Raw genomic sequence first — 56,723 nt, forward strand, 5'->3', positions numbered from 1 at the left:
AGGAGCGGCGGCAGCCGCGAATCTGGTGGTGCAGCGCCCGCCGCCGGCGTGGTCGCGTGAAGGTGAGGCCGCGTTCGCGCCTGCTGGCGCTCCTACAGGGGCCGTCGTGGCTACATGAGCCGTCGCGGGGGGCGGGCTCCGGTGGGGGAGGGGGCGGGGTTGGGCGTCAGGCCCACTCCACCTGCACTGAGAACAGATAGCCCGCGCCATACACCGTCTTGATCAGGCGAGGGGTCTGCGGGTCGTCGTCGAGCTTGCGGCGCAGGCGGGAGATGCGGACGTCGATGCTGCGGTCGAAGGGGTCGAGGTCGCGTTCGCCGAGCAGCTGTTCTCGCGACAGGATCTTGTTGGGGCGCCGGAGCAGGGTGGCGAGGAGGCTGGCTTCGGCGGCCGAGAGCGACACCTCGCGGCCATCCGGCGCGACGAGGGCGTGGCGGTTGGCGTCGAAGGTCCACCCGGCGAAGCGGGCGGTGCTGCGTTCGCCCGCGGGTTCGGCGCTCGCGGCGCGCTGGTAGCGGCGCAGGATGGAGCGCACGCGGGCGACCAGCTCGCGCGGCTCGAAGGGCTTGACGATGTAGTCGTCGGCGCCGAGCTCCAGCCCGAGCACACGGTCGGTGACGTCGTTGCGGCCGGTCAGGATCAGCACCGCGCACGGGCTGCCGTCCTGTAGCTCGCGCACCACCTGCATGCCGTCCATGTCGGGCAGGCCGAGGTCGACGATGCACAGGTCGGGCGCCACCTGGCGCGCGCGCTCGAGCAGCTGGCGGCCGGCGCGCATCTGCTCGCAGCGGAAACCGTACTCGCCCAGGCTCATGCAGATCAGGCGGGCGACCTCGGGATCGTCCTCGAGCACGAAGATCCGGGCCTGGGAGGGGTCGATCGGGCTCTGGGTCATTGCGGGCGGGGCTCCGTGGTGGTGTTCGTGATGCGGGCTTGGGCTTGGGCTTCTGCGGCCGCGGCCGCTGCGGTCGGCGATGCGCCTTCGACCCCGCCCGGCGCACCCGGTTCGGGCCCGAGCAGCGCCGCCAGCGTCGCCGCCAGCGCGGCCTGGTCGAAGGGCTTGCGCAGCGTCGGCACGTCGGCGGGGAGCTCGTCGGTCGGGGTGGTCTCGCTGGCGTAGCCGGTCACCAGCAGGATGGGCAGCTGCGGGCGCAGCGCGCGCGCGCGGCGGGCGAGCTCGCGGCCGCCGATGCCGCCCGGCATCACCGTGTCGCTCACCAGCAGCGCGATGTCGTCGACGTGCTGCAGCAGCCCGAGCGCCTCGACGCCGTCGGCGGCCTCGATCACCGCGTGACCCAGGCCGGTCAGCTGCATGCGCACCACCTTGCGCACCTCGGGCTCGTCCTCCACCAGCAGCACCGGGCCATCCGGCGCACGCGCGCCGCTCGTGGCGGGCGCGGCGCGTTCGGGCGCGACCACGGCCGCCGCCGCCGTGGGCAGCACGAAGCGCACGTGCGTGCCGCGCCCCGGCGTGCTGCGGATGCGGATGTTGCCTCCCGACTGGCGCACGAAGCCATACACCATCGACAGCCCCAGCCCGCTGCCGCTGCCGAAGTCCTTGGTGGTGAAGAAGGGCTCGAACACGCGCTGCAGCACCGCCGGCTCGATGCCCTTGCCGGTGTCGCCGACGTCGATCTGCACGTAGTCGCCGGGTGGCACCTCGACCACCGCCGCTAGCGCGTCGTCGAGCTCGCGACGGCTCACGCCGATGGTCAGCTCGCCGCCCTCCGGCATGGCGTCGCGGGCGTTGATCGCGAGGTTCAGGATCGCGTTCTCGAGCTGGTGCGGGTCGACCAGCGCATGCACCGGCTCGCCGGGCAGGCGCAGGTGGATGCGGATCGTCTCGCCCAGGGTGCGCGCGAGCAGGTGGGTCATGTTGTGCACCAGCACGCCGACCTCGACTGCCGTGGGCGCGAGCGGCTGCCGGCGCGAGAAGGTCAGCAGGCGGCGGATCAGCTCGGCGCCACGGCGCGCGGCCTGCAGCGAGGGATCGACGAACTCCGCCCCCGGCCCGGCGCCGATGCGCTGCTGCAGCGCGCAGAGGTTGCCGATGATGATGGTGAGCAGGTTGTTGAAGTCGTGCGCCAGCCCGCCGGTGAGCTGGCCCACCGCCTCCATCTTCTGCGCCTGCACCAGCGCGGCCTGGCTCGCCTTCTGCTCGGTGATGTCGATCGACATCACGAAGAAGCCCACCGTGCGCCCGTCGCCGTCGAGCTCCGGCACCACCACGCTGCGTGCATGCACCATGCGCCCGTCGGCCAGCGTGCGTGAATACTCGTAGCTCACGCGCTCGCTCGCGCGCGCGCGCTCGAGGTGGGGCTGGATCTGCGCGAAGGCCTCGGCGCCGAAGACCTCGCCGATGCTGCGCCCGACGATGGCCTCCTTGGCGAAGCCAAACCACTCGGCGTAGCCCCGGTTGGCGAAACGATAGACGTCGTCGCTGCCGACGTAGGCGATCAGCGCCGGGATCGAGTCGATGATCAGCTGCAGGCGGTTCTCGCTGCGGCGCAGCGCGTCGGCGATGTCGTCGATCTCGAGGTTGGCCTGGGCCAGCCGCGCGTTGGCCGCCTCGAGCTCGGCGGTGCGCTCGCGCACGCGGTTCTCGAGCTGCGCGTTCTGCTCCTCGATGAGCTGTGCGGCGCGGCGCTGCTCGGTGATGTCGGTCCACAGCGACACGAAGCCCAGGTTGGGGATGGGCACGCCGCGCACTGCCAGGATGCGACCGTTGGGCCGGGCGCGCTCGACGTAGTGCGGCTGGAAGCTGCGCGCCGCGGCCACGCGCGCGCGCACCAGCGTGTCGATGTCGCCGGGGCCGTACTCGCCGCGCTCGGCGTTGAAACGGGCGAACTCCTCGAAGGGGGTGCCGACGCGCACCATCGACTCGGGAAAGTCGAGCAGGCGCAGCATGGCCTTGTTCCAGCTGACCAGCTTGGGCGTCGCGTCGAATACCGCGATCGCCTGGTCGAGCAGGTCCAGCCCCGCGAGCAGCAGGTCGTAGCGCCGCCGCTGCTCGGGCGAGAGCGCCGAATACGGGATGTTGCCGTCGTCGTTCTTCGCCGTGCCCACCAATCGATTCGCCTCCGTAGGGGATTACGGGCGATGGTTGCACAAAATGCACGGGCGGGGGCGTGGAGGTTTTGGGGGGAGGGGGGAAGTTGCGGTTTCAGGGCCTGGTGACCATCGCGCTCATCTGCCGGCTGAGTCGCCGCGGCCCCACGCCAGCGCGATCGGCGCGGCTTCACGCCAGCGCGACCGGCGCAACGTCATGCACATGTAGGAGCGGCGGCAGCCGCGAATTGGGCGGTGCAGCGCCCGCGGCTGGCGTGGTCGCGCGGTGGCGAGGCCGCATTCGCGCCTGCCGGCGCTCCTACCTGAACCGGTGCGCATCCGAGGCGTTTCCGCCCCTCGACGCCCCCACGAACCGATACCCCCGGCGTTCCCGCCCCTCGACGCCCCACACGCACCGCCGCCCCCTGTAGGAGCGGCGGCAGCCGCGAATTGGGCGGTGCAGCGCCCGCGGCTGGCGTGGTCGCGTGGTGGCGAGGCCGCATTCGCGCCTGCCGGCGCTCCTACAGGGGCCGGCGCGGCTATGGGGGTGGCTTGCGGCCGGTGGCCTGGTCGCGGAAGCGCTCGGGGGAGACGCCGGACCAGGCGACGAAGGCGCGGTAGAAGGTGGACGGATCGGCGTAGCCCAGCTCGGCGGCGATGCGGGCGATCGGGTGGCGGGTCTTGGCCAGGCGCGCGTAGGCGATGTCGCGGCGGGTGGCCTCCTTGATGTTGCGAAAGCCCGAGCCCTCCTCCTCGAGCCGCCGGTGCAGGGTGCGCGGCGACACGTGAAGGCGCTCCGCGACCTCTTCGAGCGACAGGTTCTGCGGCAGCGCATCGCGCAGGATGTCGCGCACGCGGAAGACCATCTCGCGGTCGCGGCGGTAGAGCGTGGTGATCTTGCCCGGGGCGCCGTCGAGGAAGCCCACCAGCGCCGCCTCGTCGCGACGCAGCGGCAGCTCCAGCAGGTTGGCCTGCAGGCGGGCGGCCAGGAGCGGCGCGTCGAAGCTCGAATGCTCGGTGTACACGAGCGCGTAATCGTCCGCATGTGCCGGGCGCGCGTACGGAAACGCGACCGCGTCGAGCGCCAGCCCGCGCGCCACGAACCAGCTCGCCACGCCGTGCAGCAGGCGCAGCAACCATTCATAGGCGAACACGCGCGCGGGGGCGTCGCGCGCGGGGCCAAGGCTGCCGTCGTCGTCGATCAGCAACTCGGCGCGTGCGCCCGCCACGCGCAGCTCGATGCGGAAGGCCGGCAGCACGATGCGCAGGAAGCGGATCGCGCGCCGCAGCGCCTCGCCCAGCGTGGGCGCCCCGAGCAGCGCGCGGCAGAGGAATTCGAAGCTGCCCGGACGCATCGGCTCCGGCAGCAGGCCGAAGGCCTCGTCCTCGAGCGCCTCCACACACAGGTTGTAGAGCAGGGCGTAGCGCTCGACCGCGATGCGCGTGTCGGTTTCTGCAAGGTCGATCCCGGCCCGCGCCAGCAGCGGAGACGGGTCGAGCCCGCGCCGCCCCAGCCCGGCGAGCATGCCGGTGACGAAGCCGGGAGCGACCGTGGCACGGCCACGACGAAGACGCGGAGCGGCAGGGCTCCGCATCGGTGTCGGTCGGTTCATAGGATCACGAATCCGGGATGGTTCCTGTAGGAGCGCCGGCAGGCGCGAATGCGGGGGTGCAGGTCGGCATGCGCGTCATTTTGTCCGATGGCCGAATTCGCAGCTGCCGCAGCTCCTACAGGCGGGCCGGGACGCGCGGTGGTTTGTGTAGGAGCGCAGGGACGCGTGGAGGTTTGTGTAGGAGCGCCGGCAGGCGCGAATGCGGGGGTGCAGGTCGGCATGCGCGTCATTTTGTCCGATGGCCGAATTCGCAGCTGCCGCAGCTCCTACAGGCGGGCCGGGACGCGCGGTGGTTTGTGTAGGAGCGCAGGGACGCGTGGAGGTTTGTGTAGGAGCGCCGGCAGGCGCGAAGGCGGGGGGGCAGGTCGGGATGCGCGTCGTTCTCCCTGCGACCGGCCTCGCGGCTGATGTCGCGCCAACCGGAAAGCGCCGGTTTGGCGGATTTTGCATGATCCTCGTCGGCAAGCGCAATGGCAAAGGCGTGAAGACCCTTCTAAGATTGCAGGGATGTTCACACCCACCTGGAGACGAACGACATGACCGATCTGAGCGTTGCGCACAAGCTGTCGCCCTACAAGCCCAAGAACAAGGTGCGTTTCGTCACCGCCGCCGCGCTCTTCGACGGCCATGACGCCTCCATCAACATCATGCGCCGCATCCTGCAATCGACCGGCTCCGAGGTCATCCACCTCGGCCACAACCGCTCGGTCGGCGAGATCGTCAACGCGGCGCTGCAGGAAGACGTGCAGGGCATCGCGATCACCTCCTACCAGGGCGGCCACGTCGAGTTCTTCAAGTACATGATCGACCTGCTCAAGGCCAACGGCGGTGAGAACATCAAGGTCTTCGGCGGCGGCGGCGGCGTGATCGTGCCGGCCGAGATCAAGGAACTCCACGAGTACGGCGTCACCCACATCTTCTCGCCCGAAGATGGCGCCAAGATGGGCCTGCAGGGCATGATCAACAGCGTGGTCGAGCGCTGCGACGTCGACGTCACCAAGGCCGCGCCGCAGAAGGCCGACGCGGTGCTCAAGGCGCTCGCCGCCGGCGACCGTCGAGCGCTGGCGCAGATCATCACCGCGCTCGAGAACGGCGGCTACGGCGACGAGGTCAAGAAGGCCCTCATCGACGCCGCGGCCAAGACCAAGGTGCCGACGCTCGGCATCACCGGCACCGGCGGCGCGGGCAAGTCCTCGCTGACCGACGAGCTGGTGCGCCGCTTCCGCCTCGACCAGGACGACAAGCTCAAGCTCGCCATCGTCTCCATCGACCCCTCGCGCAAGCGCACCGGCGGCGCGCTGCTCGGCGACCGCATCCGCATGAACGCGATCGAGCACGCCAACATCTACATGCGCTCGCTCGCCACCCGCGACACCGGCTCCGAAGTCTCCGCCGCGCTGCCCGAGGTCATCGCCGCGTGCAAGCTCGCGGGCTTCGACCTCGTCATCGTCGAGACCTCCGGCATCGGCCAGGGCAACGCCGCGATCGTGCCCTTCGTCGACCTGTCGCTGTACGTGATGACCCCCGAGTTCGGCGCTGCCAGCCAGCTCGAGAAGATCGACATGCTCGACTTCGCCGACTTCGTCGCCATCAACAAGTTCGACCGCAAGGGCGCGCTCGACGCGCTGCGCGACGTCGCCAAGCAGTACCAGCGCAACCGCGAGCTGTTCGGCCAGCGCCCCGAAGAGATGCCGGTGTTCGGCACCATGGCCGCGCGCTTCAACGACGACGGCGTCACCGCGCTCTACCAGGCCGTGCTGCCCGCGCTCGTGGGCAAGGGCCTCAAGGTCGCCAAGAGCAAGCTGCCGGTGGTCAAGGTGCGCTCCTCGTCCGAAGGCCGCGCCATCGTCCCCGCCGACCGCACGCGCTACCTCGCCGAGATCGCCGACAGCGTCCGCGGCTACCACAAGCACATCGAGCAGCAGGCCCGCGTCGCGCGCGAGCGCCAGTCGCTGAAGATCGCCAAGGGCCTGTTCGAGCAGTGCGGCAAGGATGCCGGCTCGTTCGCCGAGATGATCGACTGGAAGGACGGCGAGCTCACCCCGGCCGCCAGGAAGCTGCTCGACATGTGGCCGAAGACCCGCGAGCTCTACGCCGCTGACGAGTACGTGGTGAAGATCCGCGACAAGGAAATCCGCACCCAGCTCACCAGCACCTCGCTGTCGGGCAGCAAGATCCGCAAGGTGGCGCTGCCGAACTTCGAGGACGCGGGCGAGACGCTCAAGTTCCTGATGAAGGAGAACGTCCCCGGCTCCTTCCCCTACACCGCCGGCGTGTTCGCGTTCAAGCGCGAGGGCGAGGACCCCACCCGCATGTTCGCGGGCGAGGGCGACGCCTTCCGTACCAACCGCCGCTTCAAGAAGGTGTCCGAGGGCATGCCGGCGCACCGCCTGTCCACCGCCTTCGACTCGGTCACCCTGTACGGCTGCGACCCCGACCTGCGTCCGGACATCTACGGCAAGATCGGCAACTCCGGCGTGTCGATCGCCACGCTCGACGACATGAAGGTCCTGTACGACGGCTTCGACCTGTGCTGCCCGACCACCTCGGTGTCGATGACCATCAACGGCCCGGCGCCGATCATCCTCGCCTTCTTCTTCAACACCGCGCTCGACCAGCAGGTCGTCAAGTTCAAGGCCGACAACGGCCGCGATCCGACCGAGGACGAGCTGCAGAAGATCAAGGAATGGACGCTGTCGACCGTGCGCGGCACCGTGCAGGCCGACATCCTCAAGGAAGACCAGGGCCAGAACACCTGCATCTTCAGCACCGAATTCGCGCTGAAGATGATGGGCGACATCCAGGAGTACTTCGTCCATCACGACGTCAAGAACTTCTATTCGGTGTCGATCTCCGGCTATCACATCGCCGAAGCCGGCGCCAACCCGATCAGCCAGCTCGCCTTCACGCTGTCGAACGGCTTCACCTACGTGGAGTCGTACCTCGCACGCGGCATGCACATCGACGATTTCGCGCCCAACCTCTCCTTCTTCTTCAGCAACGGCATGGACCCGGAATACTCGGTGATCGGCCGCGTCGCCCGCCGCATCTGGGCGGTGGCGATGAAGAACAAGTACGGCGCCAACGAGCGCAGCCAGAAGCTGAAGTACCACGTGCAGACCTCGGGCCGCTCGTTGCACGCGCAGGAGATGGACTTCAACGACATCCGCACCACGCTGCAGGCGCTGATCGCCATCTACGACAATTGCAACTCGCTTCACACCAACGCCTACGACGAGGCGATCACCACGCCGACCGAGGAGTCCGTGCGGCGCGCGATGGCGATCCAGCTCATCATCAACCGCGAGTGGGGCCTGGCCAAGAACGAGAACCCCAACCAGGGCGCCTTCATCATCGAGGAGCTCACCGACCTCGTCGAAGAGGCCGTGTTGAAGGAGTTCGAGGCGATCGCGTCGCGCGGCGGCGTGCTCGGCGCCATGGAGACCGGCTACCAGCGCGGCAAGATCCAGGAGGAGTCGCTCTATTACGAGCACAAGAAGCACGACGGCTCCTACCCGATCATCGGCGTGAACACCTTCCTCAACCCGAAGGGCCAGGCGCAGCAGGAGATCGAGCTCGCGCGTTCGACCGAGGAAGAGAAGCAGGGCCAGTTGAAGCGCCTCGCCGACTTCCACGCCCGCAACAAGGCCGAGGCGCCGAAGTGGCAGGCCAAGCTGCAGCAGGCCGTCATCGACAACACCAACGTGTTCGAGGTGCTGGTCGATGCGGTGCGCTACTGCTCGCTGGGGCAGATCACCGAGGCCCTGTACAAGGTCGGTGGCCAATACCGCCGCAGCATGTAATCCCGCCGCAGCCGCCCCGCCAGCACGCCGCGCGTCGCCCCACCAGGCGCCGCGCGGCGTCTTTTTGTAGGTGTAGGAGCGCCGGCAGGCGCGATCGCAGCGGCTCGACACGCGTCACGCCCAACGTAGCCGCGCAATCCACCGCCCGCTTCGCGCCTGCCGGCGCTCCTACACAAACCAACGCGCGCTTCGCCGCCATGCCTCCAGCCCGCGCCTTCCCTGTAGGAGCGCCGGCAGGCGCGATCGCAGCGGCTCGGCACGCGCCACGCCCAACGTAGCCGCGCAACCCACCGCTCGCTTCGCGCCTGCCGGCGCTCCTACACTCCCGGCACGCGGTGTTTTGCGGCGACAATGATGGCCGTTTCCGACTGCCGTCGCCGCCATGAACCTCACCACCCCCGCCTTGCTCTTCCCGGCGATCTCGCTGCTGCTGCTCGCCTACACCAACCGCTTCCTCACCCTCGCCCAGGTCATCCGCCAGCTCAACGCCTCGGCCGACCGCGGCGCAGCGCTGGTGCAATGCCAGCTCCCCGGGCTCAAGCGCCGGATTGCGCTCACCCAGTACATGCAGGGCTTCGGCGTGCTGAGCTTCCTGCTGTGCGCCCTGTCGATGCTCGCGCTGTTTCTCGAAGCGGAGGTGACCGGCCAGTGGATGTTCGGCACCAGCATCGTGACGCTCGCGGTGTCCTTGGTGCTGTCCTTGATCGAGGTGTTGCTATCGACCGAGGCGCTGTCGCTGGTCGTCCGCGATCTGGAGCAGGCGAAGGGGGAAGGGGATGGCTCCGGCACCTGAAGCCGAGGAGTCCAATCCCCCAGCCGGCCCGTTACGGGGCGCAGCGGGAAGAGGCGCGCTCTTGCTCCTGGCGCCTCACCCCTGGCACCTCACCGGCTGGTCAGCTTGAGCTCGATGCGGCGGTTGCGCGCGTAGGCTTCCTCGGTGCTGCGCGCATCGAGCGGGTGGAACTCGCCATAGCCGGTGGCAGCCAGGCGCTCGGGCGGGATGCCCTGGCCGTGGAGGAACTTCACGATGGCCAGCGCCCGCGCGGTCGACAGCTCCCAGTTGGAGGGGAAACGGGGGGTGGCGATCGGGCGGCGGTCGGTGTGGCCGTCCACCTGCAGCACCCAGGGCAGGTCCTTGGGCATGTCGGCGGACAGCGTCTTCAGCGTTTCGGCCAGGCGGCCGAGCTGGACCATGCCGTCGGCGCTGACCTCGTCCGACGCCGAGGGGAAGAGCACCTCGCTGGAGAACACGAAGCGGTCGCCGACGATCTGCACGTCCTTGCGCTCGCCGAGCACCGCCTGCAGACGGCCGAAGAACTCCGAGCGGTAGCGGGCGAGTTCCTTGACCCGCGCCGCGAGCGCGAGGTTGAGCTCGCGCCCGAGCTCGTCGATCTTCAGGTCCTTGTCTTTCGCAGCGGCCTTGGCGGCGTCGAGCGCGGCGTTGAGCTGCTCGAGCTGCTCGCGTACCGCGGCGAGCTGGCGGTTGAGCAGCTCGACCTGGGCGATCGCCGCGGTGGACATCTCCTGATGTTCCTTGAGGCCACGCTCCGAGGTGTCGAGCGCGCTCGCCAGGCGGGCGGCCTCGGCCTCGAGCTCGGCCTTGAGGCGCTGCAGGGCCTCGATGTCGGCGGCAAGGCGGGCGGCCTCCTCGCGGCGGGTCTTGGCCTCGTCCTGGGCCGCATGCAGTTCGTCGCGCGCGGCGAGCAGCTCGTTGCCGCGCGCCTCGCTTTCGCGCTGGGCGGCGCCGAGCGAGGCGGACAGCTCGCCGACCTTGACCTCCGCGCGTTCGCGCGCGGTCTGTTCCAGGCTCAGGGTCTTGGCGAGCGCGGCGAGCTCGGCGTTGAGCTGGGCGAGCGCGCGGTCGCGGCCGCTCACCGCGTCGGCGAGCACGAACTGGCCGATGACGAAGATCAGGATCACGAACACCATCACCATCAGCAGCGAGGCGAGGGCGTCGACGAAGCCGGGCCAGAAATCCAGCGGCCGGCGGCGGGCGAGTCGGGCCATGGCTCAGTCCGCCTTGTTGCCGCCGGCGCCACCGAGCGCGGCGCCGATGGTGCGCGACAGCAGGCGCAGCTCGGCGCGCAGGTCCTCGGTGAACTGCGCGCCCTGGGCGGGCTGCTGGGCGAGCTGGCGGAGCAGGGCGCGCAGCTCGTCCTGCGTGGTGGACAGGGTGGACAGGTCGCGCGATTCGCGCCCGATGAGATCGGCCAGGCGGGTGAGCTGGGCGTTGAGCTCGCCGAGGTGCTCGGCGGTGGCGCGGCGCTCGCGCTCGGTATCGGCCGCGGAGCGCTGCATGCGCTCGATGCCCTCGGCGGTCTGCTCGAGCAGGGCCTGCACGTAGGCGGGCACGTTGCCCTCGCCTTCGGCGCCGACGCCGGAGGGCAGCTTGGTCATGTGCGACAGCCAGTCCTCGAGCTCGTTGTAGAAGCGGTTCTGCGCGTGGCCGGACTGCAGGTCGAGGAAGCCGACCACGAGCGAACCCGCGAGGCCGAAGAGCGAGGTCGAGAAGCTGGTGGCCATGCCACCGAGCGGCGCGTCCAGCTTCGCTTTCAGCGCCTCGAACATGGCAACGGGATCGCTGCCGACGCTCAAGTTTCCGATGATCTCGCCGATGGAACGGATGGTGGCGAGCAGACCCCAGAAGGTGCCGAGCAGGCCCAGGAAGATCAAGAGGCCGATCAGGTAGCGCGAAAGGTCGCGCTGCTCCTCGAGGCGGATCTGCACGCCGTCGAGGATGGAGCGGGTGGTCGCGGGCGAGAGGTGGGCCTGGCCGCGACGGCGGTTGGACAGCACGCGCGCCATCGGGGCGAGCAGCACCGGCTTCAGGCCGGTCGCCGTGGGCCCGCCGTCGGCCTGCTGGAACTCCTCGATCCACAGCACCTCGCGTTGCAGGCGCCAGACCTGGCGCAGGTTGACGGCGATGCCCACCGCGAGCACGAAAAGGATCACTCCGTTGAATGCGGCGTTGGCGATGAAGGCGTGCTTGAGTTGCGGCACCAGGGCGGCGGCGAGCGCCGCCACGAGGGCGAGAAAGACGGCCATCCAGGTCGTGACATGGACGGGTTTGGTGAAGTCCTTGCGTTCCATCGGGAGGTTTTCCGGGTCTGGGAGTGACGACTGCCCATTCAGGGCAACGTGGTACCTGCGAGTCTAGCGCGAACCGCGTTAAATGGCGGAATCGTGATTTACATCATGGGATGAGCGGCACTGGGCTCGCTATGCTCCGGGCCTTTTCGGAACTGGACCCGATCCATGATCGGGAGAGGTGTTGTTCGGTGTTGACCGTGATACCCCGATGTCTCGCCGCGATCGCGGCGACCGCCCTGTGCGCGACGAGTGCGGCCGTGTACGCCGAGGGGCAGCCCGCGGCGGACGCGGATGTACGCTGGAGCGTGAGCGGCTTCGGCACGCTCGGAGCGGCCTGGCACGCCGCGGACGACACGCAGTTCCGCCGCAGTGTGGACCAGCGTCGCGGCACGCGCGCGAACGAGCTCGACTTCGGCATCGACAGCACCCTCGGCCTGCAAGTGCATGGTGCGTTGACGCCGCAGTGGTCGGTGCTGGCGCAGGCGGTCATGAACCAGGGTCGGCACGGCGAATGGGGGCCGCACCTGGTTTGGGGCTTCGTCAAGTACGTGCCGAACGACTGGCTCGAGTTGCGCGCCGGTCGTCTGGTCACCGACATCTACCTCGACGGCGACTCGCGCCACGTCGGCTACGCCTACACGGCGGTGCGTCCTTACGCCGACGTGTACGGCCGCCTGACCTACGACAACTTCGACGGCCTCGACGCGACCGTCCAGCACGCCCTCGGCGACGGTCTGCTGCGCTTCAAGCTGTTCGGCGGGCGCACGCGCGGCAGCGTCTTTCTGAATGATCGGGAACATCCGGTCAAGGTCGGCCGCAGCTTCGGCGCCACCCTCGACTGGATCGGACCGGAGCTGAGCCTCAAGCTGTCGTGGGGCAACATGGTGACCACCCGCAACGATATCTACGCACCGCTGCGCCCGGTGCTGCAAGGCGTGGCGGAAGGGGCGCACGCGCTGGGCGATCACCGGCTGGCAGCGCAAGCATCGACGCTCGCGTCGGAGATCGCCAATTCGAACCGGATCGGCTACCTGGGGGCGGCGCTCGCCTGGGAGCGGGGGCCGCTCTCGCTGCAACTCATGGGCACCGACATGTCGATGACCGTGTTTCCCGGCTTCGAGGGCTGGGGTGCGGGGGCGACCGCGGCCTACCGCATGGGGCGCTGGAAGCCCTATGTCACGTGGTCGCGCAGCCTCCTCGATCCGAAGGACCGGCCCTTTGACCTGGACAGGCCGATTCCGCAGGAACTGCCTCCGCCCCTCGCGGGCTACCCGGTGGCGGTCGGGCATCTGCGCGGGCTTTATCCGACGATCACCGGCTACACCCGCCACGACCAGACCACCATCGGCGCAGGTGTCCGCTACGACGTCGCCGAAAACGTGGCTTTGAAGCTGCAGGTCGACCGCATCGACGCGAAGCGCTCCTCCACGCTGCTCGACGACAGGGGCTATGTCACCGGTCCCCGCGCGCTGACGGTGTTTTCCGCAACGCTGGATTTCGTCTTCTGAGCGTCCGGCCATGCGAATCCCTGCTCTTGTCCCTGTTCTCCTCGCCCTGCTGCTCTCCACGCAAGGCGCCGCCGCCGAGGAGCTCGTCGTCATCGTCCACCGCGACAGCGGCATCTCCACCCTGAGCCGTGAGCAGGCCAGCCATCTCTTCCTCGGGCGCGTGAAGATGCTGCCGCCGGGGGGGCGTGCAAACGTGGTCGAGGTGGAGCCTTTGCGCGCGAGCTTCTATCGTCGCCTGCTCGGCCGCGAGATCGCCGAGATCAATGCCTACTGGGCGCGCCTGCAGTTCTCCGGGCGGACGCAGCCGCCGCTGCGGGTGTCCGACAGCGCTGCGGCGGTCGCCCGCGTCGCCGAGGATCCGCAGGCGATCGCGTTCGTCGATGCCGTGCCCGACGATCCTCGTGCGCGGGTGGTGTTGCGCCTTGGCCCCTGAGCCCGTCTCCGACGGCGACGAGCCGACACGAGCCTTCCGCCGCGTGCGCCGCACGCGTGGCATCGCCTTCCGCACGACGGCGAGCATCCTCGTGTTCGGCGGATTGGTGGGCGGCATCGCCGCCGTGGGCAGCGCCAAGCTGATCGAGCACAAGGAGCACCGTCGACTCAACGACGCGCTGGTCGAGTCCATGGCCGCGGTGCAGCGCACCGCCAGCGTGGCCGCCTATGCGCGCGACGAGCAGCTCGCTGCCGAGGTCGTCGCTGGCTTGCTGCAGAGCAGCAGCGTCGCCCATGCCGAGATCCTCGAGGGCGACACGGTGCTCGCTGCGGTCGGCGCGAACACCGCGTCGGCATCGCCGAACGGCGCAGCCCTGCGCGGGCTGTTGCGCTCGCCCTTCGACGCCAGTGAGACGATCGGCGAGCTGCGTGTCATCCCCGCCTCGGCCTTCATCGCAGCGAAGGCCGCCGACTACTCGCGCCTGGTCGCGTCCCTGCTTGCCGTTCTGGTGCTGTCGATCACGCTCGGGGTGGCCTGGCTGGTCGGTCGCGGCGTCACGCGCGGGATCGGTCGCCTCGCCGGCGAGCTGCACGGCCTCGACGTGGTGTCGGGCAGCAAGGTCACGGCTCCCGCCGGCCATGCCGAGGACGAACTCGGCCGTCTGGCCGGCGACATCAACGCCTTGCTCGAGCGCATGGACGCGGCGCTCGCGCGCGAGCGCGAGGCGCGTGGCCTGCACGCCGCGGCAGAGCGCAAGTGGCGGCTGATCTTCGACAACGCGGGGTCCGGGCTGTTCACGCTCGACGCGCAGGGCGGCCTGGTCGAATGGAACGCGGCGCTGGTGCGGGCGCTCGGCCTCAAGGACGACGAGTGCGCGCGCGGAGGGGCGAGCCTGGCCGAACTGCTCGGGGATGGAGCGGGCAGGCTCGAGCGCATGAGGGCTGCGATCGTCGAAGGCAGCGAGGCGGCGAGCGCGGATTTCGAGCGTCGCGACGCCGATGGCGGTTCGCGCTGGCTGCACGTGGTGCTCAATGCGGTGGAGGGCGGCGGCGAGCTCCTGCAGGGCATCGTCAACGACATCACCGAGCGCAAGCACGCCGAGGACAAGGCGCGCGCGCAAGCCGAGCGCGATGCGCTCACCGGCCTGCTGAACCGCCGCGGACTTGAGCGCGCCTACTCCGCGCGCCTGCACGAATACGCCGGCACCGCCGGGCTGGGCGTCTTGCTGGTGGACCTCGACGGCTTCAAGTGGGTGAACGACAACCACGGCCACGAAGCTGGCGACGAGCTGCTCCAGCTCGTGGCGCGCCGGATCGAGGGAGTGGTGCGGCGCAGCGACAAGGTGGCGCGCATCGGCGGCGACGAGTTCGTGCTGCTGCTCGACGATCTCAAGTCGATGTCGATGGCGCGCAACATCGCAGCCAAGCTGGTCGACGTGCTCAGCCAGCCCTTTGCCGTGCTCGACGGCTGCAAGGTGCGCATCGGGGCGAGCGTCGGCGTGGTGTTCACCCAGTATCCGTCCGGACAGATGGCCGAGCTGCTGCGCCGTGCCGATGCCGCCATGTACGAGGCCAAGAAGGCCGGCAAGTCGCAGTACTGCTTCGCCTTTCCGGTCTGAGGGCGGGCTGCGGGCGCGCGGCCCGCCTGCAACAATTCAGTACATTCCACAAACAGTTGCGCAAAAGTGGCTTGCCACACTCCAGCCTGAACTGGATCGGACGCGTTCGCGCGTCCCGCCCGGGCCTTATAAAACACACCAAGGGCCCGGGTGCGGAGACAGACAGGACAAGACCAAAGGAGGAGTGTGGCATGGACACACGCACGAGCGCGCCCGAGCCCGGGCAGGGCGGGGCGGGGCCGGATACCTTTCCGCGCTGGCTGATGCACCACGCCAAGGCGCGCCCCCAGCAGGCGGCGATGCGCGAGAAGGCCTACGGGATCTGGCAGACCTACACCTGGGCGCAGGTGGCCGAGAACGTGCGCGCCATCGCCTGCGGGCTGGCGCAGCTCGGCTTCAAGCGCGGCGACCGCCTCGCGGTGGTGGGCGACAACCGCCCCCGCCTGTACTGGTCGGTGGCGGCCTGCCAGTGCCTGGGCGGCATCCCGGTGATGATGTACCAGGACGCCGTGGCCCAGGAGATGGCCTACGTGCTGCAGGACGCCGAGATCAAGTTTGCCGTGGTCGAGGACCAGGAGCAGGTGGACAAGATGGTCGAGATCCAGCCCGATGCGCCGCTGCTCGAGCACGTGATCTACGACGATCCCCGCGGCATGCGCCACTACACCCAGACCCTGCTGATGGGTCTGGACGAGCTGCAGGAGATGGGGCGGATCCACGACCGCAACCAGCCCGACTTCCTCGACGGCGAGATCGCCAAGGGGGCCTCGGACGACATCTCGATCATGCTGTACACCTCGGGCACCACCGGCAAGCCCAAGGGCGTGTGCCAGACCCACGGCGCCTTCATCGCCGCGGCGAGCGGCGCGATCCAGTTCGACAAGCTCACCGACAAGGAGGACATCCTGTCCTACCTGCCGATGGCCTGGGTGGGCGACCACCTGTTCTCGTTCGCGCAGGCCACGGTGGCGGGCTTCACGATCAACTGTCCGGAGTCGGGCGAGACCGTGATGAACGACCTGCGCGAGATCGGCCCCACCTATTACTTCGCCCCGCCGCGCGTGTTCGAGAACCTGCTCACCCAGGTGATGATCCGCATGGAAGACGCCGGTAGCCTCAAGCGCAAAATCTTTCACCACTTCATGGACGTCGCCCGCCGCTGCGGCGCCGACATCCTCGACGGCAAGCCGGTGTCGGGCGGCGACCGCTTCCAGTACTGGCTGGGCAACCTGCTGGTGTACGGGCCGCTCAAGAACGTGCTCGGCATGAGCCGCATCCGCGTTGCCTATACCGCGGGCGCTGCGATCGGTCCCGACCTGTTCCGCTTCTACCGCTCGATCGGCATCAACCTCAAGCAGCTCTACGGCCAGACCGAGACCTGCGCCTACGTGTGCCTGCAGCCGGACGGCCAGATCAAGCTCGATTCGGTCGGCAAGCCCGCGCCCTTCGTCGAGGTCAAGCTCGCCGACAACGGCGAGATCCTGGTCAAGGGGCCGATGCTGCTCAAGGCCTACTACAAGCGCCCCGACGCCACCGCCGAGTCGATCAACGCCGACGGCTACTTCATGACCGGCGACGCGGGCTTCTTCGACGAGGACGGCCACCTGAAGATCATCGATCGCGCCAAGGACGTCGGCAAGATGGCCGACGGCACGATGTTCGCGCCCAACTACATCGAGAACAAGCTCAAGTTCTTCCAGCACGTCAAGGAGGCGGTGACCTTCGGCGCCGGCAAGGAATTCGCCACCGCCTTCATCAACATCGACCTCGAGGCCGTGGGCAACTGGGCGGAGAAGAAGGGCATGGCCTATTCGGGTTACACCGACCTGGCGCAGCAGGCGGCGGTGTACGAGCTGATCCGCGACTGCGTGGAGAAGGTCAACGCCGACCTCGCCGCCGACCCCAACATGAGCGGCTCGCAGATCAAGCGCTTCCTGATCCTGCACAAGGAGCTCGACGCCGACGACGGCGAGCTCACCCGCACGCGCAAGGTGCGGCGCAACTTCATCGCCGAGAAGTACGGCGAGCTGATCGAGGCGATGTTCGAGGGCAGGAAGACCCAGTTCATCGAGACCCAGGTCAAGTACGAGGACGGCCGCACCGGCAAGGTCTCGGCCGACCTGCGCATCGAGGAAGTGAAGACCTTCGCGCCGCAAGCCGGCAAGCGCGCGGCCTGAGGGGACGAGGAATGGACATGACCGACATGAATGCCGCTTCCGCCACCACGCCTCCGGGGCGTCGCCAGGGCGAGGTGATCCTCGACCTGCAGAACATCTCGCTGCGCTTCGGTGGCGTGAAGGCGCTGACCGACATCAGCTTCAACGTCCGCGAGCACGAAATCCGCTCGATCATCGGCCCCAACGGTGCCGGCAAGAGCTCGATGCTCAACGTGATCAACGGCGTCTATCACCCGCAGGAAGGCAAGATCATGTATCGCGGGCAGGAACGCCAGCGCCTCGAGCCCTACATGGCGGCACGCCAGGGCATCGCGCGCACCTTCCAGAACATCGCGCTGTTCAAGGGCATGAGCGTGCTCGACAACATCATGACTGGGCGCAACCTGAAGATGAAGTCGAACCTCTTCCAGCAGGCGCTGTTCTGGGGCGCGGCGCAGAAGGAGGAGATCGCCCACCGCGAGAAGGTGGAGGAGGTGATCGACTTCCTCGAGATCCAGAACGTGCGCAAGACCCCGGTCGGGCAGTTGCCCTATGGCCTGCAGAAGCGCGTCGAACTCGGCCGCGCGCTGGCCGCCGAGCCCTCGCTGCTGCTGCTCGACGAGCCGATGGCGGGCATGAACGTGGAGGAGAAGCAGGACATGTGCCGCTTCATCCTCGACGTCAATGACCAGTTCGGCACCACCATCGTGCTGATCGAGCACGACATGGGGGTAGTGATGGACATCTCCGATCGGGTCGTGGTGCTGGATTACGGCAAGAAGATCGGCGACGGAGCACCCGACGAGGTGCGCAACAACGAAGACGTCATCAGTGCCTATCTCGGCACGTCGCACTGAGCGGGGAACACCATGGGATTCTTTCTTGAAACCTTGTTCGGCGGGTTGATGGCCGGCATGTTGTACTCATTGATCGCACTGGGCTTCGTGCTGATCTACAAGGCCTCGGGCGTGTTCAACTTCGCCCAGGGCGCGATGGTGCTGTTCGCCGCGCTGGCGATGTCGCGCTTCGCGGAGTGGATTCCGCAGTGGCTGGGCTTCGAGAGCCTGCTGCTCGCCAACCTGCTCGCCTTCGTCGCCGCGATGGCGGTGATGATCATGCTGGCGTGGGCGATCGAGCGCCTGTGCCTGTCGAAGCTGGTCAACCAGGAGGGCATCACGCTGCTGATGGCCACGCTCGGCATCGCCTACTTCCTCGACGGCTTCGGCCAGACGCTCTTCGGCAGCGACATCTACAACATCAACGTCGGCATGCCCAAGGATCCGGCCTTCATCCTCGAGGGCATGTTCGAGGGCGGCGTGATGATCAGCAAGGAAGACCTCGTCGCCGCGGTGATCGCCGCGCTGCTGGTGGTGGTGCTGGCGCTGTTCTTCCAGAAGACCAAGACCGGCCGCGCGCTGCGCGCGGTGGCGGACGACCACCAGGCCGCGCAGTCGATCGGCATCCCGCTCAACAAGATCTGGGTCATCGTGTGGTCGGTGGCGGGCTTTGCCGCGCTGGTCGCCGGCATCATCTGGGGCTCCAAGCTCGGCGTGCAATTCACGCTCTCGCTGGTGGCGCTCAAGGCCTTGCCGGTGGTGATCCTCGGCGGCCTGACCTCGGTGCCGGGCGCCATCATCGGCGGCCTCATCATCGGTGTCGGCGAGAAGCTGTCGGAGATCTACCTCGGGCCGATGCTCGGTGGTGGCATCGAAATCTGGTTCGCCTACGTGCTCGCGCTGGGTTTCCTGCTGGTTCGTCCGCAGGGGCTGTTCGGCGAGAAGATCATCGATCGCGTCTGACGCGGCTACCGACTCCGGGAGAACATCCGAATGCTGTACAGAGAAAATGGCCAGTTCAAGACGAGCTACGCGGCCGATCAACAAATCTTCCCGATCTTCCAGGAGCGCTGGGCGATGGCCCTGCTGCTGCTGGTCGCCTTCGTGGTGCTGCCACTGGTGGGCTCGGAATACTGGTTCCGCGCCATCCTGATTCCCTTCCTGATCCTGTCGCTGGCGGCGCTGGGACTGAACATCCTGGTCGGCTACTGCGGCCAGATCTCGCTCGGTACCGGCGCATTCATGGCGGTGGGCGCGTATGCGGCCTACAACTTCATGGTCCGCATCGACGGTATGCCGCTGATCGTGGCGATGCTGCTCGGCGGCCTGTCTGCGACCGTGATCGGCGTGCTGTTCGGCATCCCGTCGCTGCGCATCAAGGGCTTGTATCTCGCGGTGGCGACGCTGGCGGCGCAGTTCTTCACCGACTGGGCCTTCCTGCGTATCGGCTGGTTCACCAACAACTCGTCGTCCGGTTCGGTCAGCATGGCCCGCCTCGACGTGTTCGGCGTGCCGATCGAGTCGCCGGTCACCAAGTACCTGTTCGTGCTGACGGTGGTGTGCGTGTTCGCGCTGATGGCCAAGAACCTGGTGCGCAGCGCCATCGGCCGGCAGTGGATGGCGATCCGCGACATGGACGTGGCCGCGGCGGTGATCGGCATCCGCCCGATGTACGCCAAGCTGAGCGCGTTCGCGGTGAGCTCCTTCATCGTCGGCGTGGCCGGCGTGCTGTGGGCCTTCATCCACCTTGGCGCATGGGAGCCGGCGGCGTTCTCGATCGACCGTTCCTTCCAGTTGCTGTTCATGGTCATCATCGGCGGCCTGGGTTCGATCGCCGGGGCCTTCCTGGGCGCGGGCTTCATCGTGCTGCTGCCGCTCGCCCTCGACCAGATCCCGCACCTGCTCGGCATTCCGCTGTCCACGGCGACGATCACGCACCTGGTGCACATGATCTTCGGCGCCCTCATCGTGTTCTTCCTGATCGTCGAGCCGCATGGCCTGGCGAAGCTGTGGAGCGTGGGCAAGCAGAAGCTGCGGCTGTGGCCCTTCCCCCATTGATGCAGCGCCGCCCGGTTGCTGGGGGCCGGGCAGAAGTGCTTGTCGCAGGGATGCACCAACCGGCATGGACGCCATGCCACCGACACATAAAAGAGGAGACACATCAATGAAACTCAAGCCTTTCGTGCTTGCCGCCACGCTCGCCGCCCTGGGTGCGACCAGCTTTGCAACGCTGGCCCAGGAGCAGTTCCTTCCGCTGCTGTCCTATCGCACCGGTGCCTATGCGCCCAACGGCGTGCCCTGGGCCAACGGCAAGCAGGACTACCTCAAGTACATCAACGCCACCGGCGGCATCAACGGCGTCAAGATCGCCTTTGAGGAATGCGAGACCGGCTACGCCACCGACAAGGGCGTGGAGTGCTACGAGCGCCTGAAGGGCAAGGGCGCCGCCGTGTTCGACCCGCAGGCCACCGGCATCACCTTCGCGCTCACCGACAAGGCGCCGATCGACAAGATCCCGCTGATCACGCTCGGCTACGGCCTGGCGGCCTCGCAGGACGGCGGCGTGTTCAAGTGGAACTTCCCGCTGATGGGCAGCTACTGGACTGCGGCCGACATCCTGATCCAGCACCTGGGCAAGAAGGAAGGCGGTCTCGACAAGCTCAAGGGCAAAAAGATCGCGCTGATCTACCACGACTCGCCCTTCGGCAAGGAGCCGATCCCGGCGCTGAAGAAGCGCGCCGAGATGCATGGCTTCGAGTTGCAACTGCTGCCGGTGACCGCGCCGGGCGTGGAGCAGAAGGCGACCTGGCTGCAGGTGCGCCGCGATCGTCCCGACTACGCGCTGCTGTGGGGCTGGGGCGTGATGAACTCGACCGCGCTCAAGGAGGCGATCGCCACCGGCTTCCCGCGCGAGAAGCTGTTCGGCGTGTGGTGGGCGGGCGCCGAGCCGGACGTCAAGGACGTCGGCGACAACGCCAAGGGCTACAGCGCGCTGGCGCTCAACCCCAACGGCACCGAGTACCCGCTGATGCAGGACGTCCTCAAGAAGGTGCATGACGCCGGCCAGGGCTCGGGCCCGCGCGACGAGGTCGGCTCGGTGCTGTACACCCGCGGCATGATCATCTCGATGCTCAGCGTCGAGGCCGTGCGCGCGGCGCAGGAGAAGTTCGGCAAAGGTCAGGTCATGACCGGCGAGCAGGTGCGCTGGGGCTTCGAGAACCTCAACCTCGACGAGAAGCGGCTTGAAGAGCTGGGTGTGAAGGGCGTGATCCGCCCGCTCAAGACCACTTGCGAGGACCACATGGGCTCGTCGTGGGCGCGCGTTCACACCTGGGATGGCAGCAAGTGGGTGATGGGCGCCGACTGGTACGAGGCAGACAAGAGCGTGCTCGGCCCGATGGTCAAGGAAGCCGCCGACCGCTACGCCGCCGAGAAGCAGGTCAAGCGCCGCGACGCCGCCGACTGCAACTCCTGATGCTGTTTCCGGCCGTCCGATCGTGCCGCCGCGTGCGGCCGGCCGGGTGGTCGGGATCGATCCGGGTCCCGCCGCGCGCTGCGTGGCGGGGCCGAATCTACCGGACGAAATGATGAGCGCACCGAATCTTCTACTCAATGTGAATGGCATCGAGGTGATCTACAACCACGTCGCGCTGGTGCTCAAGGGCGTGTCCCTGCAGGTGCCCGAAGGCGGCATCGTGGCCATTCTCGGCGGCAACGGCGCGGGCAAGACCACCACGCTGCGTGCGATCTCCAACCTGCTCAAGGGCGAGCGTGGCGAGGTCACCAAGGGCATGATCGAATACCGCGGCGAGCGCGTCGAGGCGCTGTCGCCCTCCGACCTCGTGCGTCGGGGCGTGGTCCAGGTCATGGAAGGGCGTCACTGCTTCGCCCACCTGACCATCGAGGAGAACCTGCTCGCTGGCGCCTACACGCGCAGCGACAAGGGCGAGATCGCCGCCAACCTCGACAAGGTGTACACCTATTTCCCGCGCCTGAAGACGCGCCGCACCAGCCAGGCCGCCTACACCTCGGGCGGCGAGCAGCAGATGTGCGCGATCGGTCGCGCGCTGATGTCGAACCCGAACATGGTCCTGCTCGACGAGCCCTCGATGGGCCTGGCGCCGCAGATCGTCGAAGAGGTGTTCGAGATCGTCAAGGACCTCAACGCCAAGGAGCGCGTGAGCTTCCTGCTCGCCGAACAGAACACCATGGTCGCGCTGCGCTACGCCGATTTCGGCTACATCGTCGAGAACGGCCGCATCGTGATGGAAGGCGCGGCCAAGGATCTGGCGACCAACGAGGACGTCAAGGAGTTCTACCTCGGCCTCGCGGGCGAGGGCCGCAAGAGCTTCCGCGACATCAAGCACTACCGTCGCCGCAAGCGCTGGCTGAGCTGAAGCCGCAGCGCCAGACGAAGGACCGGACAACGTATCGAGCAGGGGAGCCGAGATGAATTTCCACGACACGCGCGAGACCCGCGATCCCGAGGTGCGCGAACGCGAGCTGCTGGCCCGCCTGCCGGCGCAGATCGCCCATGCGCGCGCCGCCGCGCCCGCGTTGGGGCGGCTGCTCGCCGACGTCGATCCGGATTCGGTCACCAGCCGCGAGGCGCTCGCCACGCTGCCGGTGACGCGCAAGTCCGAATTGCTCGAGCTGCAGAAGGCGGCGCGGCCCTTCGGCGGCTTCTCGGCGGTGGGCTGGGGCGCGGCGTGCCGGCGCGTGTTCGCCTCGCCCGGCCCGCTCTACGAACCCGAAGGCGCGCGCCCCGACTACTATCGCCTGGCGCGCGCGCTGTTCGCCGCGGGTTTTCGTGCCGGCGACCTGGTGCACAACACCTTCTCGTACCACTTCACCCCCGCCGGTTCGATGATGGAGACCGCCGCGCACGCGCTCGGCTGCACCGTCTTTCCCGCCGGCGTCGGCCAGACCGAGCAGCAGCTCGCGGCGATCGCCGACCTGCAGCCCAACGCCTACGTCGGCACGCCGTCCTTCCTGCGCATCCTGCTCGAAAAGGCGGACGAGCTCGGCGTGAGCGTGTCCTTCACCAAGGCCTTCGTCTCCGGCGAAGCCTTTCCGCCCAGCATGCGCGAGGCCTTCGCCGCGCGCGGCATCACCGCCTGCCAGGCCTACGCCACCGCCGACATCGGCCTCATCGCCTACGAGACCCCGGCGCGCGAGGGCATGGTGGTGGACGAGGACGTGCTGCTCGAGATCGTCCGCCCCGGCACCGGCGACCCGGTGGCGCCGGGGGAGGTGGGCGAGGTGGTGGTGACCACCTTCAACCCGGATTACCCGCTGATCCGCTTCGGCACCGGCGACCTGTCCGCGGTGCTGTCCGGCGTCTCGCCCTGCGGGCGCACCAACGTGCGCATCAAGGGCTGGATGGGGCGCGCCGACCAGACCACCAAGGTCAAGGGCATGTTCGTGCATCCGGGGCAGATCGCCCAGGTCGTGCGCCGCCACCCCGAGATCACGCGCGCGCGGCTGGTGGTCGACAATCCAGATCTCGCCGACCGCATGACGCTGATGTGCGAGGTTGCCGGCGGCGGCAGCGAGGCGCTCGCCGAGGCGGTCGCCGCGAGCATCCGCGAGCTCACCAAGCTGCGTGGCGAGGTTGCCTTCCTGCCCACCGGTGCGCTCGCCAACGATGGCAAGGTCATCGACGACGTGCGCACCTACGCGTAGCCGCGAGCCCGTCGCCCGCGTGCTCCGGCGGCGGGGGCTGGCATACTGCCGCCTTTCCGCAACACGATGGACGCGCACATGAACCCCGCATCGACCGCTTCCGCACGCGCGCCGCTCGCCGGCGTGCGCATCCTCGACCTCACCCGGCTGCTCCCCGGCCCGCTCGCCACCCAGCACCTCGCCGACTATGGCGCCGAGGTGATCAAGGTGGAGGACACCGGGGCCGGAGATTACGCGCGCAGCATGGGCGCGATGGGGGGCGACACGAGCTGGTTCTACCAGCTGGTCAACCGCAACAAGCGCAGCCTGCGGCTGGACCTCAAGCAGGAGGCGGGACGCGAACTCTTCCTGCGCCTGGTGGGCAGCGCCGACGTGGTGGTCGAGGGCTTCCGCCCCGGCGTGATGGAGCGCCTCGGCCTCGGCTACGCCACGCTCGCGGAGCGCAATCCGCGCGTGGTGCTGTGCAGCATCAGCGGCTACGGGCAGACCGGGCCGTACGCGCTGCGCGCTGGCCATGACATCAACTACCTCGGCTACGCCGGGGTGCTCGACCAGATCGGCTGCGCGGGCGGCGCGCCGGCGCTGTCGAACCTGCAGATCGGCGACCTGCTCGGCGGCACCATGGGCGCGGTGATGGGCATCCTGGTGGCCTTGTTCGACGCGCGCCGCAGCGGCCACGGCCGCGAGGTGGACGTGTCGATGACCGATGCCAGCTTCGCGCACATGATCTTCCCGCTCGCCGAGGTGCTCGCCCACGGCGGCGTGCGGCCGCGCGGCGAGGACCTGCTGTCCGGCGGCGTGCCCTGCTACGGCGTGTATGAGACCGCGGACGGCCGCCACATGGCGGTGGGCGCGCTGGAGGAGAAGTTCTGGGCGTTGATGTGCACCACGCTCGGGCGCGCCGACCTGATCCCGGGGCATCTCGCCACCGGCGAGGAGGGCGCGCGCGCGCGCGCCGATCTCGCGGCCATCTTCCGCGGCCGCAGCCAGCGCGAGTGGGTGGCGGTGTTCGACCCGGTCGATTGCTGCGTGACGCCGGTCTTGCGCCTGGAGGAGAGCCTGCGCGACCCGCAGCTGCGCGCGCGCGGCATGGTGGTGGAGGCCAGCGGCCTGTGCCACGCCGGCCCGGCGGTGCGCCTGGGCGGGATGCCGGAGATGCCCGCCGCGCCGGCCCCGGCTCGCGCGGGGGCGGACACGGACGCGATCCTGGAGGCGCTCGGCGTGGACGCCGAAGAATGTGCGCGGCTGCGCGGCGCGGGGGTGATCTAGGTCAGGGCCCACCCCGGCCTGCACGATGGGCCGGCGCTTCCCGGCTGTCGTCGGGCGGGCGAAAGACGCACCCGCTCACGCCCGCATGCAGCGGCAGGAAAGCGAGCCCGCGCGATGCGGGCCATGCCGGGCGGGTGCGGGGCGCGGATTACTTGTCGGTGGTCGGCTTGCGTCGCCCGCCGCGCGCGCCGTCCTTGGCTTCGGCCTGCGGCGCGGGTGCCGGCGTGGCAGCGGGCTGCCCACCCATGAGGTTCCACGGCCACATCGCCGCCGCGGCTGCGAACGGGTTGGCGCCGGCATCGGCCGTGGCGACGCCTTCGCCCGCCTGCTGGGCCTGCTGGCTCATCGCCTTGACCGCGGCGAGCGCGGCGCGCTGCATCTCCAGGCCCTGGATGCTCATCTGCAGCATGTTCAGGTTCATCTTGAGCCAGCCTTCGACCGCGCGCATGTCGGTGATGCGCTTGTCCAGCTCGTCGACGTCGAGCGTGGGCGTGACCATGCCCGGCAGCGAGAAACCCATCTGGTTCCACATGCCGCGCACGAACTCGAGCGGATCCTGGGCGTTCTGGTCATTGGACATCGGGCTGCTCCGGTCGGGGGGGCGAGTTGATGGAATGATATTAACCGATGCCGCTGCGCTGTGCGCCATCGCCGTCGTCGGCGCCGAAGAGCCGGTTCATCAGGGCGCGCAGACGGGAGGGACGGAGCGGGCGGGCGAGAAGATGCGTGTTCGTGGCGCGCGCGCTTTCGCGCGATTCCTCGCCGGTGTCTTCGGCCAGCAGCACGGCAGGCACGTCCGCCAGCCCGGTACGGGCGCGCAGTCGGGCGAGGGTGTCGAAGCCGCCGGACAGGTCCGTGTGCGGCGGCGCGAGGATCAGCAGGTCTGCGTCCGCCGGTGCCGGGTCTTCCGTCGGGGTCGGCGCCGTGGCGACGACCTCGCAGCCCCACTCGGCGAGCAGCCCGGCGGTCGCCGCGAAGGTTTCGGGAGCCGCGTCGGCGAGCAGCACGCGCACCCCCTCGAGGCTGCCCGGAACCCGGGTCCGTGCGCGCTGTTCGGCATCGGCGGCGGGAACTTCGACCGCGAACACCGAGCCGCGTCCGGGCCGCGAACGCAGCTCGAGCGGCAATTCGAGCAGCTTGCTCAGGCGGCGCACGATCGCCAGCCCCAGCCCCAGCCCCTTGTCCTGGCTGCGCTCCGGATTGTCGAGCTGGACGAACTCGTGAAAGATCAGTTCCTGCGAATCGGGGGCGATCCCGGGGCCGCTGTCCCGCACCTCCACGCGCAGCCTGGCACCGCGCCGCCGACAGGCGACCAGTACCCGGCCGCGCGGGGTGTGGCGGATGGCGTTGGAGAGCAGGTTGGCGAGGATGCGGTCGAGGAGGAGCGGGTCGGTGTGGGCGTGGCAGGGCGGGCAGTGCAGGTGCAGGTCGAGGCCGCGTTCGGCAGCGATGGCGGACTGGCCATCCACGATGCGCTCGATGCGCATGCGCAGGTCGAAGGCCTCCCGCACCGGGATGAGCGCGCCCGAGTCGAGGCGCGAGATGTCGAGCAGGCTGCCGAGCAGCCCGTCCATGGTCTCGGCGGAGGTGGTGATGCGTCCGACGAGCTGCCGGCTGCGCGCGTCGAGCTTGCGCTGCGAGAGCTCCGACACGAACAGCCCGAGCGCGTGCAACGGCTGGCGCAGGTCGTGGCTGGCCGCGGCGAGGAAGCGCGACTTCGCGACGCTGGCCCGCTCGGCCTCGTCGCGACGTGCGCGCAGCTCGGCGGTGGCCTCCTCGATCTGGCGCGACATCGAAGCGTGTGCGGCGCTCAGGCGCCCGGCCATCTCGTTCACGCCTTCGGCGAGCACACGCAGCGTGCCGCCGCCGACCACCGGCACGCGGCGATCGAGCTCGCCTCGGCCGATGCGCTGCACGGTGTCGGCGATGTTGCGGATGGGACCGCTGACGCTGTGGCTCATCCGTCGTGCGAGCGCGAGGCTGCCGATGGCGACCATCAGCATCCAGCCGGCGGCGATCCAGAGCAGTTCGGCGCGGCGCTGGTCGAGACGCTTGAGCGACATCTCCATGACCAGGGTGGCGAGCGCCTCCTCCTTGGGCTGGGCTTCGGCCGAGCCCGGGTCGAGCGGGAGCGGGCGCGGCCGGATCGGCTCGACGATGCGCAGGCGTCCCCGGCTCGAACGCGTGCCCTCCAGCGCCGCTTGCGCGGGTGTGGACTCGTCGAAGCGGCCCGCTTGCGCGAGCAGGCCGCCGTCCGGGGCGACCAGCGCGAGCGCGGCCATGTCTTCCTCGAGCAGCAGGCTGTCGAGCAGCTGCTGAAGCGCGATCTGGTCACCGATGAACAAAGGGTATTCGCTCGCCACGGCGGTCTGGCGGACGTAGGCGTGCGCGCGTGCGCGCAGGGCGTTGTCGAGTTCGCCCAGGCGCAGCGTGGTGTGGGTGGCGGTCATCAGCGCGGCCAGCACCAGCATCGGGACGAAGGCGACCAGGGTGACGCGGGCACGGATGCCCCATTTGTGGATCAAGGCCTTCTCCTCGGCGCGGCGCGATGGGGCTCGGCAGGGAAGGAGCGGGGGGACATGTCGGCGACTCTCGGGAGGATGGGACGGACCATTGGCGGGAGATACGCCTGGGCTTGCCGGCGGGGCGCCCGCGGTCGTCGGAACGATTTTCCATCGTTTGTCCGTGCCGGCATAGCCGGACGGCGGGGCGGGCGATGCTGCGCCCGCCGGCTCATGCTATGTTCGTCGCGAAAGGGGGGAGAGCATGACGAAGATCCTGATCGTCGAAGATCATGCGCTGGTGCGCGAAGCGATGGCGCAGCGCCTTGCGTGCCTGGAGCCGGAGCTGGTCTGCCTGGAGTCGGCCGGTGCGGACGAGGCCCTGGCCTTGCTCGAGGCGCACGGCGATGTCGATCTGGCGATCGTGGACCTGATGTTGCCCGGTGCGAACGGCTTCTCGCTGCTCGGGGTGCTGGCCAAGCGATATCCCGACCTGCCGGCGATCGTGGTGTCGGCGATGGACGACGATGCCTCCGTGCGGCGCGCGCTCTCCGCCGGCGCCTCGGGTTTCGTCTCCAAGGCGAGCTCGGGCGAGGTGCTGGCGCTGGCGGTGCGCGAGGTCCTGGACGGCGGCATGCCGACCCCGCGCGCGAGCCCTCCCGGCCGAGGCGCCCGCTCGCTTTCGGCGGCCGAGCGCTATGGGCTCACCAGCGCCCAGAACCGTGTGGCGGAGCTGCTCGCCACCGGTGGCAGCAACCGCGAGATCGCCACCAAGCTCGGCCTCACCGAGGGTACGGTGAAGGTGCACGTGACGGCGATCTATCGGGCGCTCGGTGTGAGCAGCCGGAGCCGGGCGCTGGTGCTGCTCTCGCGCCGCAACAAGGGGGTCTGAGCCCGTCCGGGCGGAGATCGCCCCTCAGTGGGGACGTCGCACGCCGCCGAGCCGCAGCGGCATCTCCGCAGCGGACAGGGGCTCTTCCTGGGCGTCACCGACGCGCTCCTCGTCCTGGTCGATGAAGTCGATCTCGAGAACCTCGAGCAGCTGGCGTGCGACCGCGCGGCAGGCATTCGCGAGCGGGGTCGGGAGCTGTTCGGGGAGCTGCTTCTGCAGCAGCAGCTTGGTGGACGAGAGCGCATTGACGGGGCGCAGGATGCGGTGGCGGTGCGCGCCCAGCAGGCGCGCCACGCTGCGGTCGGCGGCGTCGCGCTGCCAGGGGTTCGTGGGCCACTGCGTGGGGATGGCGTAGGCGCGCGGGAACATCTCGAGGTCGCGCAGCACGGTGCGGATGTCCTCGTGCGACTCGCGGAAGGGCAGCAGCACGAGGTCGGAGAGCGCGTAGAGCTTGCGATCCATCTCGGTGCGGTTGCCGCCGCCGTCGATGACGCCGATCCAGTTCTCCAGGGTGCGCAGCTTGTCGACCACCTTGGTGAGCGAGTCGCGGGTGCGCGCGTCGGCCAGCACGTAGCGCCGGCCGGTGGGAATCAGCGGCTCGCGCGAGGTGTCGGTGAGCACGCAGGCGGCACGCTGGCCGAGCAGGCCGAGGCCCTGGCACAGCATGTGCGAGAGGGTGGTCTTGCCGGTGCCGCCCTTGTTGCCGATCACGCAGATGATCTCAGCCATGACGCTTCAGTCCTTTGCACGCAGTCCTTGCATGGCAGGGATTATCGGCGCCGCGGGCAAGCGGGCGAGCGCGGAAAAGCGCCGCTTCGCAGGGCCAATTCAGCCGCTTCGGCGCCCGCCGCGTGCGCGCATGCGGTAGACGAAGAGGCGCGTGCCGCGGCGGTCGCCCACTTCGATCACCGCGTCCGCCTCTTGCCCGGGGACCACGAAGCTGTTGCTGACGAGGAGGCTGCCCGGACGCATCTCGGCGATCGCCTTGGCCCACACCGCGGGCATCGGCACCGGCGACAGGAAGGCGTACACCAGGTCGTAGCCGCTCCAGTCGGGGGCGAAGAGGTCGCCGCGCTGCCACTCGACGTTGGCGTGGCCGCGCAGCAGCAGGCGCCCGATCGCCCAGGTCGCGGGCGCGAGCTCGACGCCGGTGAAGCGACAGTCGGGCCGTGCCTGCGCGAGCGGGCGCAGCAGCGTGCCGGTGCCGGCGCCGATGTCGAGCATCCGCGCCGGGCCGTTTGGCAGCAGCTTCGCCACCGCAGCGGCGGTGGCGGCGTTGCTGAGGTAGAGCGGCACCTGGGTGCGGAAGCTCGTCCAGTACACCAGCACGAGGGTGACGAAGCCGCCGAGGTACCAGCCGGGATGGATGCCCGCGCCCTGTGCGAGCACCGCCAGCGGCAGGAAGCCGAGGTGGATCGGCAGCCACCAGCGTGCGCTGCGCAACCCGGCCGCCACCGTCGCCGCCACGACCGCCTGCGCGCCCACCAGTGGCCACAGCCCGCCGAGTGCGCCGCTGCGCGCGAGCGCGATGGCCGCGGCCAAGCCCGCGAGCTGAGCGAGGAGGGCCTTGAGGGCGGGGGGCATGAGCGGTCCGGGAGTGCGCTTGCGAAGCGCCCGATCATAACGCTTCCATCGTTCTGCCCGCGCGCGGCGCGATGCCGGCAGGGCGGAAGGTCGGCGCGCACGGGCGCGGCATGGGCAGCCTGCAGGATCGCGATCGAAATTTTTTTACGAAAAGCTTTGACTTCCTGGTGGAAGGCCTCTATAGTGCGGGGCTTCCCGGACGGAGGGATACCCAAGCGGTCAACGGGATCAGACTGTAAATCTGACGGCTCAGCCTTCGAAGGTTCGAATCCTTCTCCCTCCACCAAGTTTCAGTCGTGCCGTGCTGGTCACGGTCGATGTGGCAAATGCAGTGTCTGGCTGCGAGTTGTGGTAAGCGCGGAGTTTCGCGCAGGCATGAGAACACAGTTGCAGGCGTGTGCGGGTGTAGCTCAATGGTAGAGCAGAAGCCTTCCAAGCTTATGACGAGGGTTCGATTCCCTTCACCCGCTCCAGCATCGCTGCGGTTTGCTCGAGGTTTCGGGGCCCATGTAGCTCAGTGGTAGAGCACTCCCTTGGTAAGGGAGAGGCCACGTGTTCAATCCACGTCATGGGCACCATCCATTTTCTGCCTGGCCTGGGCGGCGGCCAACGAGTGTGGTCGCCGCGCCGGTTTTTCTGGTTCTGATTTTAAGGATAGCGATATGGCTAAGGGTAAGTTCGAGCGCACCAAGCCTCACGTCAACGTCGGCACCATCGGCCACGTCGACCATGGCAAGACCACGCTGACCGCTGCGATCACCACCATCCTGTCGAAAAAGTTCGGCGGCGAGGCGAAGGCCTACGACCAGATCGATGCGGCACCGGAAGAGAAGGCGCGCGGCATCACCATCAACACCGCGCACGTCGAGTACGAGACCGCCTCGCGCCACTACGCGCACGTGGACTGCCCGGGTCACGCCGACTATGTCAAGAACATGATCACCGGTGCTGCCCAGATGGACGGCGCGATCCTGGTGTGCTCGGCCGCTGACGGCCCGATGCCGCAGACCCGCGAGCACATCCTGCTGGCGCGTCAGGTCGGTGTGCCGTACATCATCGTGTTCCTGAACAAGTGCGACATGGTCGACGACGAGGAACTGCTGGAACTCGTCGAGATGGAAGTGCGCGAGCTGCTGTCGAAGTACGACTTCCCGGGTGACGACATCCCCATCGTCAAGGGCTCGGCGCTGAAGGCGCTCGAGGGCGACCAGTCCGACATCGGCGAGCCGGCCATCCTGCGCCTGGCCGATGCGCTGGACAGCTACATCCCGACCCCCGAGCGTGCGATCGACAAGCCCTTCCTGCTGCCGATCGAGGACGTGTTCTCGATCTCGGGCCGTGGCACCGTGGTGACCGGTCGTGTCGAGCGTGGCATCGTCAAGGTCGGCGAGGAAATCGAGATCGTCGGCATCAAGCCGACCGTCAAGACCACCTGCACCGGCGTCGAGATGTTCCGCAAGCTGCTCGACCAGGGTCAGGCCGGCGACAACGTCGGCGTGCTGCTGCGCGGCACCAAGCGTGAAGACGTCGAGCGTGGCCAGGTGCTGTGCAAGCCGGGTTCGATCACCCCGCACACCCACTTCACCGGCGAGATCTACGTGCTGTCGAAGGAAGAGGGTGGTCGTCACACCCCGTTCTTCAACAACTACCGCCCGCAGTTCTACTTCCGCACCACCGACGTGACCGGTTCGATCTCGCTGCCCGAAGGCACCGAGATGGTCATGCCGGGCGACAACGTGTCGATCACCGTCAAGCTGATCGCCCCGATCGCCATGGAAGAAGGCCTGCGCTTCGCGATCCGCGAAGGTGGCCGTACCGTCGGCGCCGGCGTCGTCGCCAAGATCATCGAGTAATCGCTCGATCGTTGCCAGTCAGGCGCACCCGCTCGGGTGCGCCTAGCAGTGTCCGCTGCAGGGGTATAGCTCAACTGGCAGAGCGTCGGTCTCCAAAACCGAAGGTTGGGGGTTCGATTCCCTCTGCCCCTGCCAATATTTTCCGGGTGTTCATCCGCAATGGCCGATAAGTTGAAATTTGCGCTGGCGCTGGCACTGTTGGCAGCCGGCGTAGTCGGCTTCTATGTGCTGTCCGAGCAGCCGCTCGTGCTGCGTGTGCTCTCCGTGCTCGCAGGTGTGGGTGCCGGTATCGCCGTCGCCGCCCTCTCCGAGCCGGGTCGCCGTTTCATCGGCTTCGCCCGCGAATCGATCACCGAAGTCAAGAAGGTCGTCTGGCCGAGCCGCAAGGAAACCACGCAGACCACCGGTCTGGTGTTCGTCTTCGCCGTGGTCATGGCGCTCTTCCTCTGGCTGACGGACAAGAGCCTGGAATGGGTCCTCTACGACCTGGTTCTGGGTTGGAAGTGATATGAGCAAGCGTTGGTATGTGGTTCACGCCTATTCGGGCTTCGAGAAGTCCGTTCAGCGCGCGCTGATCGATCGCGTCAACCGGTCGGGCATGCAGGACAGCTTCGGGCAGATCCTGGTGCCGGTCGAAGAGGTCATCGAGCTGCGCAACGGCCAGAAGACCGTCACCGAGCGCAAGTTCTTCCCGGGCTATGTGCTCGTCGAGATGGAAATGAACGACGAGTCGTGGCACCTGGTGAAGTCCACGCCCAAGGTCACCGGCTTCGTGGGCGGCACCGCGAACAAGCCCGCCCCGATCTCCGAGAAGGAGGTCGCGAAGATCATGCAGCAGATGCAGGAGGGCGTGGAGAAGCCGCGCCCCAAGGTGCTGTTCGAGATCGGCGAGGTCGTGCGCGTCAAGGAAGGTCCGTTCACCGACTTCCACGGCAGCGTCGAGGATGCGAACTACGAGAAGAACAAGCTGCGCGTGTCGGTGACCATCTTCGGTCGCGCCACGCCGGTCGAGCTCGATTTCGCGCAGGTCGAGAAGACCTGAGCAAGACGGCAGGCCCACGGGCCTGCCGGAGTCCGTTCACCCGGTCGACGGGCGCGGACGACACGAGGAGCGCCGGGATCCCGGTGCGCTACCACTCATCACAGGAGCATGCCTAGATGGCAAAGAAGATCACTGGCTACATCAAGCTGCAGGTTCCGGCCGGCAAGGCCAACCCCAGCCCTCCGATCGGTCCGGCGCTCGGTCAGCGCGGCCTGAACATCATGGAGTTCTGCAAGGCGTTCAACGCCAGGACCCAGGGCCTGGAGCCCGGTCTGCCGATCCCCGTCGTGATCACCGCCTTCGCCGACAAGTCCTTCACGTTCATCATGAAGACGCCGCCGGCCACGATCCTGATCAAGAAGGCCGCCGGCATCCAGAAGGGTTCGGCCAAGCCGCACACCGACAAGGTGGGCAAGATCACCCGTGCCCAGGTTGAGGACATCGCCAAGGCCAAGCAGCCGGACCTCACCGCTGCTGACCTCGAAGCCGCCGTGCGCACCATCGCCGGTTCCGCCCGCAGCATGGGCATCACCGTGGAGGGCCTGTAATCATGGCGAAGCTGTCCAAGCGAGTTCAGGCGCTACGCGCCAAGGTTGACCGCAACCAGGCCTATCCGGTCGCCGACGCCCTGCGTCTGGTCAAGGAGTGCGCCACCGCCAAGTTCGACGAGTCGATCGATATCGCCGTGAACCTCGGCGTCGATGCACGCAAGTCGGACCAGGTTGTCCGTGGTTCGGTCGTGCTGCCCGCCGGTACCGGCAAGTCGGTGCGCGTGGCCGTGTTCGCCCAGGGCGACAAGGCCGAGGCCGCCCGCGCCGCCGGCGCCGAAGTCGTCGGTTTCGACGACCTCGCCGAGCAGATCAAGGCCGGCAACCTCAACTTCGACGTCTGCATCGCGACCCCCGACGCCATGCGCGTGGTTGGCCAGCTCGGCCAGATCCTCGGTCCGCGCGGCCTGATGCCGAACCCGAAGGTCGGCACCGTGACCATGGACGTCGCCACCGCCGTCAAGAACGCCAAGGCCGGTCAGGTCCAGTACCGTACCGACAAGGCCGGTCTGGTGCACGCCACCATCGGTCGTGCCTCGTTCGAGGTCGACGCGCTGCAGCAGAACCTCACCGCCCTCATCGATGCGCTGGTCAAGGCCAAGCCGGCCGCCGCCAAGGGTATCTATCTGCGCCGCATCGCCGTCTCCAGCACCATGGGTGCCGGCGTGCGCGTGGAGCCGGGCAGCCTGAGCGCTGCCTGATTGCCGCGATTGCCCGCTCTTTGCGGGTAGTCCGAAGAACTTTGAGCCGCAGCCGCTCTCGGGTGGCTACGGATCGTCAAAGACCGCAGGTGCGTCCGCCGCAAGGCAGCGCTTAAGCATGCAAGTGGCCTGCGCAGACGGTGTGCTCAGAACAGGATTTGGCCGGCCCGCCGGCCCCGCTCCTGATCCAGGTCGCCGTGGGTGCGAATCGCAGATGCGGTTCGCGTGTTGACTTGAAAGGAGGAAAGACCTGTGGGTCTCAATCTCGATGACAAGAAAGCCGTAGTGGCTGAGGTGTCGGCACAAGTGGCCAACGCCCAGACGATCGCGGTGGCCGAGTATCGCGGCATCGCGGTGGGTGACCTCACCGCGCTGCGCGCCAAGGCCCGCGAGTCTGGCGTTTACCTGCGCGTGCTGAAGAACACCCTGGTCCGTCGCGCCATCGCCGGCACCCCGTTCGAGGGTCTGGCGGGCGATCTGACCGGTCCGCTGATCTATGGCATCTCGACCGATCCGGTCGCTGCTGCCAAGGTGCTGAACGACTTCGCCAAGGGCAACGACAAGATCGTCCTGCGCGCTGGTTCCTACTCGGGCAAGACGCTCGACAAGGCCGGCATCCAGGCGCTCGCCTCGATCCCGAGCCGCGAAGAGCTGCTCGCCAGGCTGGTGGGCGTCATGCAGGCGCCGGTTTCCGGCATGGCCGGTGTGCTCGCCGCCCTCGCCAAGAAGCGCGAGGAAGAAGGCGCTGCCGCCTGACCGCAGCCTTCCGCTACGAAAATTTTCGCAAGATTATCGATTCTGGAGTGATTTGAAATGGCAATCAGCAAAGAAGACATCCTGGAAGCCGTTGCTGGCATGACCGTGATGGACCTGAACGACCTGGTCAAGGCGTTCGAAGAGAAGTTCGGCGTGTCGGCTGCCTCGCTGGCCGTGGCTGCCCCGGGTGCCGCCGCCGCTGCCCCGGTTGAAGAGAAGACCGAATTCGACGTCGTGCTGCTCGAAGCCGGCGCCAAGAAGGTCGAGGTCATCAAGGTCGTCCGTGCCGCTACCGGCCTGGGCCTGAAGGAAGCCAAGGACGTCGTCGACGGCGCGCCGAAGGCCGTCAAGGAAGGCGCTTCGAAGGCCGACGCCGAGGCGCTCAAGAAGCAGCTCGAAGAAGCTGGCGCGAAGGTCGAAATCAAGTAATATTCGACTTCCCAGCGGGGCTGGCACTCTTCGGAGTGCCGGCCCTTTCGTGCTTTGTAATCGAGATTGCGGACCGCACCGCGATCCTCGAGGGCAGGCCAGAGCGTTTGCCGATCGTCCGGCCGGGTTTGCAGTCAGGCTGCAGGCTGCCGGTAACGCCCGAACGTTGTGTCCTGTCTTTCCGATGTTAGCCCTCTAGCCGGAGCATCCATGGCGTATTCCTACACCGAAAAGAAACGTATCCGCAAGAGCTTCGCCAAGCGCGCGGCCGTGCTCGATGCGCCTTTCCTGCTCGCCACCCAGATCGAGTCCTTCGCCGAATTCCTGCAGGCCGACACCCCGCCGGACGTCCGGCGCAACCAGGGCCTGCAGGCCGCGTTCACCTCGATCTTCCCGATCTCGAGCCACAGCGGCAATGCACGCCTCGAGTACGTCCAGTACATGCTGGGCGAGCCCGCCTTCGACGTGAAGGAATGCCAGCAGCGCGGCCTCACCTTCGCCTCGCCGCTGCGCGCGCGCGTGCGCCTGGTCATCATGGACCGTGAAGCGCCCAAGGAAACCATCAAGGAAGTCAAGGAGCAGGAGGTCTACATGGGCGAGATCCCGCTCATGACGACCACGGGCTCCTTCGTCATCAACGGCACCGAGCGCGTCATCGTCTCGCAGCTGCACCGTTCGCCGGGCGTGTTCTTCGAGCACGACCGCGGCAAGACCCACTCCTCGGGCAAGCTGCTGTTCTCGGCGCGCATCATCCCCTACCGCGGCTCGTGGCTGGACTTCGAGTTCGACCCCAAGGACTACCTGTATTTCCGTGTGGACCGTCGCCGCAAGATGCCGGTCACCATCCTGCTGCGCGCGATCGGCATGACGCCGGAAGAGATCCTCGCAACCTTCCACGACACCGACACCTTCCATCTCCAGGGCGAGGGCGCGCAGTTCGAGCTCGTCCCCGAGCGCCTGCGCGGTGAAGTGGCCCGCTTCGACATCACCACCGGCGACGGCAAGATCATCGTGGCGCGCGAGAAGCGCATCACCTCCAAGCACATCCGCGAGATCGACCAGGCGGGCGTGAAGACCATGGCCGTGCCGGACGACTTCCTGCTCGGCCGCGTCATCGCCACCAACGTGGTCGATCCGGCCACCGGCGAACTGCTGGCGCGCGCCAACGACGAGATCACCGAGGACCTGCTCGACAAGCTGCGCCTCGCCGGCGTTACCGGCCTGAGCACGCTGTACATCAACGACCTCGACCGCGGCGGTTACATCTCGCAGACCCTGCGCATCGACGAGACCGCCGACCAGTGGGCGGCCAAGGTTGCGATCTACCGCATGATGCGTCCGGGCGAGCCGCCCACCGAAGACGCCGTCGAGGGCCTCTTCAACGGCCTGTTCTACGCCGAGGAGCGCTACGACCTGTCCTCGGTTGGCCGCATGAAGTTCAACCGCCGCGCCTACCCCGAGAAGATCGATGACAAGGCGCCGGGCTGGCTCAAGCGCTTCTACGAGCGTGTCGGCGCCCAGGGCGAGGACGGCCCGGGCGTGCTGGTCAACGAGGACATCCTCGCGGTGGTCGGCGTGCTCGTCGAGCTGCGCAACGGCCGCGGCGAGATCGACGACATCGACCACCTCGGCAACCGCCGCGTGCGTTCGGTGGGCGAGCTCGCCGAGAACCAGTTCCGCGCCGGCCTGGTGCGCGTCGAGCGCGCGGTCAAGGAGCGCCTGTCGCAGGCCGAGTCCGACAACCTGATGCCGCACGACCTGATCAACGCCAAGCCGATCTCGGCGGCGATCAAGGAGTTCTTCGGCTCCAGCCAGCTGTCGCAGTTCATGGACCAGACCAACCCGCTGTCCGAGATCACGCACAAGCGCCGTGTCTCGGCGCTCGGCCCGGGCGGCCTGACGCGCGAGCGTGCCGGCTTCGAGGTGCGCGACGTGCACCCGACGCACTACGGCCGCGTGTGCCCGATCGAGACTCCGGAAGGTCCGAACATCGGCCTCATCAACTCGCTCGCGGTGTATGCGCGCACCAACCGTCACGGCTTCCTCGAGACGCCGTACCGCAAGGTCAATGACGGCAAGGTCACCGACCAGATCGATTTCCTGTCGGCGATCGAGGAGGGGCAGTACGTGATCGCGCAGGCGAACGCCGAGATCGACGAGGCGGGCATGCTCGCCGGTGACCTGGTGTCCTGCCGCCACAAGGGCGAGTTCCTGCTCGCCACCTCGGACATGGTTCAGTACATGGACGTGGCGCCGGGCCAGATCGTGTCGGTTGCGGCCTCGCTGATCCCCTTCCTCGAGCACGATGACGCCAACCGCGCGCTGATGGGCGCCAACATGCAGCGCCAGGCCGTGCCCTGCCTGCGTCCGGAGAAGCCCCTGGTCGGCACCGGCATCGAGCGCCGCGTGGCGGTTGACTCGGGCACCGCCGTGCAGGCCACCCGTGGCGGTATCGTGGATTACGTGGATGCGAACCGGGTCGTGATCCGGGTGAACGACGACGAGACCCTGCCGGGCGAGGTCGGCGTCGACATCTACAACATGATCAAGTACACCCGTTCGAACCAGAACACCAACATCAACCAGCGTCCGGTGGTGAAGGTGGGCGATCTGATCGCCAGGGGCGACGTGCTGGCCGACGGTGCGTCCACCGACCTCGGCGAACTCGCGCTCGGCCAGAACATGCTGGTCGGCTTCATGCCCTGGAACGGCTACAACTTCGAAGACTCGATCCTGATCTCCGAGCGCGTGGTCGCCGACGACCGCTTCACCTCGATCCACGTCGAGGAGCTCACCGTCGTCGCCCGTGACACCAAGCTCGGGCCCGAGGAGATCACCCGCGACATCGCGTCTCTCGGCGAGGCGCAGCTGTCGCGCCTGGACGAGTCGGGCATCGTCTACATCGGCGCCGAGGTAGAGGCCGGTGACGTGCTGGTCGGCAAGGTCACGCCCAAGGGCGAGACCCAGCTCACCCCCGAGGAGAAGCTGCTGCGCGCGATCTTCGGCGAGAAGGCCTCCGACGTGAAGGACACCTCGCTGCGCGTGCCCTCGGGCATGGTCGGCACCGTCATCGACGTGCAGGTGTTCACCCGCGAGGGGATCGAGCGCGACAAGCGCGCGCAGTCGATCATCGACGACCAGCTGCGCAGCTTCAAGACCGACCTCGCCGACCAGATGCGCATCGTCGAGCGCGACGCCTTCGCGCGGATCCGCCGCATGATCGTGGGCCAGTTCGCCAACGGCGGCCCGAAGAAGCTGGCCAAGGGCACCGCGCTGAGCGACGAATACCTGGATGGCCTCGAGTTCTACCACTGGTTCGACATCCGCCTCGCCGACGAGACCCTGGCGGTGCAGCTCGAGGCCGTGCGGGAAGGTCTCGAGAACACCCGCAAGGACTTCGAGCAGGCCTTCGAGATCAAGAGGAAGAAGCTCACCCAGGGCGACGAGCTGCCCCCGGGCGTGCAGAAGATGGTCAAGGTCTATCTGGCCGTGAAGCGCCGCCTGCAGCCGGGCGACAAGATGGCCGGTCGTCACGGCAACAAGGGTGTGGTGTCGAAGATCGTCCCGGTCGAGGACATGCCCTACATGGAAGACGGCACCCCGCTCGACATCGTGCTCAACCCGCTCGGCGTGCCGTCGCGGATGAACATCGGCCAGATCCTCGAGACCCACCTCGGGTGGGCGGCGAAGGGACTCGGCCAGAAGATCGACAAGATGCTGCAGGCACAGGCCTCGGCGCAGGAGCTGCGCGGCTTCCTCGACCAGATCTACAACAGCAGCGGTCACCCCGAGGACATCGCCAACCTGAAGGACGAGGACGTGCGCGAGCTCGCCGGCAACCTCAAGAAGGGCGTGCCCTTCGCGACTCCGGTGTTCGACGGCGCGAAGGAAGAGGAGATCCAGCAGATGCTCGAGCTGGCCGGCCTGCCCACCGGCGGCCAGGTCACCCTCTACGACGGCCGCACCGGCGAGGCCTTCGAGCGCAAGGTCACGGTGGGCTACAAGCACGTGCTGAAGCTGCACCACCTGGTCGACGACAAGATGCACGCGCGCTCCACCGGCCCGTACTCGCTCGTCACCCAGCAGCCGCTGGGCGGCAAGGCGCAGTTCGGTGGCCAGCGTTTCGGCGAGATGGAAGTGTGGGCACTGGAAGCCTACGGCGCGGCCTACACGCTGCAGGAGATGCTGACGGTCAAGTCCGACGACGTGACCGGCCGGACCAAGGTGTACGAAAACATCGTCAAGGGTGAGCACAAGATCGATTCCGGCATGCCGGAGTCCTTCAACGTGCTGGTGAAGGAAATCCGTTCGCTGGCGATCGACATCGACCTCGACCGCGCGTGAGCGTAGCGATTTCCTTCCCGTCCCCTGCCTGCGATTGAATCCCGGGGCCGCCGCGCACGATGTGGCGGCCCGGATGGAGTGAAACATGAAAAGCCTGCTTGCCGACCTGTTCAAGCAAACCCTGCCGAATGAGGAAGAGTTCGACGCGATCACGATCGGCCTCGCCTCGCCGGACAAGATCCGCTCGTGGTCCTATGGCGAAGTCAAGAAGCCCGAGACGATCAACTACCGCACCTTCAAGCCCGAGCGCGACGGTCTCTTCTGCGCCAAGATCTTCGGGCCGGTCAAGGACTACGAGTGCCTGTGCGGCAAGTACAAGCGCCTCAAGCACCGCGGCGTGATCTGCGAGAAGTGCGGCGTCGAGGTGACCCTGTCGAAGGTGCGCCGCGAGCGCATGGGCCACATCGAGCTGGCCTCGCCGGTCGCCCACATCTGGTTCCTGAAGAGCCTGCCGAGCCGCCTCGGCATGGTGCTCGACATGACCCTGCGCGACATCGAGCGCGTGCTGTACTTCGAAGCCTTCGTCGTCGTCGAGCCGGGCATGACCCCGCTCAACCGCGGCCAGCTGCTGACCGAAGACGACTACCTGGCCAAGGTCGAGGAATACGGCGACGAGTTCGACGCCGTGATGGGTGCCGAGGGCATCGGCGCGCTGCTGCGCTCGCTCGACATCGACCTCGAGGCGGAGAAGCTGCGCGGCGACCTCGAGACCACCAACTCCGAAGCCAAGATCAAGAAGTTCTCCAAGCGCCTGAAGGTGCTCGAGGCCTTCCAGCAGTCGGGCATCAAGCCCGAGTGGATGGTGCTGCAGGTGCTGCCGGTGCTGCCGCCCGACCTGCGCCCGCTGGTGCCGCTGGACGGCGGCCGCTTCGCCACCTCGGACCTGAACGACCTCTACCGTCGCGTCATCAACCGTAACAACCGACTCAAGCGCCTGCTCGAGCTCAAGGCGCCCGACATTATCGTGCGCAACGAGAAACGCATGCTGCAGGAAGCCGTCGACTCGCTGCTCGACAACGGCCGCCGCGGCAAGGCCATGACCGGCGCCAACAAGCGCCCGCTGAAGTCGCTGGCCGACATGATCAAGGGCAAGGGCGGCCGCTTCCGCCAGAACCTGCTCGGCAAGCGCGTCGACTACTCCGGCCGTTCGGTGATCACCGTGGGCCCGCAGCTCAAGCTGCACCAGTGCGGCCTGCCCAAGCTGATGGCGCTCGAGCTGTTCAAGCCCTTCATCTTCAACAAGCTCGAGCTGATGGGGCTGGCCACGACCATCAAGCAGGCCAAGAAGATGGTGGAGTCGCAGGAGCCGGTGGTGTGGGACATCCTCGAGGAGGTGATCCGCGAGCATCCGGTGCTGCTGAACCGCGCGCCGACCCTGCACCGCCTCGGCATCCAGGCTTTCGAGCCGGTGCTGATCGAAGGCAAGGCGATCCAGCTCCACCCGCTGGTCTGCGTGGCCTTCAACGCCGACTTCGACGGCGACCAGATGGCCGTCCACGTGCCGCTGTCGCTCGAGGCGCAGATGGAGGCCCGCACCCTGATGCTGGCGTCCAACAACGTGCTCTCGCCGGCCAACGGCGAGCCGATCATCGTGCCCTCGCAGGACATCGTGCTCGGCCTGTATTACGCCACCCGCGAAGGCGTGAACGTGCCTGGCGAAGGCATGATCTTCACCGACGTGTCGGAGGTGAAGCGTGCCTACGAGTCGGGCCAGATCGCCCTGCACGCGCGCGTCACCGTGCGCCTGAAGGAAGCCGACCTGGGCCCCAACGGCGAGCGCATCGAGAAGATCGTGCGCCACGACACCACCGCCGGCCGCGCCATCCTGTCCGAGATCCTGCCCGCCGGCCTGCCCTTCAGCGTGATCGACAAGCCGCTGAAGAAGAAGGAAATCTCCCGGCTCATCAACGCCTCCTACCGGCGTTGCGGCCTGCGTGCGACGGTGATCTTCGCCGACAAACTGATGCAGTTCGGCTACGGCCTGGCGACTCGCGCCGGCCTGTCGATCGCGGTCAAGGACATGCTCGTGCCCAACGCCAAGCATGAGCTGATCCGCGCCGCCGAGGCCGAGGTCAAGGAGATCGCGCAGCAATACACCTCGGGTCTGGTGACCGACGGCGAGCGCTACAACAAGGTCGTGGACATCTGGGGCCGCTGCGGCGACCAGGTCGCCAAGGCGATGATGGAGCAGCTCGGCAAGGAGAAGGCGCAGGACCGCTTCAAGGGCCTGCCGCGCGACCAGTTCTGGAAGCAGGTGTACGCGAGCGGCGAGAAGGCTCCCGCGCAGGACGTCGACCAGGAGTCCTTCAACGCGATCTACATGATGGCCGACTCGGGCGCGCGGGGCTCCGCGGCGCAGATCCGCCAGCTCGCCGGCATGCGCGGCCTGATGGCGAAGCCGGACGGCTCCATCATCGAGACGCCGATCACGACCAACTTCCGCGAAGGCCTCAACGTTCTGCAGTACTTCATCTCGACGCACGGAGCCCGTAAGGGTCTGGCCGACACCGCGCTGAAGACCGCGAACTCGGGCTACCTCACCCGCCGCCTGGTGGACGTGACGCAGGACCTCGTCGTCATCGAGGACGACTGCGGTACGCGCGAAGGCTTCAACATGAAGGCCCTGATCGAGGGTGGCGAGGTCGTCGAGCCGCTGCGCGAGCGCATCCTCGGTCGTGTCTGCGTCGAGGACGTCGTGAGCCCGGAGAACCAGGAGACCGTGATCGAGGCGGGCAGCCTGCTCGACGAGGACGCGGTGGACCTGATCGAGAGCCTGGGCGTGGACGAGGTCAAGGTGCGCACGCCGCTCACCTGCGAGACGCGCTACGGCCTGTGCGCGCAGTGCTACGGCCGCGACCTGGGCCGCGGCTCGCGCGTCAACGTCGGCGAGGCGGTGGGTGTCATCGCCGCGCAGTCGATCGGCGAGCCGGGCACTCAGCTGACCATGCGGACCTTCCACGTCGGTGGCGCGGCTTCGCGAGCGGCTGCGGCGAGCGGGGTCGAGGCCAAGTCGGCCGGTTCGATCCGCTTCGCGGGCAACATGCGCTACGTCTCCAACGCGAAGGGCGAGAAGATCGTCATCGCGCGCTCGGCCGAGCTGGTCGTGGCCGACGACATGGGTCGCGAGCGCGAACGCCACAAGCTGCCCTACGGCGCGATGCTGCTGGTCGAGGACGGCGCCCCCGTCAAGGCCGGCACCCAGCTCGCCACGTGGGATCCGCACACCCGCCCGATCGTGACCGAATACACCGGCTCGGTGAAGTTCGAGAACGTGGAGGAGGGCGTCACCGTCGCCAAGCAGATCGACGAGGTCACCGGCCTGTCGACGCTGGTCGTCATCGACGCCAAGCGTCGCTCCACGACCGGCAGCACCAAGGGCGTGCGTCCGCAGGTCAAGCTGCTCGACGAGGCTGGCGAAGAGGTCAAGATCGCCGGCACCGAGCACTCGGTGGCGATCACCTTCCAGGTCGGCTCGCTGATCACCGTGAAGGACGGCCAGCAGATCAACGTCGGCGACATCCTGGCGCGCATCCCGCAGGAATCGGCGAAGACCCGCGACATCACCGGCGGCCTGCCGCGGGTGGCCGAGCTCTTCGAGGCGCGCGCGCCCAAGGATGCCGGCATGCTCGCCGAGTACACCGGCACGGTGTCCTTCGGCAAGGAGACCAAGGGCAAGCAGCGCCTGGTCATCACCGAGCCCGATGGCACCTCGCACGAGTTCCTGATCCCGAAGGACAAGCACCTGATGGTGCACGACGGCCAGGTGGTGAACAAGGGCGAGCTGATCGTGGACGGGCCGTCCGATCCGCACGACATCCTGCGCCTGCAGGGCATCAGCGAGCTCGCGCGCTACATCATCGACGAGGTGCAGGACGTGTATCGCCTGCAGGGCGTGAAGATCAACGACAAGCACATCGAGGTGATCGTTCGCCAGATGCTGCGTCGCGTGGTCATCACCGACCCGTGCGACACCCGGTTCATCCGCGAGGAGCAGGTCGAGCGCTCCGAGGTGCTGGACGAGAACGATCGCATCGAGGCCGAAGGCAAGCTGCCGGCGCAGTACGAGAATGTGCTGCTGGGCATCACCAAGGCCTCGCTGTCGACCGACTCCTTCATCTCGGCGGCCTCCTTCCAGGAGACCACCCGGGTGCTGACCGAGGCGGCGATCATGGGCAAGCGCGACGAGCTGCGCGGCCTGAAGGAGAACGTCATCGTCGGTCGCCTGATCCCGGCGGGTACCGGCCTGGCCTACCATCGCAGCCGCAAGGCGCAGGAAGAAGGCCGCGATCTCGGCGCCGGGCACGCGTGGGCACCGGCCGAAGAGGTTGTGGAAACGCAGCAGGACATCGAGGCGAGTTGACTTTTCGGACAGTCTCGGACTAAACTCCGGCCTCTTTTTTGTGGGCTGACCAATCGTAGTCAGTCTCAGCCGGAATAATCCGCCCGCGGCGGCCCATGGTGGGCTGCCGCGGTCTTATGGGAAATTCTTAAGCTATGCCAACAATCAATCAGCTTGTTCGCAAGCCGCGCCAACTGGAAGTTGCCAAGAGCAAGGTTCCGGCACTCGAGGCTTGTCCGCAGAAGCGCGGCGTCTGCACCCGCGTCTACACCACGACCCCGAAGAAGCCGAACTCGGCGCTGCGTAAGGTCGCCAAGGTGCGCCTGACCAACGGTTTCGAGGTCATCTCGTACATCGGCGGTGAGGGTCACAACCTGCAGGAGCACTCGGTCGTGCTGATCCGTGGCGGTCGTGTGAAAGACCTCCCGGGTGTGCGCTACCACATCGTCCGCGGTTCGCTCGACCTCCAGGGCGTCAAGGATCGCAAGCAGTCGCGCTCGAAGTACGGTGCCAAGCGCCCGAAGAAAGCCTGATTGTTGGTCACAGAAATTTAGCCAGAGGTTGCCATGCCGCGTCGTCGTGAAGTACCCAAGCGCGAAGTCCTGCCGGATCCCAAGTTCGGTAATCAGGACGTCTCCAAGTTCATCAACGTGATCATGCAGTCGGGCAAGAAGTCCGTCGCAGAGCGCATCGTCTATGGCGCGTTCGATCACATCTCGTCCAAGTCCGGCAAGGATCCGCTCGAGGTCTTCTCGGTCGCGGTCGCGAACGTCAAGCCGGTGGTCGAGGTCAAGAGCCGCCGCGTCGGTGGTGCCAACTACCAGGTCCCGGTCGAGGTTCGCCCGTCCCGCCGCATGGCCCTGTCCATGCGCTGGCTGCGCGAGGCCGCCCGCAAGCGCGCCGAGAAGTCGATGGCCCAGCGCCTCGCCGGCGAGCTGCTCGAGGCCTCCGAAGGCCGCGGTTCCGCCATGAAGAAGCGTGAAGAAGTTCACCGCATGGCCGAAGCCAACAAGGCGTTCTCGCACTACCGCTTCTGATTTTTCTCGGTAGCGGTATCTCGGGCCCTGTGAAGGGCTCGATTGTTTTCTAACGCAAGAATTCGTTCAGCGTGCCAACAGCGCGCACAACAGAAGGCAGGTATAACGTGGCTCGCAAGACACCCATCGAGCGTTACCGCAACATCGGTATCTCCGCTCACATCGACGCAGGCAAGACGACTACGACCGAGCGTATCCTCTTCTACACCGGCGTGAGCCATAAGCTGGGTGAGGTGCATGACGGCGCGGCCACGACCGACTGGATGGTTCAGGAGCAGGAGCGCGGCATCACCATCACCTCGGCTGCGGTGACCTGCTTCTGGAAGGGCATGGATCAGTCCTACCCCGAGCACCGCTTCAACATCATCGACACCCCGGGACACGTGGACTTCACCATCGAGGTGGAGCGTTCGATGCGCGTGCTCGACGGGGCGTGCATGGTGTACTGCGCCGTGGGTGGCGTGCAGCCGCAGTCCGAGACGGTGTGGCGCCAGGCCACCAAGTACAAGGTGCCGCGTCTGGCCTTCGTGAACAAGATGGACCGCTCGGGCGCGAATTTCTTCAAGGTCGTCGACCAGATGAAGACCCGCCTGAAGGCCAACCCCGTCCCGGTGGTGATCCCGATCGGCGCCGAAGACACCTTCAAGGGTGTCGTCGATCTGCTCAAGATGAAGGCGATCATCTGGGACGAGGCCTCCCAGGGTATGAAGTTCGAGTACGGTGAGATTCCCGCCGAACTCTTGGGTACCGCCGAGGAGTGGCGTGCCAGCATGGTCGAGGCGGCCGCCGAGGCCAACGAAGAGCTGATGAACAAGTACCTCGAGGAAGGCGAGCTTTCCGAGGAAGAGGTCATCGCCGGCCTGCGCGCGCGCACCCTCGCTTGCGAGATCCAGCCGATGTTGTGCGGCACCGCGTTCAAGAACAAGGGCGTGCAGCGCATGCTCGACGCGGTCATCCAGTACCTGCCCTCGCCGATCGACATCCCGCCTGTTGCCGGCGTGGACGACGACGAGAAGGAAGTGGTGCGCTACGCCAAGGACGACGAGAAGTTCTCGGCGCTGGCGTTCAAGCTGATGACCGACCCGTTCGTGGGTCAGCTGACCTTTATCCGCGTCTATTCGGGCGTGCTCGAGTCGGGCTCCACCGTGCTGAACTCGGTGAAGGGCAAGAAGGAGCGCATCGGCCGTATCCTGCAGATGCACGCCAACGATCGTGAAGAGATCAAGGAAGTGCTCGCGGGCGACATCGCCGCGGTGGTCGGCCTGAAGGACGTCACCACCGGCGAGACGCTGTGCGACCTGAGCGCCCCGGTGATCCTCGAGCGCATGGTCTTCCCGGACCCGGTGATCCACGTCGCCGTCGAGCCGAAGACCAAGAGCGACCAGGAAAAGATGGGCCTCGCGCTGTCGCGCCTGGCGGCCGAGGATCCGTCCTTCCGCGTGCGCACCGACGAGGAGTCGGGCCAGACCATCATCTCGGGCATGGGCGAGCTGCACCTCGAGATCATCGTCGACCGCATGAAGCGCGAGTTCAACGTCGAAGCCAACGTGGGCGCCCCGCAGGTGGCCTACCGCGAGACCATCCGCAAGGCGGCGATGGACGTCGAAGGCAAGTTCGTCAAGCAGTCGGGCGGCCGCGGCCAGTACGGCCACGTCGTCATCAACCTCGAGCCGGCAGAGCAGGGCAAGGGTTACGAGTTCGTCGATGCGGTCAAGGGCGGCGTGGTTCCGCGCGAATACATCCCGGCGGTCGACAAGGGCATCCAGGAGACCATCCCGAACGGCGTGCTCGCCGGCTTCCCGGTGGTGGACGTCAAGGTCACGCTGCACTTCGGTTCGTACCACGACGTCGACTCGAACGAAAACGCGTTCAAGATGGCCGGCTCGATGGCGTTCAAGGACGCAATGCGCAAGGCCAGCCCGGTGCTGCTCGAGCCGATGATGGCCGTGGTCGTCGAGACGCCGGAAGACTACATGGGCAACGTGATGGGCGACCTCTCCGGTCGTCGCGGCATCGTCCAGGGCATGGACGACATCCCCGGCGGCATGAAGGAGATCAAGGCCGAGGTGCCGCTGGCCGAGATGTTCGGTTACGCTACCCAGCTGCGCTCGCTGACCCAGGGTCGTGCGACCTACTCCATGGAGTTCAAGCACTACTCCGAGGCGCCGAAGAGCGTGGCCGAGGCCGTGATCAGCAGCCGCAAGTAACCCAGACCGCAACCTTATTCAGCAACCTCAACTCAAGGACTCGAGAACATGGCGAAGGGTAAGTTCGAACGTACCAAACCGCACGTCAACGTCGGCACCATCGGCCACGTCGACCATGGCAAGACCACGCTGACCGCTGCGATCACCACCATCCTGTCGAAGAAGTTCGGCGGCGAGGCGAAGGCCTACGACCAGATCGATGCGGCACCGGAAGAGAAGGCGCGCGGCATCACCATCAACACCGCGCACGTCGAGTACGAGACCGCCTCGCGCCACTACGCGCACGTGGACTGCCCGGGTCACGCCGACTATGTCAAGAACATGATCACCGGTGCTGCCCAGATGGACGGCGCGATCCTGGTGTGCTCGGCCGCTGACGGCCCGATGCCGCAGACCCGCGAGCACATCCTGCTGGCGCGTCAGGTCGGTGTGCCGTACATCATCGTGTTCCTGAACAAGTGCGACATGGTCGACGACGAGGAACTGCTGGAACTCGTCGAGATGGAAGTGCGCGAGCTGCTGTCGAAGTACGACTTCCCGGGTGACGACATCCCCATCGTCAAGGGCTCGGCGCTGAAGGCGCTCGAGGGCGACCAGTCCGACATCGGCGAGCCGGCCATCCTGCGCCTGGCCGATGCGCTGGACAGCTACATCCCGACCCCCGAGCGTGCGATCGACAAGCCCTTCCTGCTGCCGATCGAGGACGTGTTCTCGATCTCGGGCCGTGGCACCGTGGTGACCGGTCGTGTCGAGCGTGGCATCGTCAAGGTCGGCGAGGAAATCGAGATCGTCGGCATCAAGCCGACCGTCAAGACCACCTGCACCGGCGTCGAGATGTTCCGCAAGCTGCTCGACCAGGGTCAGGCCGGCGACAACGTCGGCGTGCTGCTGCGCGGCACCAAGCGTGAAGACGTCGAGCGTGGCCAGGTGCTGTGCAAGCCGGGTTCGATCACCCCGCACACCCACTTCACCGGCGAGATCTACGTGCTGTCGAAGGAAGAGGGTGGTCGTCACACCCCGTTCTTCAACAACTACCGCCCGCAGTTCTACTTCCGCACCACCGACGTGACCGGTTCGATCTCGCTGCCCGAAGGCACCGAGATGGTCATGCCGGGCGACAACGTGTCGATCACCGTCAAGCTGATCGCCCCGATCGCCATGGAAGAAGGCCTGCGCTTCGCGATCCGCGAAGGTGGCCGTACCGTCGGCGCCGGCGTCGTCGCCAAGATCATCGAGTAATCGCTCGATCCGGGGCGGCTCCGGCGGAGTCGCCCCATCGCTCTTTGCGCTCTTTTTTCGCAGTACCAGCTCTTTAGGACAAACATCATGCAGAACCAGAAGATCCGCATCCGCCTGAAAGCCTTCGACTACCGCCTGATCGACCAGTCGGCGCTCGAGATCGTCGAGACCGCCAAGCGCACCGGCGCCGTGGTCCGTGGTCCCGTGCCGCTGCCGACCCGCATCGAGCGCTTCGACCTGCTGCGCTCGCCGCACGTCAACAAGGCCTCGCGCGACCAGATGGAGATCCGCACCCACCAGCGCCTGATGGACATCATCGATCCGACCGACAAGACGGTCGACGCGCTGATGAAGCTGGACCTGCCCGCGGGCGTGGATGTCGAGATCAAGCTCCAGTAAGCACGCACTGCTTGCGGAAGTTTCGAACAGGCCGGTATAATCCGGCCTTTGTGCCTTTTGGCGCATTAATTGTGACCCCCGGTCAATCGCAACCGGGATTCAGGAGAAGAAAATGAGTCTAGGCCTTGTTGGACGCAAGGTCGGCATGACTCGCATCTTCGCCGAGGATGGCAAGACCATCCCGGTGACGGTGCTTGACGTGTCGGACAATCGTGTGTCCCAGATCAAGACGATCGACACCGACGGCTACGCCGCGGTGCAGATTGCTTATGGCAAGCGCCGCGCCAGCCGCATCACCAAGCCGGTCGCGGGTCATCTTGCCAAGGCGGGCGTCGAACCCTGCCGCGGCACCAAGGAATTCCGCGTCGAACCCGAGCAGGCCGGTGGCATGAACGCCGGTGATGCGATCGGTGCGGACCTCTTCCAGGTCGGCCAGAAGGTTGACGTCACCGGTGTGACGATCGGTAAGGGCTTCTCGGGTCCGATCAAGCGTCACAACTTTTCGTCGAACCGCGCTTCGCACGGTAACTCGATCTCGCACAACTCGGCGGGTTCGATCGGCATGGCCCAGGATCCGGGTCGTGTGTTCCCCGGCAAGCGCATGGCAGGCCAGTACGGCAATGTCCAGCGCACCACGCAGGGTCTCGAGATCGTTCGTGTGGACGTCGAGCGCCAGCTCCTTCTTGTGAAGGGTGCGGTGCCGGGTGCCAAGGGTGGCGACGTCGTCGTCCGTCCGGCGGTCAAGGCCTGAGGAGCGCGCAATGGAATTGAAACTCTTGAACGATCAGGGTCAGGCAGCGTCGACGCTCGAAGCGTCGGACGTGCTGTTCGGCCGTGACTACAACGAAGCCCTGGTGCACCAGGTCGTGACCGCCTATCTTGCGAACGCCCGTTCCGGCAACCGCAAGCAGAAGGGTCGCTCCGAGATCGCCAAGTCGACCCGCAAGCCGTTCCGCCAGAAGGGTACGGGCAACGCCCGCGCTGGTATGGCGTCGAGCCCGCTGTGGCGTGGCGGCGGCAAGATCTTCCCGAACTCCCCGGACGAGAACTTCAGCCAGAAGGTCAACCGCAAGATGTACCGTGCCGGCGTGGCTGCGATCCTGTCGCAGCTGGCTCGCGAGGATCGTCTGGCGGTGGTCGAGAACTTCAGCGTCGAGGCGCCGAAGACCCGCCTGCTGTCGCAGAAGCTCAAGGGGATGGGCCTGGATTCGGTCCTGGTCATCACCGACGAAATCGACGAGAACCTGTTCCTGTCCTCGCGCAACCTTCACCAGGTCCTGGTGCTGGAAGTGAGCGAGGCGGATCCGGTGTCGCTCGTGCGTTTCCCCAAGGTGCTCGTCACCAAGGGCGCGCTGGCGAAGATGGAGGAAGCGTGGCAATGAGCGCGATCAGTCAGGAACGTCTGCTGCAGGTGCTGCTCGCCCCGCAGATCTCCGAGAAGGCGACCTTCGTCGCCGACAAGAACGAGCAAGTGGTGTTCAAGGTTGCGTCCGACGCGACCAAGCCCGAAGTGAAGGCGGCGGTCGAGTCGCTGTTCAAGGTCGAGGTGAAGTCGGTCCAGATCCTGAACGTGAAGGGCAAGGCCAAGCGCTTTGGCAAGACCATGGGTCGCCGCAAGGACTGGAAGAAGGCTTTCGTGTGCCTGAAGCCGGGCCAGGAAATCAACTTTGCGGCTGGGGAGTGATAGATCATGGCAATCGTTAAACTGAAGCCTACGTCTGCCGGTCGTCGCGCCCAGGTCAAGGTGGTGAACCCCGATCTGTACAAGGGTCGCCCGGTCGACGCGCTGATCGAGAAGCAGACCAAGAACGCCGGTCGCAACAACTACGGCCGCGTGACGATGCGCCACCAGGGTGGCGGTCACAAGCAGCACTATCGCCTGGTCGATTTCCGTCGCAACAAAGACGGCATCCCGGCCAAGGTTGAGCGTATCGAGTATGACCCGAACCGCTCCGCGCACATCGCGTTGCTGTGCTACGCCGACGGCGAGCGCCGCTACATCATCGCTCCGCGCGGTGTCGAAGTCGGTCAGCAGCTGATCAGCGGTGTCGAAGCGCCCATCAAGCCGGGTAACACCCTGCCGATCCGCAACATCCCGGTCGGCTCGACGATCCATTGCATCGAGATGGTCCCCGGCAAGGGTGCCCAGCTCGCGCGCGCCGCCGGCACCTCGGTGCAGCTGCTCGCCCGCGAAGGCTCGTACGCCCAGCTCCGCCTGCGTTCCGGCGAGATCCGCCGCGTGCACGTCGAGTGCCGCGCGACCATCGGTGAGGTCGGCAACGGCGAGCATGGCCTGCGCAAGATCGGCAAGGCCGGTGCGAACCGCTGGCGCGGCATTCGCCCGACCGTCCGCGGTGTGGCGATGAACCCGGTGGACCACCCGCACGGTGGCGGCGAAGGCCGTACCGGCGAGGCGCGCGAACCGGTCAGCCCGTGGGGCACGCCGGCCAAGGGCTATCGGACGCGTTCGAACAAGCGCACCGACGGCATGATCGTGCAGCGTCGTCACAAGCGTTAAGGGGTAAAAGATGGCACGTTCTATCAAGAAAGGCCCGTTCATCGACGCGCACCTGCTCAAGAAGGTCGACGCGGCTCGGACGAGCAACGACAAGCGCCCGATCAAGACCTGGTCGCGCCGCTCCACGATCCTGCCCGATTTCATCGGTCTGACGATCGCGGTGCACAACGGCAAGCAACACATTCCGGTGTTCGTGACCGAGAACATGGTCGGTCACAAGCTGGGCGAATTCGCGCTGACGCGGACCTTCAAGGGTCATGCGGCCAGCAAGAAGGCCAAGCGTTAAGGGGACGACATGGAAACCAAAGCTATTCTCCGTGGCGTTCGGCTGTCGGCCCAGAAGGGCCGCCTCGTGGCCGACCTGGTCCGCGGCATGCCTGTCGGCCGTGCGCTCGACACCCTGGCCTTCTCGCCCAAGAAGGGCGCGAAGATCATCCGCAAGGTGCTCGAGTCGGCGATCGCCAACGCCGAGCACAACGACGGTGCCGACATCGACGCGCTGAAGGTCAAGACCATTCACGTGGAAGAGGGCATGACGCTCAAGCGCTTCACCGCGCGTGCGAAGGGTCGCGGCAACCGCATCCTGAAGCCCACCTGCCACGTCTACCTGACCGTTGGCGAGTAAGGAGTAAACATGGGTCAGAAAATCCATCCCACCGGGTTCCGCCTCGCCGTCACGCGTGACTGGGGCTCGCGCTGGTTCGCCAACAGCAAGGACTACGCCGGCATGCTGCACGAGGACCTCAAGGTCCGCGACTACCTGAAGAAGCGCCTCGCGCACGCTTCGGTCGGCCGTGTGGTTATCGAGCGTCCCGCCAAGAACGCCCGCGTCACCCTGTACAGCGCCCGTCCGGGCGTCGTCATCGGCAAGAAGGGCGAGGACATCGAGGCGCTCAAGCGCGATCTCCAGAAGATCGTCGGCGTGCCGGTCCACGTGAACATCGAGGAAGTGCGCAAGCCCGAACTCGACGCCAAGCTGATCGCCGACTCGATCGCCCAGCAGCTCGAGAAGCGCATCATGTTCCGTCGCGCCATGAAGCGCGCGATGCAGAACGCCATGCGCCTCGGTGCCCAGGGCATCAAGATCATGAGCGCCGGCCGCCTGAACGGTGCGGAGATCGCCCGCACCGAGTGGTATCGCGAAGGCCGTGTGCCGCTGCACACCCTGCGCGCCAACATCGATTACGGTGTTTCCGAGGCCAAGACGACCTACGGCATCATCGGCATCAAGGTGTGGGTGTTCAAGGGCGAGATGCTGGGCCGCAACGAGCAGCCCGTGGCCGCCGAGCCGGAAGCCGACAACCGCCGTGGCCGTCGTGGCGCCCCGCGTGACGGTGAGCGTCCGGGTCGCCGCCCCGCCCGTCGTGGCGAAGGCCGGCAAGAAGAAAGCAGGAGTGAATGATGCTGCAGCCGACTAGAAGGAAGTATCGGAAGGAGCAGAAGGGTCGCAACACCGGCGTCGCCACTCGTGGCGCCAAGGTGTCGTTCGGCGAGTATGGCCTCAAGGCCATCGGTCGCGGTCGCCTGACCGCCCGCCAGATCGAGTCGGCCCGTCGTGCGATGACCCGTCACATCAAGCGTGGCGGTCGCATCTGGATCCGGATTTTCCCGGACAAGCCGATTTCGAAGAAGCCGGCCGAGGTCCGCATGGGTAACGGCAAGGGCAACCCCGAATACTGGGTTGCAGAGATCCAGCCGGGCAAGGTGCTGTACGAGATGGACGGGGTTGACGAGGCCCTGGCGCGCGAGGCCTTCCGCCTGGCTGCCGCCAAGCTGCCGATCGAGACCGTGTTCGTCACCCGACTGATTGGGGGTTGAACATGAACGCTACGGAACTCCGCGCCAAGAGCGCCGACGAGTTGAACAAGGAACTGATCGAGCTGCTGAAGGCCCAGTTTTCGCTGCGCATGCAGCACGCCACGCAGCAACTCGGCAACACGAGTCAGATCGGGAAGGTTCGCCGCGACATCGCGCGCGTGCGCACCATCCTGCGGGAAAAGGCGGGTCAGCAATGAGCGAGAACGTCGAGAAGGTTCGCCGCGCGCTGGTTGGGCGTGTGGTGAGTGACAAGATGCAGAAGACGGTGACCGTTCTGGTCGAGCGCCGGGTCAAGCACCCGCTGTACGGCAAGATCATCACCCGTTCGGCGAAGTACCACGCGCACGTCGAGGACGGCGTCGCGGCCCAGGGCGACCTGGTCGAGATCGAGGAGTGCCGTCCGATCTCGCGCACCAAGACCTGGCGTGTGGCCAAGGTGCTCGAGAAGGCGACGATCATCTGATTCGAGTTGCAAGCAGCGAGTAGCAAAGAAACAGCTTGGCACCCCGGTGCCAGGCTGTTATAATTTTGCCTCTTTGCTCCGGGGCTCGCTCGGGGTATCCTACCCTGACGGGTTCCAAGACTGTCCGCGCATGCGGGATAAGTTGGAGATACTTTCATGATTCAAATGCAGTCCAAGCTGGACGTCGCCGATAACTCCGGCGCGCGCTCGGTGATGTGCATCAAGGTCCTGGGTGGTTCGAAGCGCCGCTATGCCGGCGTCGGCGACATCATCAAGGTCACCGTGAAGGATGCCGCGCCGCGTGGTCGTGCCAAGAAAGGCGACGTCTATAACGCGGTCGTCGTTCGCACCGCCAAGGGCGTTCGTCGTCCCGATGGTTCGCTGATCAAGTTCGACAGCAATGCGGCCGTGCTCCTGAACAACAAGCTCGAGCCGATCGGCACCCGTATCTTCGGGCCGGTCACGCGCGAGCTGCGCACCGAGCGGTTCATGAAGATCGTCTCGCTGGCGCCCGAAGTGCTCTGAGGAGTCCAGAGATGAACAAGATCCGCAAGGGTGACGAAGTTTTGGTGCTGACGGGCAAGGATCGTGGTCGACGCGGCACCGTGCTGCGCCGCGTCGATGACGAGCGCGTCGTGGTCGAGGGCGTGAACCGGGTGAAGAAGCATGTGCGCCCGAATCCGCTGAAGGGTGAAGTGGGTGGCATCGTCGAGAAGGAGATGCCGATCCATGTGTCGAACGTCGCGCTGTTCAATCCCGCCACCCAAAAGGGTGATCGCATCGGGATCAAGACGCTTGAAGACGGCCGCAAGGTCCGCTTCTTCAAGTCGAACGGCGAGCTGGTGAACGCCTAAGGAGTGACGATGGCTCGCTTGCAACAGGTTTACAAGGACGAAGTCGCGCCGGCGCTGCAGCAGCAGTTCGGCTACAAGTCCGTCATGGAAGTGCCGCGCATCACCAAGATCACCCTCAACATGGGTGTCGGTGAGGCTGTCGGCGACAAGAAGATTCTCGAGCACGCCATGGGCGACATGACCAAGATCGCGGGTCAGAAGCCGGTTTCGACCAAGGCGCGCAAGTCGATCGCGGGTTTCAAGATCCGTGACGGCTATCCGATCGGCTGCATGGTGACCCTGCGTGGTCCGCGCATGTTCGAGTTCCTCGATCGCCTGATCACGATCGCGCTGCCGCGCGTCCGCGACTTCCGCGGGATCGGTGCCAAGGGTTTCGACGGTCGTGGCAACTACAACCTCGGCGTGAAAGAGCAGATCATCTTCCCCGAGATCGAGTACGACAAGATCGACGCGCTGCGCGGGATGAACATCAGCATCACGACGACGGCGAAGACCGACGAGGAAGCCCGTGCTCTCCTCGGCGCGTTCAAGTTCCCGTTCAAGAATTGAGGGTGATATGGCGAAACTCGCTCTGATCAACCGCGAAGCGAAGCGTGCGATGCTGGTGGAAAAGTATGCCGCCAAGCGCGCCGCCCTGGTCGCGAAGGTCAAGGACACCAGTCTGTCCGAAGAAGAACGCATGGCTGCCCGCCTGGCCCTGCAGCAACTGCCGCGCAACGCCAACCCGACTCGCCAGCGTAACCGCTGCGCGCTGACCGGGCGCCCGCGTGGTGTCTTCCGCAAGTTCGGTCTGTGCCGCAACAAGCTGCGCGAGATCGCTTTCCGCGGCGAAGTGCCTGGCATGACCAAGGCGAGCTGGTAAGGAGAATTCGAAGATGAGTATGTCCGATCCGATCGCCGACATGCTGACGCGCATCCGCAACGGCCAGCAGGCCCAGAAGGCTTCGGTGTCGATGCCTTCGTCCAAGCTGAAGGTTGCGATCGCCAAGGTGTTGCAAGACGAGGGTTACATCGACGGCTTCGCCGTCCGTGACGAGGCCGGCAAGGCTTCGCTCGACGTCACCCTCAAGTACTACGCCGGTCGTCCGGTCATCGAGCGCCTGGAGCGCGTGAGCCGTCCAGGCCTGCGCATCTACAAGGGCAGCGACGATCTGCCGCGCGTGATGAACGGTCTCGGCGTGGCCATCGTTTCCACGCCGCGTGGCGTGATGACCGACCGCTCGGCGCGCGCTAACCGCGTCGGTGGCGAAGTCATCTGCCTCGTCGCCTAAGGGGGATACGATGTCTCGTGTAGCCAAGAATCCGGTGGCGATCCCGCAAGGCGTGGAAGTGATGATTTCCGACGCCGAGATCGCAGTGAAGGGGCCCCTGGGCACCCTGCGGCAGCCGCTGACCGGCGAGGTCAGCGTGGTCCGTGAAGGGGATGCGGTGGTGTGCAAGGCGCGTGAAGGCGTCGAGAACGCCCGCGCCATGTCCGGCACCGTGCGCGCCCTGGTTAACAACATGGTGACCGGCGTGACCAAGGGCTTCGAGCGCAAGCTCAACCTGGTCGGCGTGGGTTATCGCGCACAGGCCCAGGACGACAAGCTCAACCTGTCGCTCGGTTTCTCGCATCCGGTGGTCCACCAGATGCCGGAAGGCGTGAAGGTCGAGACCCCGACCCAGACCGAAATCGTGATCAAGGGTTCCGACAAGCAGAAGGTCGGCCAGGTCGCTGCCGAGGTGCGTGCCTACCGCGCTCCCGAACCCTACAAGGGCAAGGGCGTCCGTTATTCGGACGAGGTGGTGGTGCTCAAGGAAACCAAGAAGAAGTAAGGCGGTTCGTCATGAACAAGAAAGAAACTCGTCTTCGCCGTGCGCGCAAAACTCGCGCCAAGATTGCGGAGCTCAAGGCGGTTCGCCTGACGGTGTTCCGGTCCAACTGCCACATCTACGCCCAGATCATCTCCGGTTGCGGTTCCCGCGTGCTCGCGGCGGCTTCCACCGTGGAGCCGGACGTGCGTGCCCAGGTCGCCAACGGCGGCAACAAGGCCGCGGCCGAAGCGGTCGGCAAGCTGATTGCCGAGCGCGCCAAGGCTGCCGGCGTCGAGCAGGTGTCCTTCGACCGCTCGGGCTTCCTGTATCACGGCCGCGTGAAGGC

At 66.9% G+C, this 56,723-nt stretch carries 54 protein-coding genes and 4 tRNA genes (1 of these 58 running past the window's edge); 49 read left to right on the forward strand and 9 right to left on the reverse strand.

The genetic code is table 11. From position 1 onward, the window contains the following. Positions 1-166: 166 nt before the first annotated feature. The 3 genes from C667_RS00975 to C667_RS00985 all read right to left on the reverse strand — a co-directional run bounded on the left by C667_RS00975 (position 167) and on the right by C667_RS00985 (position 4,574). Positions 167-895 (reverse strand): response regulator transcription factor, encoded by a 729-nt coding sequence (locus C667_RS00975; protein ID WP_004355254.1) that lies wholly within the window; start codon positions 893-895, stop codon positions 167-169. Beyond that, a complete protein-coding gene (locus C667_RS00980; RefSeq protein ID WP_004355256.1) occupies positions 892-3,069 on the reverse strand; it encodes a PAS-domain containing protein in 2,178 nt (725 codons plus the stop codon). Before C667_RS00980 ends, C667_RS00975 begins: the two co-directional genes overlap by 4 nt. A 518-nt stretch (positions 3,070-3,587) precedes the next feature. Next, positions 3,588-4,574, reverse strand: coding sequence for an AraC family transcriptional regulator (locus C667_RS00985; RefSeq protein WP_004355258.1), 987 nt, complete (start codon positions 4,572-4,574; stop codon positions 3,588-3,590). A gap of 623 nt (positions 4,575-5,197) precedes the next feature. Here C667_RS00985 and icmF point away from each other — a divergent pair. Together icmF and C667_RS00995 are read left to right on the forward strand one after the other, a co-directional pair. Continuing rightward, a complete protein-coding gene (gene icmF, locus C667_RS00990; RefSeq protein ID WP_004355261.1) occupies positions 5,198-8,464 on the forward strand; it encodes a fused isobutyryl-CoA mutase/GTPase IcmF in 3,267 nt (1,088 codons plus the stop codon). A gap of 382 nt (positions 8,465-8,846) precedes the next feature. Then, positions 8,847-9,257 carry a DUF2721 domain-containing protein gene (locus tag C667_RS00995; RefSeq protein ID WP_004355263.1) on the forward strand — a complete coding sequence of 137 codons (411 nt, stop codon included), beginning with the start codon at positions 8,847-8,849 and terminating at the stop codon, positions 9,255-9,257. An 89-nt stretch (positions 9,258-9,346) separates the two neighbouring features. Here C667_RS00995 and C667_RS01000 read toward each other — a convergent pair whose 3' ends face one another. Then, positions 9,347-10,471 (reverse strand): peptidoglycan -binding protein, encoded by a 1,125-nt coding sequence (locus C667_RS01000; protein WP_004355266.1) that lies wholly within the window; start codon positions 10,469-10,471, stop codon positions 9,347-9,349. Between the two features lie 3 nt (positions 10,472-10,474). Further along, complete coding sequence (locus tag C667_RS01005) at positions 10,475-11,554, reverse strand: hypothetical protein (RefSeq protein ID WP_004355267.1); 1,080 nt, start codon at positions 11,552-11,554, stop codon at positions 10,475-10,477. 257 nt (positions 11,555-11,811) lie between these two features. Here C667_RS01005 and C667_RS01010 point away from each other — a divergent pair, with 257 nt between their 5' ends. The 11 genes from C667_RS01010 (at position 11,812) to C667_RS01060 (ending at position 25,059) form a co-directional block, all read left to right on the forward strand. Continuing rightward, positions 11,812-13,062, forward strand: coding sequence for a hypothetical protein (locus C667_RS01010; protein WP_004355270.1), 1,251 nt, complete (start codon positions 11,812-11,814; stop codon positions 13,060-13,062). Between the two features lie 10 nt (positions 13,063-13,072). Further along, complete coding sequence (locus C667_RS01015; protein ID WP_004355273.1) at positions 13,073-13,495, forward strand: hypothetical protein; 423 nt, start codon at positions 13,073-13,075, stop codon at positions 13,493-13,495. Beyond that, positions 13,485-15,113 (forward strand): sensor domain-containing diguanylate cyclase, encoded by a 1,629-nt coding sequence (locus tag C667_RS01020; protein ID WP_211207646.1) that lies wholly within the window; start codon positions 13,485-13,487, stop codon positions 15,111-15,113. Before C667_RS01015 ends, C667_RS01020 begins: the two co-directional genes overlap by 11 nt. A 191-nt stretch (positions 15,114-15,304) precedes the next feature. Further along, a complete protein-coding gene (locus C667_RS01025) occupies positions 15,305-17,290 on the forward strand; it encodes an AMP-dependent synthetase/ligase (protein ID WP_004355279.1) in 1,986 nt (661 codons plus the stop codon). A gap of 17 nt (positions 17,291-17,307) precedes the next feature. Next, on the forward strand, positions 17,308-18,126 hold the full coding sequence (locus C667_RS01030) for an ABC transporter ATP-binding protein (RefSeq protein WP_004355282.1): 819 nt from the start codon (positions 17,308-17,310) through the stop codon (positions 18,124-18,126). A 12-nt stretch (positions 18,127-18,138) separates the two neighbouring features. Next, the gene (locus C667_RS01035) at positions 18,139-19,068 is read left to right on the forward strand and encodes a branched-chain amino acid ABC transporter permease (RefSeq protein WP_004355285.1); all 930 of its coding nucleotides are present in this window, start codon (positions 18,139-18,141) and stop codon (positions 19,066-19,068) included. 30 nt (positions 19,069-19,098) lie between these two features. Beyond that, positions 19,099-20,163, forward strand: coding sequence for a branched-chain amino acid ABC transporter permease (locus C667_RS01040; protein ID WP_004355289.1), 1,065 nt, complete (start codon positions 19,099-19,101; stop codon positions 20,161-20,163). Positions 20,164-20,269: 106 nt separating this feature from the next. Further along, a complete protein-coding gene (locus C667_RS01045; RefSeq protein WP_004355293.1) occupies positions 20,270-21,580 on the forward strand; it encodes an ABC transporter substrate-binding protein in 1,311 nt (436 codons plus the stop codon). Between the two features lie 112 nt (positions 21,581-21,692). Beyond that, on the forward strand, positions 21,693-22,502 hold the full coding sequence (locus C667_RS01050; RefSeq protein WP_004355296.1) for an ABC transporter ATP-binding protein: 810 nt from the start codon (positions 21,693-21,695) through the stop codon (positions 22,500-22,502). Positions 22,503-22,554: 52 nt separating this feature from the next. Continuing rightward, entirely contained in the window at positions 22,555-23,790 is a 1,236-nt protein-coding gene (locus C667_RS01055; RefSeq protein ID WP_004355298.1) for a phenylacetate--CoA ligase family protein, read from the forward strand. A 78-nt stretch (positions 23,791-23,868) separates the two neighbouring features. Continuing rightward, positions 23,869-25,059 (forward strand): CaiB/BaiF CoA transferase family protein, encoded by a 1,191-nt coding sequence (locus tag C667_RS01060; RefSeq protein WP_039920515.1) that lies wholly within the window; start codon positions 23,869-23,871, stop codon positions 25,057-25,059. Positions 25,060-25,207: 148 nt separating this feature from the next. On the opposite strand, the gene C667_RS01065 is transcribed toward C667_RS01060, so the two are convergent. Then, positions 25,208-25,639, reverse strand: coding sequence for a PhaM family polyhydroxyalkanoate granule multifunctional regulatory protein (locus C667_RS01065; protein ID WP_004355302.1), 432 nt, complete (start codon positions 25,637-25,639; stop codon positions 25,208-25,210). A 40-nt stretch (positions 25,640-25,679) separates the two neighbouring features. Further along, complete coding sequence (locus tag C667_RS01070) at positions 25,680-27,584, reverse strand: ATP-binding response regulator (RefSeq protein WP_004355303.1); 1,905 nt, start codon at positions 27,582-27,584, stop codon at positions 25,680-25,682. A 241-nt stretch (positions 27,585-27,825) separates the two neighbouring features. On the opposite strand from C667_RS01070, the gene C667_RS01075 reads away from it, so the two are divergent. Then, positions 27,826-28,452 (forward strand): response regulator transcription factor, encoded by a 627-nt coding sequence (locus C667_RS01075; RefSeq protein ID WP_004355304.1) that lies wholly within the window; start codon positions 27,826-27,828, stop codon positions 28,450-28,452. Positions 28,453-28,476: 24 nt separating this feature from the next. Here C667_RS01075 and C667_RS01080 read toward each other — a convergent pair whose 3' ends face one another. Both C667_RS01080 and C667_RS01085 read right to left on the reverse strand, forming a co-directional pair. After that, the gene (locus tag C667_RS01080) at positions 28,477-29,181 is read right to left on the reverse strand and encodes a P-loop NTPase family protein (protein ID WP_004355305.1); all 705 of its coding nucleotides are present in this window, start codon (positions 29,179-29,181) and stop codon (positions 28,477-28,479) included. Positions 29,182-29,280: 99 nt separating this feature from the next. Then, entirely contained in the window at positions 29,281-30,036 is a 756-nt protein-coding gene (locus C667_RS01085; protein ID WP_004355306.1) for a class I SAM-dependent methyltransferase, read from the reverse strand. Positions 30,037-30,237: 201 nt separating this feature from the next. Between C667_RS01085 and C667_RS01090 the strand changes: the two genes are divergently transcribed. The 35 genes from C667_RS01090 to rplR all read left to right on the forward strand — a co-directional run. Then, a tRNA-Tyr gene (locus tag C667_RS01090) sits at positions 30,238-30,322 on the forward strand. Between the two features lie 113 nt (positions 30,323-30,435). After that, a tRNA-Gly gene (locus C667_RS01095) sits at positions 30,436-30,509 on the forward strand. 30 nt (positions 30,510-30,539) lie between these two features. Then, positions 30,540-30,614 (forward strand) — tRNA-Thr (locus tag C667_RS01100). Between the two features lie 84 nt (positions 30,615-30,698). Next, positions 30,699-31,889 carry an elongation factor Tu gene (gene tuf, locus C667_RS01105; RefSeq protein WP_004355307.1) on the forward strand — a complete coding sequence of 397 codons (1,191 nt, stop codon included), beginning with the start codon at positions 30,699-30,701 and terminating at the stop codon, positions 31,887-31,889. 59 nt (positions 31,890-31,948) lie between these two features. Continuing rightward, positions 31,949-32,024, forward strand: a tRNA-Trp gene (locus tag C667_RS01110). A 24-nt stretch (positions 32,025-32,048) separates the two neighbouring features. After that, positions 32,049-32,396: a preprotein translocase subunit SecE gene (gene secE, locus C667_RS01115; protein WP_004355308.1), complete on the forward strand. Its 348-nt coding sequence runs from the start codon at positions 32,049-32,051 to the stop codon at positions 32,394-32,396. A 1-nt stretch (position 32,397) separates the two neighbouring features. Further along, positions 32,398-32,931 (forward strand): transcription termination/antitermination protein NusG, encoded by a 534-nt coding sequence (nusG, locus tag C667_RS01120; RefSeq protein ID WP_004355309.1) that lies wholly within the window; start codon positions 32,398-32,400, stop codon positions 32,929-32,931. Between the two features lie 116 nt (positions 32,932-33,047). Beyond that, entirely contained in the window at positions 33,048-33,479 is a 432-nt protein-coding gene (gene rplK, locus C667_RS01125; protein WP_004355310.1) for a 50S ribosomal protein L11, read from the forward strand. A gap of 2 nt (positions 33,480-33,481) precedes the next feature. Next, the gene (gene rplA, locus C667_RS01130; protein WP_004355311.1) at positions 33,482-34,180 is read left to right on the forward strand and encodes a 50S ribosomal protein L1; all 699 of its coding nucleotides are present in this window, start codon (positions 33,482-33,484) and stop codon (positions 34,178-34,180) included. Between the two features lie 252 nt (positions 34,181-34,432). Continuing rightward, positions 34,433-34,936 (forward strand): 50S ribosomal protein L10, encoded by a 504-nt coding sequence (rplJ, locus tag C667_RS01135; protein ID WP_004355312.1) that lies wholly within the window; start codon positions 34,433-34,435, stop codon positions 34,934-34,936. Positions 34,937-34,993: 57 nt separating this feature from the next. Further along, positions 34,994-35,365 carry a 50S ribosomal protein L7/L12 gene (gene rplL, locus C667_RS01140; RefSeq protein ID WP_004355313.1) on the forward strand — a complete coding sequence of 124 codons (372 nt, stop codon included), beginning with the start codon at positions 34,994-34,996 and terminating at the stop codon, positions 35,363-35,365. A gap of 210 nt (positions 35,366-35,575) precedes the next feature. Further along, positions 35,576-39,709, forward strand: a complete 4,134-nt coding sequence (gene rpoB, locus C667_RS01145) for a DNA-directed RNA polymerase subunit beta (protein ID WP_004355314.1) — start codon at positions 35,576-35,578, stop codon at positions 39,707-39,709. An 85-nt stretch (positions 39,710-39,794) separates the two neighbouring features. Beyond that, positions 39,795-44,069, forward strand: a complete 4,275-nt coding sequence (gene rpoC / locus C667_RS01150; protein WP_004355315.1) for a DNA-directed RNA polymerase subunit beta' — start codon at positions 39,795-39,797, stop codon at positions 44,067-44,069. 134 nt (positions 44,070-44,203) lie between these two features. After that, positions 44,204-44,581 (forward strand): 30S ribosomal protein S12, encoded by a 378-nt coding sequence (rpsL, locus tag C667_RS01155; protein WP_004298415.1) that lies wholly within the window; start codon positions 44,204-44,206, stop codon positions 44,579-44,581. A gap of 33 nt (positions 44,582-44,614) precedes the next feature. Further along, complete coding sequence (rpsG, locus tag C667_RS01160; RefSeq protein ID WP_004298416.1) at positions 44,615-45,085, forward strand: 30S ribosomal protein S7; 471 nt, start codon at positions 44,615-44,617, stop codon at positions 45,083-45,085. A 107-nt stretch (positions 45,086-45,192) separates the two neighbouring features. Continuing rightward, positions 45,193-47,292, forward strand: coding sequence for an elongation factor G (fusA, locus tag C667_RS01165; protein WP_004355316.1), 2,100 nt, complete (start codon positions 45,193-45,195; stop codon positions 47,290-47,292). A gap of 48 nt (positions 47,293-47,340) precedes the next feature. Further along, entirely contained in the window at positions 47,341-48,531 is a 1,191-nt protein-coding gene (gene tuf, locus C667_RS01170) for an elongation factor Tu (RefSeq protein WP_004355307.1), read from the forward strand. An 87-nt stretch (positions 48,532-48,618) separates the two neighbouring features. Then, entirely contained in the window at positions 48,619-48,930 is a 312-nt protein-coding gene (rpsJ, locus tag C667_RS01175; RefSeq protein WP_004332388.1) for a 30S ribosomal protein S10, read from the forward strand. A 112-nt stretch (positions 48,931-49,042) separates the two neighbouring features. Further along, a complete protein-coding gene (gene rplC / locus C667_RS01180; protein WP_004355317.1) occupies positions 49,043-49,681 on the forward strand; it encodes a 50S ribosomal protein L3 in 639 nt (212 codons plus the stop codon). A gap of 10 nt (positions 49,682-49,691) precedes the next feature. Further along, a complete protein-coding gene (rplD, locus tag C667_RS01185) occupies positions 49,692-50,312 on the forward strand; it encodes a 50S ribosomal protein L4 (RefSeq protein ID WP_004355318.1) in 621 nt (206 codons plus the stop codon). Continuing rightward, on the forward strand, positions 50,309-50,614 hold the full coding sequence (gene rplW / locus C667_RS01190; protein ID WP_002931584.1) for a 50S ribosomal protein L23: 306 nt from the start codon (positions 50,309-50,311) through the stop codon (positions 50,612-50,614). Before rplD ends, rplW begins: the two co-directional genes overlap by 4 nt. 6 nt (positions 50,615-50,620) lie before the next feature. Continuing rightward, positions 50,621-51,448, forward strand: coding sequence for a 50S ribosomal protein L2 (gene rplB / locus C667_RS01195; RefSeq protein WP_004355319.1), 828 nt, complete (start codon positions 50,621-50,623; stop codon positions 51,446-51,448). 10 nt (positions 51,449-51,458) lie between these two features. Further along, the gene (rpsS, locus tag C667_RS01200; protein WP_004258198.1) at positions 51,459-51,734 is read left to right on the forward strand and encodes a 30S ribosomal protein S19; all 276 of its coding nucleotides are present in this window, start codon (positions 51,459-51,461) and stop codon (positions 51,732-51,734) included. A gap of 9 nt (positions 51,735-51,743) precedes the next feature. Continuing rightward, a complete protein-coding gene (gene rplV, locus C667_RS01205; protein ID WP_002931589.1) occupies positions 51,744-52,073 on the forward strand; it encodes a 50S ribosomal protein L22 in 330 nt (109 codons plus the stop codon). Positions 52,074-52,082: 9 nt separating this feature from the next. Further along, entirely contained in the window at positions 52,083-52,850 is a 768-nt protein-coding gene (rpsC, locus tag C667_RS01210; RefSeq protein WP_004355322.1) for a 30S ribosomal protein S3, read from the forward strand. Then, complete coding sequence (gene rplP, locus C667_RS01215; RefSeq protein ID WP_004298431.1) at positions 52,850-53,266, forward strand: 50S ribosomal protein L16; 417 nt, start codon at positions 52,850-52,852, stop codon at positions 53,264-53,266. The genes rpsC and rplP overlap by 1 nt, the downstream gene beginning before the upstream one ends. 2 nt (positions 53,267-53,268) lie before the next feature. Further along, entirely contained in the window at positions 53,269-53,463 is a 195-nt protein-coding gene (rpmC, locus tag C667_RS01220; RefSeq protein ID WP_004355324.1) for a 50S ribosomal protein L29, read from the forward strand. Then, on the forward strand, positions 53,460-53,729 hold the full coding sequence (gene rpsQ, locus C667_RS01225; RefSeq protein WP_004298435.1) for a 30S ribosomal protein S17: 270 nt from the start codon (positions 53,460-53,462) through the stop codon (positions 53,727-53,729). The genes rpmC and rpsQ overlap by 4 nt, the downstream gene beginning before the upstream one ends. Positions 53,730-53,885: 156 nt before the next feature. Further along, positions 53,886-54,254, forward strand: a complete 369-nt coding sequence (gene rplN / locus C667_RS01230) for a 50S ribosomal protein L14 (protein ID WP_004298438.1) — start codon at positions 53,886-53,888, stop codon at positions 54,252-54,254. Positions 54,255-54,265: 11 nt separating this feature from the next. After that, complete coding sequence (rplX, locus tag C667_RS01235) at positions 54,266-54,583, forward strand: 50S ribosomal protein L24 (protein ID WP_004355327.1); 318 nt, start codon at positions 54,266-54,268, stop codon at positions 54,581-54,583. 9 nt (positions 54,584-54,592) lie between these two features. Next, a complete protein-coding gene (rplE, locus tag C667_RS01240; RefSeq protein WP_004355329.1) occupies positions 54,593-55,132 on the forward strand; it encodes a 50S ribosomal protein L5 in 540 nt (179 codons plus the stop codon). A gap of 7 nt (positions 55,133-55,139) precedes the next feature. Further along, positions 55,140-55,445, forward strand: coding sequence for a 30S ribosomal protein S14 (gene rpsN / locus C667_RS01245; protein WP_004355331.1), 306 nt, complete (start codon positions 55,140-55,142; stop codon positions 55,443-55,445). A 13-nt stretch (positions 55,446-55,458) separates the two neighbouring features. Then, positions 55,459-55,854 (forward strand): 30S ribosomal protein S8, encoded by a 396-nt coding sequence (gene rpsH / locus C667_RS01250; RefSeq protein ID WP_004298444.1) that lies wholly within the window; start codon positions 55,459-55,461, stop codon positions 55,852-55,854. A 10-nt stretch (positions 55,855-55,864) separates the two neighbouring features. After that, positions 55,865-56,398: a 50S ribosomal protein L6 gene (gene rplF / locus C667_RS01255; RefSeq protein ID WP_039920517.1), complete on the forward strand. Its 534-nt coding sequence runs from the start codon at positions 55,865-55,867 to the stop codon at positions 56,396-56,398. 11 nt (positions 56,399-56,409) lie between these two features. Further along, a protein-coding gene (gene rplR, locus C667_RS01260; protein ID WP_004298448.1) for a 50S ribosomal protein L18 crosses the window boundary here: on the forward strand, positions 56,410-56,723 show its 5' portion. Its footprint extends 40 nt past the window's final position; only the first 314 of its 354 coding nucleotides appear in the window; it begins with the start codon at positions 56,410-56,412; its stop codon lies off the right edge, out of view.

It is taken from the genome of Thauera phenylacetica B4P, from assembly GCF_000310225.1.
GTDB lineage: Bacteria > Pseudomonadota > Gammaproteobacteria > Burkholderiales > Rhodocyclaceae > Thauera > Thauera phenylacetica.

Bases quoted from the DNA above. Each gene is read 5' to 3' on its own strand.
- C667_RS00975 (WP_004355254.1), bottom strand. From the start codon at position 895: ATGACCCAGAGCCCGATCGACCCCTCCCAGGCCCGGATCTTCGTGCTC.
- C667_RS00985 (WP_004355258.1), bottom strand. From the start codon at position 4,574: ATGCTCGCCGGGCTGGGGCGGCGCGGGCTCGACCCGTCTCCGCTGCTG.
- icmF (WP_004355261.1), top strand. From the start codon at position 5,198: ATGACCGATCTGAGCGTTGCGCACAAGCTGTCGCCCTACAAGCCCAAG.
- C667_RS00995 (WP_004355263.1), top strand. From the start codon at position 8,847: ATGAACCTCACCACCCCCGCCTTGCTCTTCCCGGCGATCTCGCTGCTG.
- C667_RS01000 (WP_004355266.1), bottom strand. From the start codon at position 10,471: ATGGCCCGACTCGCCCGCCGCCGGCCGCTGGATTTCTGGCCCGGCTTC.
- C667_RS01005 (WP_004355267.1), bottom strand. From the start codon at position 11,554: ATGGAACGCAAGGACTTCACCAAACCCGTCCATGTCACGACCTGGATG.
- C667_RS01015 (WP_004355273.1), top strand. From the start codon at position 13,073: ATGCGAATCCCTGCTCTTGTCCCTGTTCTCCTCGCCCTGCTGCTCTCC.
- C667_RS01025 (WP_004355279.1), top strand. From the start codon at position 15,305: ATGGACACACGCACGAGCGCGCCCGAGCCCGGGCAGGGCGGGGCGGGG.
- C667_RS01030 (WP_004355282.1), top strand. From the start codon at position 17,308: ATGACCGACATGAATGCCGCTTCCGCCACCACGCCTCCGGGGCGTCGC.
- C667_RS01035 (WP_004355285.1), top strand. From the start codon at position 18,139: ATGGGATTCTTTCTTGAAACCTTGTTCGGCGGGTTGATGGCCGGCATG.
- C667_RS01040 (WP_004355289.1), top strand. From the start codon at position 19,099: ATGCTGTACAGAGAAAATGGCCAGTTCAAGACGAGCTACGCGGCCGAT.
- C667_RS01045 (WP_004355293.1), top strand. From the start codon at position 20,270: ATGAAACTCAAGCCTTTCGTGCTTGCCGCCACGCTCGCCGCCCTGGGT.
- C667_RS01050 (WP_004355296.1), top strand. From the start codon at position 21,693: ATGAGCGCACCGAATCTTCTACTCAATGTGAATGGCATCGAGGTGATC.
- C667_RS01055 (WP_004355298.1), top strand. From the start codon at position 22,555: ATGAATTTCCACGACACGCGCGAGACCCGCGATCCCGAGGTGCGCGAA.
- C667_RS01060 (WP_039920515.1), top strand. From the start codon at position 23,869: ATGAACCCCGCATCGACCGCTTCCGCACGCGCGCCGCTCGCCGGCGTG.
- C667_RS01065 (WP_004355302.1), bottom strand. From the start codon at position 25,639: ATGTCCAATGACCAGAACGCCCAGGATCCGCTCGAGTTCGTGCGCGGC.
- C667_RS01075 (WP_004355304.1), top strand. From the start codon at position 27,826: ATGACGAAGATCCTGATCGTCGAAGATCATGCGCTGGTGCGCGAAGCG.
- C667_RS01080 (WP_004355305.1), bottom strand. From the start codon at position 29,181: ATGGCTGAGATCATCTGCGTGATCGGCAACAAGGGCGGCACCGGCAAG.
- C667_RS01085 (WP_004355306.1), bottom strand. From the start codon at position 30,036: ATGCCCCCCGCCCTCAAGGCCCTCCTCGCTCAGCTCGCGGGCTTGGCC.
- tuf (WP_004355307.1), top strand. From the start codon at position 30,699: ATGGCTAAGGGTAAGTTCGAGCGCACCAAGCCTCACGTCAACGTCGGC.
- secE (WP_004355308.1), top strand. From the start codon at position 32,049: ATGGCCGATAAGTTGAAATTTGCGCTGGCGCTGGCACTGTTGGCAGCC.
- nusG (WP_004355309.1), top strand. From the start codon at position 32,398: ATGAGCAAGCGTTGGTATGTGGTTCACGCCTATTCGGGCTTCGAGAAG.
- rplK (WP_004355310.1), top strand. From the start codon at position 33,048: ATGGCAAAGAAGATCACTGGCTACATCAAGCTGCAGGTTCCGGCCGGC.
- rplA (WP_004355311.1), top strand. From the start codon at position 33,482: ATGGCGAAGCTGTCCAAGCGAGTTCAGGCGCTACGCGCCAAGGTTGAC.
- rplL (WP_004355313.1), top strand. From the start codon at position 34,994: ATGGCAATCAGCAAAGAAGACATCCTGGAAGCCGTTGCTGGCATGACC.
- rpoB (WP_004355314.1), top strand. From the start codon at position 35,576: ATGGCGTATTCCTACACCGAAAAGAAACGTATCCGCAAGAGCTTCGCC.
- rpoC (WP_004355315.1), top strand. From the start codon at position 39,795: ATGAAAAGCCTGCTTGCCGACCTGTTCAAGCAAACCCTGCCGAATGAG.
- rpsL (WP_004298415.1), top strand. From the start codon at position 44,204: ATGCCAACAATCAATCAGCTTGTTCGCAAGCCGCGCCAACTGGAAGTT.
- rpsG (WP_004298416.1), top strand. From the start codon at position 44,615: ATGCCGCGTCGTCGTGAAGTACCCAAGCGCGAAGTCCTGCCGGATCCC.
- tuf (WP_004355307.1), top strand. From the start codon at position 47,341: ATGGCGAAGGGTAAGTTCGAACGTACCAAACCGCACGTCAACGTCGGC.
- rpsJ (WP_004332388.1), top strand. From the start codon at position 48,619: ATGCAGAACCAGAAGATCCGCATCCGCCTGAAAGCCTTCGACTACCGC.
- rplC (WP_004355317.1), top strand. From the start codon at position 49,043: ATGAGTCTAGGCCTTGTTGGACGCAAGGTCGGCATGACTCGCATCTTC.
- rplD (WP_004355318.1), top strand. From the start codon at position 49,692: ATGGAATTGAAACTCTTGAACGATCAGGGTCAGGCAGCGTCGACGCTC.
- rplW (WP_002931584.1), top strand. From the start codon at position 50,309: ATGAGCGCGATCAGTCAGGAACGTCTGCTGCAGGTGCTGCTCGCCCCG.
- rplB (WP_004355319.1), top strand. From the start codon at position 50,621: ATGGCAATCGTTAAACTGAAGCCTACGTCTGCCGGTCGTCGCGCCCAG.
- rpsS (WP_004258198.1), top strand. From the start codon at position 51,459: ATGGCACGTTCTATCAAGAAAGGCCCGTTCATCGACGCGCACCTGCTC.
- rplV (WP_002931589.1), top strand. From the start codon at position 51,744: ATGGAAACCAAAGCTATTCTCCGTGGCGTTCGGCTGTCGGCCCAGAAG.
- rpsC (WP_004355322.1), top strand. From the start codon at position 52,083: ATGGGTCAGAAAATCCATCCCACCGGGTTCCGCCTCGCCGTCACGCGT.
- rplP (WP_004298431.1), top strand. From the start codon at position 52,850: ATGCTGCAGCCGACTAGAAGGAAGTATCGGAAGGAGCAGAAGGGTCGC.
- rpmC (WP_004355324.1), top strand. From the start codon at position 53,269: ATGAACGCTACGGAACTCCGCGCCAAGAGCGCCGACGAGTTGAACAAG.
- rpsQ (WP_004298435.1), top strand. From the start codon at position 53,460: ATGAGCGAGAACGTCGAGAAGGTTCGCCGCGCGCTGGTTGGGCGTGTG.
- rplN (WP_004298438.1), top strand. From the start codon at position 53,886: ATGATTCAAATGCAGTCCAAGCTGGACGTCGCCGATAACTCCGGCGCG.
- rplX (WP_004355327.1), top strand. From the start codon at position 54,266: ATGAACAAGATCCGCAAGGGTGACGAAGTTTTGGTGCTGACGGGCAAG.
- rplE (WP_004355329.1), top strand. From the start codon at position 54,593: ATGGCTCGCTTGCAACAGGTTTACAAGGACGAAGTCGCGCCGGCGCTG.
- rpsN (WP_004355331.1), top strand. From the start codon at position 55,140: ATGGCGAAACTCGCTCTGATCAACCGCGAAGCGAAGCGTGCGATGCTG.
- rpsH (WP_004298444.1), top strand. From the start codon at position 55,459: ATGAGTATGTCCGATCCGATCGCCGACATGCTGACGCGCATCCGCAAC.
- rplF (WP_039920517.1), top strand. From the start codon at position 55,865: ATGTCTCGTGTAGCCAAGAATCCGGTGGCGATCCCGCAAGGCGTGGAA.